The sequence below is a fragment of the Paramicrobacterium agarici genome (genome assembly GCF_002563955.1).
Taxonomy (GTDB): Bacteria; Actinomycetota; Actinomycetes; order Actinomycetales; family Microbacteriaceae; genus Paramicrobacterium; species Paramicrobacterium agarici.
Genome location: NZ_PDJE01000001.1, coordinates 2,152,991 through 2,210,661 on the forward strand (window position 1 = coordinate 2,152,991; position 57,671 = coordinate 2,210,661).

The window sequence follows — 57,671 nt, forward strand, 5'->3', positions numbered from 1 at the left end:
GCCTTCTTATGGGGCTCGGACAGTAAACGGAGGTGGTGCTTACCGAGAGCGTCTTGCCACTGAGACTCATCAAAGACTATTGGGAAGTAGACCCGTCGTGCCTGCGGCTCCGTCAAAGGGACCTTCGAGTCAGCTGCAACTGCGTGAAACATCACTATGTCTAGAATTGACCTGGCGCGAAAGAGAATGGTGCTTACCCTGTCAGCCCAGCGGAACGGAACTAACTCGCCGCGGACACGCAGCCGGTAGACGGCTCTTCGGTTCCGATCAAATAGTCGAGGTTCGGCCTTGACGGAAACGCCACTCCGATGGTGCTCGGCCGCCTCGCTCAAGAAATTGAACACCTCTTCGATGAGAACAATAAAGCGTTCGCGCCACGGGTCGTAACTGTTCTCTGGGTCTCCCATTGGCGCTCCTTTGTTAGCGGCAATCGTCACTGTATGGCGCATTACACGCCTCATGCTAGCGGTCCGGCGATCGACGGTCACTCGAGGAACTCGTCACGGTCTTTGATTCCCATGCGGCGACGCTTTGCGAGTACGGTACGCAGAAATTCTCACCGTCAGCCAAGCAATGATCCCGCGTCTCTGCCCAGATGTTGGCTCCTCTGCTCTGCCGACCGCGCGGCCTACCTGTGAGCTTGTGTAGCGGGAATTGGCTGCCGCGGATCGTTGACGATGCGCATGGACGAACGAGGCGGGCAAGCACACCCGGCTATAGGCCAGAAGTGTGGCTTGGTAACCTCGCAGACTTCCGTAGCCATGCTTACGCATCACTGCTGCGGTGTGCAGGTCCGATTGTTCGACGGCTGAATCCGCGGCATCGAAAGTGTCCAGGAGTCTCTTGACTTTGACTTGGTGCTCCCCACGCTCGCGCGCCTCGAGATACGCTCGTCCAGCCTCCGTCCGAGCGGTCAGAGCCCGCCCGTGCTGCGCATCTAGCTTCTGCACCATGGGCACAAGCCGGAGCGCATCACGATAGGCAATGCCCACGCGAACGCCCTCCGGGAATGCGGAGGCCGCATAAGCCTCAGCTTTGCTCGGCGGCCCTGAGTAGTCCGGATCCAGCTCAGAGATGAGGTCCTCGATATCCTCGGCAGGTTCATCGCCGCTTGAGCCGCCGCCACCGCCGAGGATTTCCGCCATCTCGTCATCGCCTTCGCGGACTCCGTGCCTGGCCCGAGCCCCGGCCTGCGTGCGCGGTGTCCATGCGCAACGGCGGCCGCCTTCATTCTGTGATCTGCACATCGGAGTCCTCCTCGATGTCTTCCGCGAGGGCGGCAGCCTCGAAGATCGTGTGAATTGTCGAGTCGCTGCAGCGCAGGATCTTGTACCAGACGCATGTGCTCTCGGAATCGGCTTCGACGCCTCCGCAGTAGATGATCGCGGCCAGCGCGGCCAATTCATCGGCGTCTCCCGCCGTGACTGTCAGCTGAGGCGTGATCCGCACCTCAGGCGGTGAGGCATCGGCCAGCAGCGCGGCCGCATCGATTCGAAGACGGCCGGCGAAGACGCCGCCTCCTTCGCCGTCGCTGGCCCATGCGGTGACCGGCCACCCGGTCTGATCTTTGACGGCTACAACGAGCCGGGGGAGATGTGAGGCCATGGTCTGCTCCTTTAGGTAGTGGCCGGACTCTCGACGTCCCGGCTCTACCACCTCCTATGCGGCGGAATCCGCGCCCGTGGCCGAAGCCACCTCCACACCGGCCACGAATCTAGCAATCCGAGCGGCCACCGCATCCTCATGACCGCGGCCACGCAAATCATTGGCCAGGAATTCCGCGAGGATCACGCACAGGCCCTCATCCGGCTTCTCACCGGCCACCCACGCGCGCCCATCAGCCGCCCATTCTTTAATCAGCGCCCGGGCCGAATCCGGCCAGGGCACGCCCCGACCGCGTCCCGAAGACGGCGCGCCAGCGCCGAAGCGTCCCGACGCCGGGCCGCACGCGCATCGCGGACGGCCCGCACTTCGGCGAGGCGGGCCATGGTCACGGTTCGTTGCTCGGTGAGCTGCTCCTCACGCTCGGTCCGCACATCTCTGGCTATTGGATCAGCATCCTCGAGAAGGTCAGTAAGTGGCCGGGTCCCGAGGCCCGGCAGTTCGCGCACGAGTGCCTGCTTGAGTTGCCCCCATTGCCTGACGCCGAATGGAGCTTCGGCCGCCCTGACACCGAGGCTGTCGTAGAGGAGCCGCAGCCAGGCGCGGAGACCTAGGCCGGGGTTGTAGGCCCAGCCGGGGCGGCGTGCTGTGCGAATGGCATCGGCAAGGTCATCACCTTCGATGCCCATGGCCAGTGCCTCGACGGTAGCTTTGTGCTCCCACGCGACATCTCCGGCCTCGCGCGGCAGCCGACCGAGCCGCCAGCGCCGTGAGAGGCCAATAGTGCCGACGTGGCGAATCCAGCCTGCCTCCTTGAGGAGCCTGAGCACCTTCCCGGATGTTTCGATCGTGCAATCCATCTGGACCGCGAGCCACGTCGATGTCACAAGAACCGCGCTCGAGCCGTCTTCATCAATGCATTCGAGAAGTCGTTGGCCGATGATGGCGAAGCCGATGCGTGCTTTGCTTTCGTCGCCTTTTGTCCATCCGTATTGCTCGCGGTCTACCGGTGCCGCGAGCCGCCCCACAATCCGCCGCGCCACTGCCATCCGCGCGTCAGCATGGTCACCCACGCCGGGAGCGAGCGGTGAGCGGGAGAGGTGCGCACTGGCAGCAGCCAGGAGCGCGTGAGCGCTGGCCAGCGGCAGCAGCGCAGGAGCCGTATCGGGCGCGACCCGGAGGACAGCGGATCGCACTGTGGACGGCTCGTATCCGAGGGCGAGGCCGCGGACAAGCCCGGTCCGAGCACGAGCGGCCGGAGTGCCAGCAGTGGAGCGGCCCAGAGTCAGGCGCAGCTGAGCATCGAGAGAGTCGGTATCTACCGCAGGGGGGAGGAGTGGCAGTGAATGAGACCATGAGAAGCCTTTCTGTAGAAGAACAATTCCTCAGGGCGGCCGGCAGGCTTGCCGAGAGGCCGTCCCAGAGGGGACATCGTTTTGCATAGATGTAAATGCGGCAAAGGGGTCCTGCGCACCCCGCCTCCGCTCCGCTCCGGCGGGCGCAGCCGCCACGGCACGGCCCGATTTCGAAGCGAGCCGGCCCGTCATTCGGGCCGAAGGCGTGACGCATGCGGGACGACGGCGTTGCGTGAGGCGCGAGGGACGAGCGCCGGTAGCGTGCCGAAGCACTGCGGAGACGAGCAGGCGACGGGGCGAGACGCTGATGCTTAAGGGAGTGCCGGTGCGGGGCTCGTGACTGGGATACCGGAGGGCCTGGGTCTCTAGAGCGTTCTTGATAAGCAGAAAGAGGAGCAGGAAATCCTGCTCCTCCGTTTGCGATTCAATCTCTTGAGGGCCCGAAGGGCCCTCTCTTTGGGTCTTCACCCAACGCTCTCCTGCGATATGAATCTCCTATGTATGCACCCGTATTTGATCTTCTCTATGGCCTGGCCGTTCTCCTCATCGTTGGGGTGGGAATCTTCGTCAACTACTGGGTGATGAGGATGGCGGTTCGGCACGGCGTTCAAGACGCGACCGAGCATGAGCGCGTTCGACGGGTCACCGCTGCTTACGAGAAGATGATTGCGGACGAGGACTCCAATGAGCTCGGTGAACGGGACCACGAGTTGTAGTCTCGAAGAGGAAAACCCTTCGTGTCACGCGGGAAAGCAGAGATGTCAGTCCCAGCGCGTGACGTCTTGAACGATTCATGGTCTTCCAGCACGAGCGCCTGGCGCGGAGAGGAGCAACTCTCCTTTCCTTCCGCGACAGACGCTCGTGGTCGATCTGCTAGTCAGCCACAGGGTGCTTGTATTGCGTATCAGCTGAACCTACCGAGTCCACCGCGTGTAGATACTCGTTGTCCAGAATGACGCCGTTTTCGCGGTCAAGAGCTTCCAAGCGTCGAGCAGTCGGCAGGGCCAGCCACGCCGCGAGGAGCATTGCGATGACTCCTGCCAAGAATTTCCCGATTAGAAGGGGCCCGAGCATCGTGGGTTGGACGTTTGCGGCATAAGCAAGATGTCCTCCGAGGACATCAGTGCCGCAAACCATGAATGCAATGCAAAGGACTTTATCCTTTGGCGCAAATGCGGGGATCAGGCGGAGCAGAGCAATCACGTTCGCGCACGTAGCCAGAATGCCCGCAGTTACGTCAGTGCTCACTCCGAACAGCTTCCCAACTTTGCCCAGTGGCTTTTGCCCATAAGTACGGAGGACGTACACCAGTGGGAAGGCTCCCGCGAGAATGAGCCCGCAATATCCCGCGACTTCAAGAGCGCGAAATTGGTCGACTTCGTCCGCGATGATCGGGTCAAAGCCCCAGCCGCCTAGAACAGTTGTGAAAAGACCGGTGAAGTATTCAACGATCGAAAGCGCAAGTACAACCTTGATGATGATGTCGAGGATTCTCCCGAACCATTTGAAAGCCGTCAGCATCGCATTTGGCAAGAAGCGGAGACCGAGGGCGATGAGGGTCACAACTGCGACAATAGGTATGAGATTGAGTAGCAGCTCAGACCACTGCATCTCGAACACCCAGCTCGCTTCGCCCGTGGTGGCGATATTGGGCCGCAGTGCTGTCTGCGTGACAATCAACAAGGCCATTGTGATGAACCCGCTTAGCGGAATGGTGATTACTCCGGCGAGTATGCCGAGCGCCATGTACTTGTGGTCACGCCTCGGAAGCATGGAAAGACCGACCGGGATAGTGAATACTAGCGTGCATCCGAGAGTGAAGCCCAAAGTAGAGGCCATAATCCAGCTTGCGGGGCTGATTGATGTGGCTTCCGCAAGCTGATACCCGCCCATGTCGGTGGCGATAAGTCCAGCAGCGATCGAGGGATCTGCGCCGATCGATTTGAGCCCCGGACCAATCACGCTCTCTATGAACCGAGCCAAGTATGGGATCGTCGCCATGGTGCCGGCAACGGGAATGAAGATCGGACCGATTGTGTGCAACCCTTCGATGAACTCCCGTCCGAGACCTCGGTCTGGATTTCGGATTGCTGCTATCGCGCCAATGACGACGAAAGCCATTATGACGTAGACGATCCAAGTGCCTACTTCTGCCATGGCTGCTCCTTTGCAGAATGATCAAATGGTCAAAATGATTTGATGGTTGACCTTACTGGATGAAAGAACGTTTGTCGAGCAGCGGTTTGTGCGTGCTACAGTTCTGACCACATGATCATTTCATCGACGAAGTGAGGTTGACTTGTCAAAGACCACCGATCGCCACGAGCGCATCAGGGAGTACATGGCTTCGCGTGCTTTCGTGAACATCCACGAACTCGCGATCGCCGCCGGAACGTCTGAAGTTACTGTTCGCCGTGACCTTCGAGCGCTAGAGCAGCGCGGAGTTGTTGTCCGGGAGCATGGTGGCGCGCGACTGGCCGACGACTTGACGGAAGCACAAGAGCGATTTACCTCGCGGGAACTACGCAATCCGCATGGCAAGTCGGAGATCGGCCAGCGCGCCGTATCCCTGATCGATCGTGGCGAACACGTCGCGATGAACGACGGTACGACAGTGATGCAGGTCGCAATGGCGCTCGAGTCGCGCCGCGAGCCGGCGACAGTGACAACAAACGCTTTGAACGTTGCTCTCCGTCTTAGTGAAAGCGACTCAATTGATGTCTATGTCCTTGGAGGGTTGGTTCGACGAGCCTCTTACGGTACCTATCAACCAGACAGCTCTGTGATTGACCGGTTGCATTTCGATACTGCAGTCCTAGGCGTCGAATCGATGTCTAAGCGGGGAGTTACAGTCGACCACCCGTTTGACCTCGCGATCGCCCAAGCGATGATTCGGCAAGCGGACCGCGTCGTAATCGTGGCCGACGAGTCGAAATGGCGCCGCAAGGGGCGCATGGAGCTCGCGACCTGGGACGAAATCGATGTTCTGGTCACAGATTCAGCGCCAACCGCTGACTTGAACCAACTGCTCCTGGATTCAGGGACAGAAACTCTCACACCCGAAACCCTTTGAAGGAGACTTACGAGATGGGCAAAGAACGCCTGATTGTCATTGGCGCTGGAGTAACCGGCAGTGCAATCGCCCGCGATGCGTCGATGCGAGGCATTCCGACGACAGTTATAGAATCCGGCGAGATCGGCGGCGGCACGAGTGGACGATTCCATTCGATGCTCCAAAGCGGCGCACGGTACGTGGTTACGGACACGGAGTACGCTGCCGAGTGCATGCAGGAGCGGAAGATCTCGGAGCGCATTGCTTCATTCGCCCGCGTTGATACCGAAGGGTTATTTGTCCTCTTCGAGGACGATGACCCCAAGTTCGGAGACCGTTTCGCGGAAAGCTGCGCGGTCGCCGGAATACCCGCGAAGTGGCTTGACAGTAGCGAGATTGCAGCGAGGGAACCGAATATAGCTGCATCGCAAGGTGGATTTGTCGTTCCAGATGCTGTCTTCCACCCTTGGGAAATGGTGCCAGCTATTGCGGCTTCAGCCATTTCTCATGGTGCTGAATTCCTCACTCACACAAGGGCAGTATCAATCGAATCAACGGGCTCTACTATCTCGGGGGTCATCGTTGAAGACGAGTCGGGGACCCGCTGGACGGTGGCTGCCGATTGCGTCGTAATCTCTGCTGGAACATGGTCTCCATCTCTTGGGGAAAGTGTTGGGCTCAACATTGACGTAGAGACTGCGAAGGGGTCCATGCTTGTTGTGCACCAAGAGATGGTGAATTCCGTCGTTAACCGGTGCCGCCAACCACAGAGTTTCGACATTGCCGTGCCTTTGAACGGCTCCACCGTCTTTGGGACCACTTCGGTGATTGTCCACAGTCCTGACGACACAGAAGTTTCCACCGAGGAACTTGAACAGTTGCGCGCGGAACTGAAGAAATTCATTCCGACGACGGCCACAATGGACGAGAGCCAATGGAATTCGTATGCAGGAGTCCGCCCGTTAGTGTCTGCTGCACCCGGCGAGGGAGGTGCAGTCTCGCGGAAGCATGCCGTCTTCGCCGGGGAAGTGGCAGGTGTGCTTGGCGTCGTCGGAGGCTCTTTTTCCACGCATCGGGCGATGGCGGAGGATGTTGTCGATCGCGTTGCCAGCCAGCTTGGAGTGCGCCAAGAGTCTCGAACCGCATTTGAAGCGTTGGCACCGGCCACCAACGTTGTATGGAGCGACAACGCACCAATGCAACGCCGTGGGATTGCATTGGCAAGCTAATGGGTGTTTTGATCGGAATTGACCACGGAGGAAGTACGACCACTGCGGTTGTAGTTTCATCCGACGGGTTACTCCTCGGGCGGGCCTCGGTCTCTACAGAGCGGCACACGCCGCACCCAGGATGGGTCGAGCATTCCCCGGAATCATTCGTCGATGGAAGCCTTGCAGCTGCTTCCCGAGCCCTCTCGTCCGCAGGCCTGCAATGGAGTGACGTTGCAGCTTTCGGCATTGCTAACCAAGGTGAGACGTCTATCGCATGGGACGAAGCCACTGGTCGTCCCGTGGGCCCAGCACTTTCCTGGCAAGACAAAAGGACATCGAACCGCTGCGCAGAACTTCGCGACCGCGGACTTTCATCCACGGTCGAGAGAATTAGCGGACTCTCAATCGATCCATATTTTGCAGCGACGAAGTATTCGTGGCTCAGCAAATCTAGTGATGAAGCGCGCGCTTCACGCGTTCGCGGAACTCTGAGAGTTGGAGGCACCGATTCCTTCCTGATCCGGTGCCTGACAGGTGGAGTTCACGCTACCGACCCTTCGACGGTATCTAGGACGGCATTGATGGATCTTGACTCGGCAACTTGGTCAAGTGAGCTTGCTGGACTATTCGATGTCCCGCGCTCAGCGCTACCTGAAATTCGTCCCACGGTCGGCGACTTTGGAGAAATAGCACACGAAGATGTGCCAGTGTCACGACTGCCTATCACTGCAAGCATTGTGGACACCAACGCGTCTCAATTCCTGCATGAACTCTGGTCGCCCACGGTCGTCAAGGCGACTCTGGGTACCGGCGCATTCATCGAGACGAGCGCCGGCAACTCCCCGGTTCGTCCTTCAAACGGACTTGCACCATTCATCGGCTGGCGAATCGGAGACGACCTGCGATACGTACTCGAAGGTAGCGTTTATGACGTTGGAGCAGCAGTTGACTGGGCAGTAGACATCGGGCTTGCAGAGTCGGCCGCAACGACATCTGACTTGGCCGCGTCGGTTGATGACACTGCGGGCGTCATCCTTGTACCAGCATTCAGTGGTCTCGCCGCCCCACATTGGGACAGCGAAGCTCGTGCAACTATCTGCGGCCTCAGTCTGAAGGCGAACAAGGCACATCTTGCACGTGCCCTGCTCGAGGGCATAGGCCTCGCTATCACTGAGGCTATCCTCCTTTTAGCGGACACAGCTGGCCACGACGACCCCGAGGTGGCAGTTGATGGCGGGCCATCAAGGAACAAGTTCCTCATGCAGTTGTTGGCAGATTTACTTGGTTACCCGGTTCGTGCAGTACAGGAGCCCGATATAACTGGCTTCGGTGCAGCTTGTCTCGCCGGCCTGGGCAAGGGCATCTTCACCCAAGCAGACCTCGCCAATCTGCGCCCAGACTCGATTACATATTCGCCTATGACAAATACAGCGTTCCGCGAGGACAAGCGCCGTTTATGGAGAGACGCGGTGGACTGGGTGCGCAAGGAAGAACGGTTCCGGGATTAGCCGTTTCCGTCCCCGCAGTGGCAGCGCCCCGAAGACGCCCCGCCCTCGTCCCGTCAGTGACGGACCGTCAGCGTGACGCGGCAGACCGACAACGGGCTGTGGCGGCCGCCCGCAGGGCGGCAGGGGCCGTTGCGGTGGCGGGACGACGACGGGGCGATGAGGCGAGGGCTGCCGGAACGCGGGAAGTCACGGAGAGAGTGGCGGGATTTGCTGCTCAGTGGAGGGGAGGCTTTCGGGGCCGTGTACCGAAGGCTTGAGGAGAGGCAAGCTGATGGGTTCTTCTCGTCGTCTGTTCGATATCTGAAGGTGGCACGAAGTGCCACCTTCTATCTTCTAAATCTCCTCAATCCACGTGGCCCATTTCATCGGAAATCCGGGTGTTTTCATCCATGGCTTTGAGCTTGCGATGCCGCTCTTTAGCGCGGAATCTTTCGATTGCTTCTTCATTTACAATCGAAGACTTCACCAGCGACTCTAAGTACTTCACGATCACGGTGGAGGGTATAGCCGGCAAAGTGGATGCGACGCGCGAGGAGCTGCTCGACGGTGTAGAGATCTCTGTGCCTGCGGGGGCGAAGTAAGAGGATCCCGGGCGTAGCTGGGCTTCGTAGGCCGATTGTGCATTGTGAATGGGGTAGAGGGACCGGAGTTGTTACCAAAAGAAGCGAGCGCAGCGGGATCTGACCAGTGGACGCCACCGCCACCGAAGCCGGTGCCGAGCCATGGTCGGCATAACAATAGGATCGTCGCAGCGGCGCTTGTAATGGTTTGGTGTGCACTCGCTCCGATGACCGTGTTCCTCATCCTCTAAGCACCAATATTGCCACTTCGAGCGATGCTGTATACACGGTTCGCTCTTCTGGCTAGTGTGCCGATCCTGGACATTCTCGGCATTGTGTTTTCGTCAATCGGCTTGTACCGAGCGGGGCGTTTGAGCGGCTACCGTCGAGGCATGGCGCTTGGAGCGCTTGTTGGAAGCTGTTTCATCACAATTTTCGGCATTCCAATTTGCCTAGCCATTACGAATCTCATCTACGTACTTCGATTCGGGTGACTTTGTCCGCGGTATCAGGCCACGGACCCCATCAGGTACGACTGGACGCCACCGACGCAAGCCGAAGCATGAAGGCCGCCCCGTCTTCGCCACGCCCCGCCCGCGCTTCGCCCGGCGTTGTCGTCCCGTCGTCGTCCTGCCGTGAAGCGTTCCCGTGTGCCCGGGGCGTTGCCGGTTTGGGACAGTCCGCAAAGAGTTGGTTGTTGAGGCGGGTGAAGGCCTGAGGAATGCTGAATTCGACGCATTGAGCGCCGAGGCTGTTGAGCCCGGTGAGGACGGCTTCCTCGGCGTTGTAATGGATAAGTGCCATCCCTACTCGATCTGCAAAAGCTTGCCCTTCAGATGTCACGGATCCGCTTGTGAAGAAGATTGGCGACTTCTCATCAGCAATGGCGACGCCAAAGAAGGCTCGAACCTCGATGACCGGAACGGAACCCGCGTAATTCTTGACTTGAGCGATGTACTGCGCAGACGCAACATCTATCCCTCCGTCGCCGGAAAACTGCGTGACCTCGGCGTCCAATACCCCAAGGTGACGCATCCAGGCAACTACGAGGTGCTCCGCACCTTCATGCGATACTCCATATGGCTGCGGTGCCGGGGCCGGGGCGGGGCGGTTGAGCCAGCGTAGCCTTCGTTCCTCTTCTTCAGCGAGGAGACGTTGCTGCTCAGCCTCTTGCTCCAGACGACGCTGCTCCTCCGCTTCCCGTAACCTCTGTCGCAGTTTCTCCGCTTGCGCAGTGCGAGCTGCCTGTGCTTCCGCTTCAGCTTCTAACCGTTGCCTCAGCCGCTCGACTGCTGTGGCAAACTCCGCACGAAGTGCGGCTATCCTCTTTTTCTGGCGGATGGCACTCTCTCTGCGAAGTGCTTCAACGAGCTCCTCCTGTTCGGCAGTGGGCGAGGTGGCGAGAGTGTTCCGTCTGCGTTGCGCGGCCGCGAGAACCGCTGCCTTGGCACGTTCGGCATTTGGAGAAGACGATAGTGTCTCCAGTCGATGGTCAATGTGCTCCAGGACGACTGCGGGAGCCTCTAACGTGCCCTCAGCCTTCCATAGCGCCGCAGCCTCGCCAATGACTTCGGCGATTCCAGGAGAAAGGTGCTTGACATATCTAGGAACCTCTCCAGGCAACTCGGCCATCTGGCTGCCAGCCGCCGGCACCTTCTCGTCTGAAGGTTCATGGCGCAGGTTCCGCGCTCTCGTGATGATGCGCTGCTTCAACTCGGCAGGCGACAGACGTGAGGCGACTCGTTCGATTTGCCGATCGACGTAGTCGGATACGACTTCCGGAATGTACCCCGAGCTCGTTGTCGTATGCCACAAAGAAGCGGCCTCTCGCTCGACCTCGGCCTGCCATTCTGCAGAATACTCGGTAAGTTCCGGTGTTGCGGGTGCCTCAGGCTCGACTGCCTTCTCTCGCCGCCAGAATGTGCGGCGCCGACCTATAAGCCCTGCAGTTTGGTCCATAGGAGCTCCTCCCATCGTGCTTGCCTCTGTATTTGAAGATATCTCACCCCACTGACCCATCTGCTCCACAGGCAAGCCGCGCATATAAGAGGTATGAGTAACCTCCAGACACCTGGTCCCTCCACGCGCTTCGTCATCGTCAGCGCCGACAATCACCGTGCCCTCCGCGTCGCCGCGCGCCTCAACCTTGCCCTCCGCGAATGGATCTGGATCCCAGACGACATCGACCGTCACACCGCAGGCCCAGGTGCAGTGAGAGTTTTCGAGCTCGCATTCACTGTGCCGGGCAGCGATCCCATTAGCCACCGCTGGGCGCCACCGACGCCCACTACTTAGATGTGACGCCCCGTCTTCGTCCCGCCACGCATCGCAGCCGGGGACGGGGCGTTGGCGCTCCGCGGTCGTCCCGAAAGGGTGGCGGGGTAAAGGCGGGCCGACGACGGGGCGCCCTACTTCCAAATGTTTGGAGGTCTTGAGGGGACGACGGTTTCGCCGCATTTGTTCTAGATGAGCCACTGGAGCTGGCTCCGGGACGGTAGGTCCCGACCTGGAGCACCTAATAGGAGATAAAGATGAGCACTCAAGCTGCAGATATCCGGCCCACCTGGGAGGAGATCACCTACCGGCGTGGCCGCAATGACCTGGCCTGGCTCTTCATCAGCGCTTTTAGCGATGGACGCTTGCGAGATGAGGATTACTGCCGAGCGCTGCAGGATGCATGGACCGGACCGGACAGCCCCATGGCCTACGCAGATGAAATGATCTGGGAGCTACTTTTCCGGAACGTCGACTTCCTCGTCGAGGACGAGGAAAGCACCTGCCCATTGACAGGGCCCACTATCCTCTACCGCGGCTGCTCCCCGGATCGGCTCAATCGCATGTCCTGGTCAGAGCGTCCGGAGGTGGCCCTCAGCTTCGCCGAGCGGTATCGCAGGCAGGGCTTCGATGCGCACGTCTGGGCAGCCGAATTCGAGTCTGACAAAGCGCTTGCCCGCTTCACGAAAGCGCGTCCGGGCGAAAATGAGTGGGTGATGGAGCCCCTCGCTGGCGAAGCGCTGGCCAAAGCGTGGATTCACATGCGGCTCGGGTGACCGCAACCCTGCGTGGTCACGCCGGCTCGATGTCAGTCCCCACTTTCTACGCTTTGAATCATGAACGAGGACCTGGCACCGATCGAATGGGTAGCACGGAGCCTGACCGGTGCTTATCCGGCCGGCATCGTCCGGCTTCTACACCTCGGGCCGAAGCACGACGCCTATTACAGAGCGGTGACCTACAGCCCCGCCTCACGAGACCGCAAGCTCATCGGCTACTTCGTGACACTCAAGGATGCTGTTCGCGCGGTGCACGCTTATGAGTATGAGCACCTGGAGCCGCATCGGCTCGTCACCGGGCCGGCGACGGTGCGGCAGCGGCCGGAGATGCCTGGATGGAAGCGGCCGCCTGGAGCGGTGAGGTGAATGAGGGAGGCTGCGGTGGGCGACAGGGGGCGGTCGTGCCGGGAGTGGGTGCAGTACAGGCTTGGCCGACGTTTGTGCTGCCAGTGTGGTGTCGGGAGATGCGGGAGGCGCGGTTTGTGGAGCTGAGGGATGGAAGCTAATCGTGCATTGCTCGATGATCCTTCTGCATCTTTCTAGGAACGGGCCTCCGAAGAATTGGGGGTCGAACGCTCAACGATAAGTTCGCTGAGATGGTCGGTGTATTCAATTGCAGCGCTCACCACAGCCGCGATCATTGTCACTGATGTAGTGACCAGGTAAGAACTTGAAGTCTCCGTTTCAGTTCCAGAAATCTTGCTGGTCTCAAGGACCTTTGACGCAATGCTCTTGTTCGCATGGGTGATTCCACTGCATATACGCCAAGCATCAGCGCCACTCATGACCGAGTTATCCACGATCTTGTCTGTCTCCGACAGCATTGAGGTGATCGTGGTGCTCCTACTTGACAGACGATATTGTCGGTTCCCCGGGATCATCGCTTGGATCTCGGTGAGCCGCTTACGGACGTTCTCTAAGTCATAAGGGACCCCAAGACGACAGGCGAGGGTTGCTACGTCGCTGCTGTTGTCATACGTGATCTTGAGGGAGCGCCGTACGCGTTTCTGTCTCTTGTTTCCGCTCAGAATCCAGATCCCATATGCAGCCGATTCGATCGATGCTCGCGCGAGTGAGTAAAACGAAAAGGGCGGTAGCGTTCGCTCAGTTGCGCGGTAAAAGGTCTGAATTGCTTGTAGGTGCTCGATTGCCACGCTCAGATAGAAATGTGATTGGAACGACACACTATCGTAAGGGGTCTTTAGATCGTCGCCAGCCATCGCGGAGTGTGGAGGCGGTTCTTCATGGAATAGCTGGTCGAGGTCGTCCATCCTTGCGATCCTCGTCATGAGGAGCTCGAAGTACTGAGCGGATTTGCTCTCGTCTTCTTGGGATTCTCGTCCAGCACGCGGAGTCACAGGTGCAGCTTAGCGTTCGCCGAGGGGCCGAAATTGAGCCGAAATTCAACTGAATCGGTCCGCTACTGTCCACCAAACGGGGACGGTGCTTCCGCATAATTCCGCCCTAAGATAGGCTCTAATCCACCACAAACCACCAGAATGGGCCGACGCGAAACACATGCAGGGGGTCAGGGGTTCGAGTCCCCTCAGATCCACCAAAAGCCCTGGTGAACGCAAAGTTCCCAGGGCTTTACTCATGACCACGCGCTCCGTCCGCGCCGATCGGCTGCCGAGTGCCGCGACCGCAGATAATGGTTACGCCACATCCCGTGAGCTGCACGTGTTGAAAGGGTCGCCGAATGTCGAGTTCGTTTCGACGCATTGATGTGTCAGCGACCTCGGCTGCCGTTGCCTTCGACGTGCTCGTCGGCGATGACGCGCATGGGTTCTGGCTCACGACCCGATCGAGCGGACGCACCGTCAGCCGCATTGGCATCGGCGAACCGGTCTCTGCCGGTGTCCTTCCCGTCTCAGACAGCCCACGAAGAGGCGACGCAACGGGAGAGAACTGGATCGGGTGGGCCGGTTACGACCAGAGCGCGTCGATATGGCTGCGTGCAGTGCGCTACGTGACGGTCGACCATTCGTCAGGACTCCTCTGGGCCCATGCGCCACAGGACGAGGTCGACGCGTGGTGCGACGAAGTGAGACGCCGAGTCATGTCTCTGCCGATCCGCCGCACACGGGGGAGAGCAGACAGCACCGATGTCGTGGCGGTCGCACGGCACAGTCCCGACGAATATCGGGACATGATCGCGACAGCTCTCGATTCGATTCGCTCGGGTGACGCGTATCAGCTGTGCCTCACGACACGCTTCACCGTGCACGACTCGCTCGACCCCCGACTCGTCCACGCGCGGCTTTCACAGGCGAACGCGCCCTATACAGCACTGATACGGTCAGACGATCGCGCGCTTGTCGCTGCGTCGCCCGAGCAGTTTCTGCGTCTAACAGCATCCGGTCGGGTGTCGACAAGCCCGATCAAGGGGACCCGCCCGCGCGAAAGCGACCCCGCGCTCGACGCCCAGCGCGGACTGGAGCTCGTGAGCGACGCGAAGGAACGATCCGAGAATCTGATGATCGTTGACTTGATGCGAAACGATCTGAGCCGCGTGTGCACTGCAGACAGCGTGGCGGTTGCACGCCTCTTCGAACTGGAATCGCACGCTCATGTGCACCAGCTCGTCAGCCAGGTGACCGGCCGCATGCGTGAGGACTGCACGATCGACGATCTCATCGACGCAGCGTTTCCCGCCGGGTCGATGACCGGGGCCCCCAAGCAGCGAGCGATGCAGATTCTGGCTGGGCTTGAACGCGGCCCGCGCGGGGTGTACGCGGGATGCTTCGGGTGGCTGGGAGAACGTGGCGATGCCGAGTTGGCGATGACCATTCGGAGTGCTGTCTTCGAGGGGGACATCGCGTACGTCGGGGCTGGCGGCGGCCTGACGATCGATTCGCGACCCGAGTTCGAGATCGACGAGGTCGCGGTGAAGGCGCAAGCGCCACTGGCTGCGCTCGGTGCACGGCTTCCACGGCCGTGGGAATCTCGCGGTCACGATTGGTGAGAAAGGGGAACATGGACGAGGCGATGAGTGAGGCAGAGCGGTGCCCATGCGGTAGTGGTGACGTCTTCGGAGAATGCTGTGCGCGCATCGTGCGCGGCACTGCGCTCGCACCAACCGCTGAGCAGCTGATGAGGTCTCGGTACACCGCGTTCGCCCTCGGGGATGTGGGACATCTGATGCGCACGTGGCACGCCTCGACGCGGCCGCGCGAGATCGATCTCGATTCCAGCATCCGATGGTGGCGATTGGAGATTGTGGAGACGACAGGTGGCGGTCCATTCGACCGTCGCGGGACTGTGCACTTCATTGCGCACTACCGAACAGCGGATGCGCGGGCGCGGCAAGAGGAGCGAAGCAGCTTCGTGCGTGATGGTCGCGCGTGGTACTACCTCGATGGTGCTGCAGTGGGCGCATGATCAGCAGCGCCCAGAATCACACGGCGTCCTCGTCGGATTCGATAAGAAGTTCTTCGCGAATGCGACGCAGGTCTTCCATGAGAGACCCGATGAGAACCCAGTGCGTGGACTGCGGGGGTTTCACCTGAAGCGGCGCGGTGAGAGCGGGGAACTCACTCGTCATCGGCTCGGGGTCAGCGATAGACGGCCTCATGATGAGGCGCAGATCATGAGCGGCGCGGTTGAGCTGATCGGCGATCGCGCCCAGTGTCGGCTCGCGGTAGAGGCCTCCGTCGTAATGGTCACGAAAGGCGCGCGTCATGCCGATCACACGTGTGACAACAGGGCCGAAGCGGTCAGTCACCTCGCGGAGCTCTTCGAGTTGCTCTCTGTGCGCGGACCTGCGTGGATTGAGCGAGAGGGACTCTTCGCCTTCTTCAATGGACGTGACGGCGGCGTCTTTCATGGGACGGAGCAGACGCGCTTCGATCATGAGCCGCTCCCGGTCTGCAGCGGATTGCGGCTCGCTGAGAGCTGCCGAGAGTCGTTCAAGCGTCGCAGCCAGCTCGTTGCCCAGCAGAATCACGTTCTCGCGGACGGGAGCGACGAGAACGGGCGGGACGATGACCATGTTGACGATGATCCCGAGTGCGGCACCGATCAGGGTCTCGACAATACGGTAGAGAGCGTACTCGGGTGAGGATGCTCCGAGAGCGAGAACCAGCATGGCACTGATCGCTACCTGGTTCGAGGTGCCGGTTGTCATGCGCAGGGCCCATGACAGCAGCACGGCGACGATGATGGCGAGCATGATGACCCACGAGTACTGCCCGAGCACGAGGCTTAGCAATGATGCGATGACGACACCAGAGATGACTCCGACGCTGCGCTCGATCGCCTTGCCGAATGACTGGTTGACGCTCGGTTGCACGACGAGCAACGAGGCGATGGCCGCAAAGATGGGCAGTTCGGCGGGAAGAATGAGGCCGGCGATCACCCAAGCGAGCACAGCTGCGACAGACGTCTTCACAACCTGCAGAAGCGGCGACCGCTTCGTGGTTTGGAAGCGCCGGGTGAGTTTCATGTGTTCAGACTAATCGGGGAACTGCACCGTCACCTGGTTGCCCGTGACACGTTCGACCTCGCGCGCGGCGACACGAATAGCGTTCTTCATCGACGGCGTAACGTCAGAAAACGGAGCCACCGCAACAGCGCCTCGCTTCTTGGCCTTCGACCAGGTTCCGATCACAGACGCTCCCGAGCAGACGGTTGCTCGGAACATGCCGTTTCCGCCAGGAACGATCTCGTCGAGAAACTGCTCGGGAACGGCGAACGACCGATCGCCGTATCCGAGCATGAATTCGTCGAATCCCGGCAGCAGCCGGACGGGCGGCCGCCGATGCAGCGATGCGAGGATCTGCTCGGTCTCTGCGCCCGTCACCATCCATTGGGGCCCTGAGGTGGTCTCCACCGTGCAGATTGCGTCGCCGAGCCTTGTGCGAGCGGCTCTGATGGTCGTGAGCGGAAGACCGAACCAGCGGGCGGCATCGGCGTCGGAGACAGGGCCATGACCAGACACGAATCGCCGCAGCATCCTGGCCAGGAATTCTTCGGCATCGCTCTCGGCCCGATGTCCGATCCACGAGTCTGTGTGGACGATCAGCTGCTGGCCGTCACGGAAAGGACCATGGCAGATGGTTCCGCTGACGGCGAGGCGGTAGATCAGGTGCGACACTGTTTGGCTGCTCGGACCCCCGTGGTATGCGCGCCCCACACTATCGCGAAGCTCGGCGCGAGTGACGGGTCCCGAGCTGATGAGATCGTCGGAGACGGAGAGCATGACGTCGTCGATCTCGGCGTCGGTGATGTTCAGGGCTCGAGCCCGCCCGGCCATGCTCCCGAGCACGCGTTTGCGCGTGATGCGCGTGAGCGGACGCAGGTCTTCTGCACGCAGCACGTGCAGAGTACCGCGCATGGGCCAGCCCCTGACGAGCGTCTTGTCATCGAATTCTCTGCTGATGTCGTCGACCGTGGCTCTCTCGAGACGAATCGCGAGGGAGTGCAGCACTCCCGGAAGGTCCTGGCCCTGCAGGGCCCCCAGTCGATCGACGACGGCGCCCGCAGACGGCTGGCGCTCGACACCAAGACCCAGAGAGAGCCATCGTGCCCGTCGAAGCTGCGCTGGAGTAAGTTCTCGAATCACCGTTCGATCGTAACGGCGGCGGCCGACGTCAGTCGGGCAGAACCTTGTTGAGCTCGCTCAAAAGGCCTGCCCCGTCAGGAGCGTACACCCAGGTGTGCCCGGCGTCGTGCTGCTCGTGCTTCGACCGGCCGCCGGCAAGAACGGCTTCACCTGCGGAGAGCTGGCGGATGGCGACGGCAGAGACATTGTCGGGACGCTCGGAGGCGAACTCGGAGTACAGCTCCTCGTCGTGCTGGCCGTCGTCGCCGACGAGAATCCACGTGATGTCGGGAAACTCCGCGGCTAGGCGGCGAAGGTTCTCCCGCTTATGGGCCCGTCCGCTGCGAAAGATCCGATCGTGCGTGGGCCCCCAATCCGTGAGCAGGAGCGCTCCGGCCGGATAGAGATGGCGCGACAGAAAACGGCTGAGCGTTGGAGCGACATTCCACGCGCCGGTCGACAGATAGATCACGGGGCAGCCGCCGTGCATATTCGAGAGTCGATCGAGCAGCACCGCCATTCCGGGTACAGGCGTGCGCGCGTGCTCGTCGAGAACGAACGTATTCCATGCCGCGACGAGCGGCCGGGGCAGGGCGGTAACCATGACAGTGTCATCGACGTCGGAGATGACGCCGAAACGTGTTCCCGGCTCCACGATGTAGACGTCGCTTATCGCCGGCTCTGACCCTTCCGCCGAGAGCCGGATCGTCTGCCACCCGGGAGGCAGCTTCGCGGGGATCACCGTATCGATGACGCCGCCGCGGTCGGCGATAACCTCATGTGTGATTCCTGCAATCTCCACGGTAATCGGGCTCGAGACCACGGGGATGCTGGTAAAGCTGCGCCAGCCCCGGCTTCGATTGCTCGCTTCATCACGGCGTTCCGGATGCGTGTATAGCACGCGTCCGAGTACGCGGACCCATTCTGTCGAGCCGTACCCCGTGTAGGAGACGGCGGTGGGCTTCATGCCGCGTCTGACGGCGCGGCGCGCGCGCCAGGCGAGAAACGCGTCGTCAAGACGAGCGGCGCGGTGAATGCGCTCCGGCTCAGGCGGACTCGTCTCGGTTCGGGGCATCGGTCAATCCTGTCATGTTGTCGGTCTGACTGCGATTCGAACGTTCCAACTCCTCGTTCGCGCGTGCCATGTGACGCTTCTCGATGCGATGCAGGGCCTTTTTGACGGCCCAGGCGATGAGCAGAAAGATCGCGATGATACCCACGAAGACATAGCCGGCGAAGTGCAGACGTTCGGAGAGCTCTCGGTAAGTCTCGGCCGCGGCAGACCCCACAGAGACGTAGGCACCTGTCCAGATCAGGCATGCGGGAACCGTCCAGGCGAGAAACCGACGGTAGCGCATCGTGCTCATTCCCACCGTCACGGGAATGAGCGAGTGCAGAACGGGAAGGAACCTCGAGAGGAATACAGCGATTCCGCCGCGTCGCTCAAGGTACCGCTCGGCCCTCTGCCAATTGTGCTCGCCGATTCTCGTGCCGAATCGTGAGCGCCGGATACGGTCACCGAAGTATCGGCCGAGCGCGAATCCGATGCTCTCGCCTGCGAGGGCCCCGACGACCACGACGCAGTACATGGCCACGAACTGCACGGGAGATTCGATCCCTGTGCCCGCGACGATGACGATCGTGTCTCCCGGAACGACAAGACCGACGAGGATGCTCGTCTCGAGCATGATGGCGATCCCGGCGAGGATTGTCCGCAAGACGGGATCCACGCTCTGAACAGCATCAAGGATGCCGTCGAGGATCTCATTCACCCTGCGAGCTTAAACCACAAGCGTCCCGTCACGCTGCGAGCAGCAGAATTGGCGGAACGCACACGAGAGATATCGCGGCGAGCAGCACCCCGAAAACGACGACGCGCGGGAGGGGGTTTCGGTCTCTGAGCAATCGAGTGACTCGGGGTGCGGCGGACTGCGGCGTGGCGTCGGCGACGCCCACATCGGGCGAACCGCCGCCGCCCGTGGCAACGGCAACGATGGCGGAAACGAGGGAGTGCGCCGAGGACTCGGCTCGGGCCGTGTCGTCTGCGAGCATTTCGACGAGAAGCCCCACGGCGTCGCTGGCGCGAGTGGCGATGGGAAACCATGGCAGTGCCTTTCGCCATGCCCTGAATGCGAGCAGCAGCAGATGATGCTGCTGAGTGAGATGAGCCCGCTCGTGGGCGATGACAGCGTGCACCTCGTCGGAACTGAGTGCTTTCACGAGCCCGTCTGTCAGCACGGTGGCGGTGCGGAACGCTCCGGGCAGGCAGTAAGCGACGGGCGCGGGATATTCCATGACGCGGGCGCCAGGCACCGTGCTGTCAGGCGCGCTCAGGAGGGCGACGAGATCATGTTGTCGCCGTCGTTCCCGCTCGGTTCTCACGACCGTGGTCAGAACGCTGAGCAGAAGGTGCCCGGCGAAGAGGACAGCACAGCAGAGAGCGAAGATGTGCAGCGCACCGAGTCCAGCGGGCGTTGTCCCGCTCATCACGCCGTCGATGAGCAATCGCACGCCGTCGGATACGGTCGGGGACAATCCCGAGACTCCGAAGGTGACGAGCGCACCGAGAGTTGAGAGCACGCCCGCGACGGCGACGGCCTGCCATACGAACAGAGCGAGAGCCGGTGCCCTCGAAGGCCACGCCGCTCGCGCGAGCACGATGGGAACGGGCCACGCGAGCGCGAAAGCGAGCGCGGCGAGGAGTGCAGAGGCGAGGAGCATCGCACTCAGAATACGGCTACTTCGCCGGGGATGACTTGCGCTCGAGCAGGGACCGAAGCGTCTCAGCCTCGGTCGGAGAGACGCCGCCGATGAAGCGCGCAAGCGCGGCTTCGCGGTCGGGTGCTGCGCCGAGAACCTCATGCATCAGGTCTGCTGTGTGATCGGCCCGCGTCGTGACGGCTCGATACAGGTGAGGGCGATGCGAACGGTTTCGGGAAACGAAGCCCTTTGACTCGAGTCGAGACAGAACAGTCAGTACGGTCGTCGCGGCGAGCTGGCGGCGCGCGGCGCCGGCGTCTGCCGTCACCAGTCGATCTCTCAGGTCACCGGCACTGAGCGGCTCGGGGGAGGCCCAGAGGACGTCCATCACCGAGCGTTCGAGATCACCAAGAGTTGCCATGTCTTCAGGATACGCGGTTTTTCCGAAACCCTCTACATGATGTAGAAACCGTGTTCTACACATCGTAGAAATATTTGTTCTACACTGTGTAGAACCCGCATTTCTACGGCGCGTAGAACACGCGCAATCAGGGAGGGCATCTGTGGAACAGCTTCTGGATCCGCTGGTTCTCGCACGGTGGCAGTTCGGCTTGACGACGCTGTACCACTTTCTCTTCGTTCCGCTCACGATCGGCTTGGCGACGATCGTCGCGATTTTCCAGACGGTCTGGGTGCGCACAGGAAAGCTGCAGTACCTTCAGCTCACTCACTTCTACGGCAAGATCTTTCTGATCAATTTCGCGATGGGCGTGGTGACGGGAATCGTGCAGGAGTTCCAGTTCGGCATGAACTGGTCTGACTATTCACGGTTCGTCGGTGACGTCTTCGGTGCGCCACTGGCGCTCGAGGCGCTTCTTGCATTCTTTCTCGAGGCGACTTTCATCGGTCTGTGGATCTTCGGCTGGGATCGCCTCCCTCGCGGCCTGCATCTTGCGACCATCTGGGTGACGGCAGTGGCCACCGTTGTCTCGGCCTACTTCATCATCGCGGCGAACGCGTTCATGCAGAACCCGATCGCGTACACGATCAACGAAGAGAAGGGGCGGGCCGAACTCACGAGCCTCGGTGAGCTCCTTGCTAACCCGATCGCCATCGCGGCGTTCCCCCACACGATCTTCGCGTGCTTCATGGTGTCAGCGGGACTGGTCATCTCCGTCGCGGCGTGGCACCTCTCGCGCGGCCAGAATATGGAGACGATGCGTCCGGCGCTCAAATTCGGGCTCTGGACCATGGTCATCTCGGGAGCGGGCACCGCGCTCATGGGCGACCAGCTGAGCCTCGCGATGGTGGACGCACAACCGATGAAGATGGCTGCCGCCGAGGCTCTCTACGCGACAGCATCCGGAGCCGACGCATCGTTCTCGCTCTTCACGCTCGGGACCCCTGACGGAGTGCACGAACTGTTCTCCATCCGCGTGCCCTACCTTCTCTCGCTGCTCTCGACGCACTCGCTCGATGGCACCGTCGAGGGCATCAACGACATACAGGCCGACTATCAAGAGATGTACGGACCCGGCGACTACGCGCCGATCATCTGGATCACGTATTGGTCGTTCCGGTGGATGATCGGGCTCGGTGTCGTGCACATTCTCGTGGCCGTCGTCGGGCTGTGGCTCACGCGCAAGGGACGCACACCGACGAACCGCTGGGCATGGAAGGCCGCGATCTGGTCGTTTCCCGCGTCACTGCTCGCCATGAGCGTCGGCTGGATCTTCACGGAGATGGGACGCCAGCCGTGGCTGGTCTTCGGACTCCTGAAAACCGAGGACGGCGTCTCGCCCGGCGTGAGCGGGCTCACTGTGCTCGTTTCACTTCTCGCGTTCACGCTCGTGTACGGATCGCTCGCCGTCGTCGAGTTCCGTCTCATTCTGAAGGCCGTGCGCTCTGGGCCTGAGCCGATCGAGCGCGCTGAGGGCGACGCGGACGAACCAGTTTCCCGAGCCGCGGTGTATTAGGAGGAATCGTGGATTTGACGATTGTGTGGTTCTGGGTCATCGCGGCCTTCTTCATCGGCTACTTCGTGCTCGATGGCTTCGATTTCGGCGTCGGCATGTCCCTTCCTTTCCTCGGAAAGGACGACACGGACAGGCGCGTGCTGATCAACACGATCGGTCCGGTATGGGACCTCAATGAGACGTGGGTGATCGTGGCGGGTGCAATGCTCTTCGCGGCGTTTCCCGAATGGTACGCGACGCTGTTCAGCGGTTTCTATCTCCCGCTGCTTGTCATTCTCATCGCGCTGATTCTGAGAGGCGTGTCGTTCGAGTATCGGCACCAGCGCCCTGAACGGAGATGGAAGCAGCGGTTCGACAGAATGATCGTCTTCGGCTCTGCTGTTCCCGCCTTTCTCTGGGGGGTTGCCTTCGCGAATATCGTGCGAGGCGTGCCGCTGGACGAGAACCATGACTTCGCCGGCAGCATTGTCGATCTGCTCGGTCCCTACGCTCTGCTTGGCGGTCTCACAACTCTGCTGCTCTTCTTCACCCACGGCGCCGTCTTCGTCGCGCTCAAGACCGATGGCAATATTCGTCGCCGTGCACGTGCGCTGGCCACGAGGGCGGGGTTACTCGCGACGGCTGCGGCCGTCTGCTTTCTGACGTGGACGGTCGTTGACCACAGCTCGGCGACGATCGTCGTGCTCGCTGTCGTCGCGGCCGCCGCACTCGTCTGTGCACTCGTCGCAAACGCCGTGAATCGTGAGGGACTGGCATTCACGGGAATGGCGGTCACGATCGCTGCGGCGGTGCTCACGCTGTTCGCGGCGCTGTTCCCCGCTGTCATGCCGGCGAGTAACGATCCCGCGTACAGCCTCACAATCGAGAACGTCTCGTCGACGCCGTACACGCTCGAGGTGATGAGCTGGATCGCGCTCTTCGCTCTCCCTCTGATCCTGCTCTACCAGGGCTGGACGTATTGGGTCTTTCGCAAACGGATCACGCGCGAGCACATTCCCGAGGAGGCGGAGTCGCATGCGTCCTCTTGATCCGCGCCTCGTTCGGTATGCGCGCTCATCGCGTGCATTCCTCGTGCTCGGTGCCGCGATCGCCCTGGCGGATGTCGTCGCGACGATTGGGTTCGCGTGGAACGTGACGCTCTCGATCACGCGCGTGATCGATGGCGCGTATCCCTCCACGATCGTGTTAAGTGTTCTCGGCGTTGCTCTCTTCGCAGGTGGGCGCGCAATGCTCGCGTGGGCCACCGAGGTCACAGGGGCGCGCGGCGCCGCCCGCGCCAAGAGCGATCTGCGACGACGTGTCCTCGCCGCGATTCCACGGTTGGGCGCGGATTGGCTCGCGCGCAGCAATTCTGCATCGATCACGACGTTGCTTGGGCATGGGCTCGATGCGCTCGACGATTACTTTGCCCGATATCTGCCTCAGCTCATCCGCACAACGATCACCGTTCCGATTCTCGTCGCCGTTGTGTTCGCACACGATCTGCTCTCGGGCATCACGCTCGTCGTGACCCTTCCGATCGTTCCGCTCTTCATGGTCCTGATCGGGCTTGCGACTCGAACGGTTCAGCGCAGGCAGTGGGACGGGCTGAACCGCATGTCGACGTACTTTCTCGACGTCGTGGGAGGCCTGTCGACGCTCAAGGTCTTCGGCCGTGAAAAGCGACAGATCGCACGCATGGCGACAATCACAGAGAGCTATCGCCGATCCACCATGTCGGTGCTGCGCGTGTCATTCCTCTCGGGATTCGTCCTCGAGCTCATGGCAAGCCTTGCGGTTGCTCTTCTCGCGGTCTCAATCGGCTTCCGGCTGGTTGACGGCGCGATGCCGCTCATCACCGGTCTGTTCATTCTGCTTCTCGCACCCGATGTCTTTCTGCCGGTACGACAGGTCGGCGCCAATTTCCACGCCGCTGCCGAGGGCGCAGAGGCCGCGCAGGACGCGTTCGCGATCCTCGACGAGGCGGCGACGTCTGCCGCCCCTGGCGGACGCGTAGAGGCCAACGGAGACCTCGAGCTTCGCGCCGTCACCGTCGAGCGCGGCGAGGAGCGCGTGCTCGACGACTTTTACGCGCGGTTTCGCCGAGGAAGCGTCACTGCTGTCTCGGGGGCAAGCGGTGCGGGCAAATCGACGCTTCTCGGGGTTATCGCCGGAACCGTGCCGTTTACCGGTGCCTTGTCGGTCGGAGGCGTCGACGTGAGTGACGCGTCGGTCGACAGCCGCGACTGGCTGGCGTGGGCTCCGCAGCATCCGAGCCTGCAGTCGGGGACCGTGCTGTCAAACGTCACGCTTGGCGACTCCAACCCCGATCGACAGCGAGCCGAGCGCGCGCTGCAGCTTGCCGCGGCCGCTGAGCTTGATCTCCAGACCCGAGTCGAGACGGCTGGGGCCGGACTCTCAGGAGGGCAGGCGCAGCGCGTCGGACTCGCACGGTGCTTTTACCGCGCAATGTCGCATCAGGCGAGCGTGATCGCCCTCGACGAGCCCACGTCAGCGCTCGACCGGCACACGGAGCAGATCGTGGCGCGTGGGATACGCGCTTTAGCCACTCAGGGAGCGAGCGTCATCGTGGTGACTCATAAGGCCGCCCTCGCCGACTGGGCGGACGAGCACATCGCGATCGGCCACGAGATTGAGGTGACAGCATGAGCGCCATTTCCGCACGCAGCGAGCGTCGACGAGTTTTGCGCAGCGCACTGCCCAGCGTCACACAGGCAATGCCCGGGATGCTGTCGGGCATTGCCACAGGACTGAGCGTTGTTGCTCTGCTCGCGACGAGCGCGTGGCTCATTGTGAGAGCCGCCGAGCAACCCCCGGTTCTCTTTCTCACGATGGCGGCGGTCGGCGTGCGGGCCTTCGCACTCTCACGAGCCGTGTTCCGCTATCTTGAGCGCCTCTACAGCCACGATGCCGTGTTCCGGCAGCTCGCCGCCCTGCGCTCCGGGGTGCTCGAGCGACTCATTCCTCGTGCACCAGCCGGTCTTTCGAGTCACTCGCGCGGTTCGCTGCTGAACGTGGTCGTCGCCGACGTCGACGAGCTGCAGAACCTCTCACTGCGTGTCGTGCAGCCCATCGTGGTGGCGGCAACGGTGTCGGTGCTCAGCGTGACGGGAGTGGCGCTTCTATCGCCGGAAGCCGCCGTGCTGCTTCTCATCGCGCTTGTCGTCTGCGGCGCGGGATCGGCGTGGGCCACCCGGCTCGTCGCCGGCGCTGCCGAGCGGTCCATCGCGCCCAAGCGCGAAGCGCTCACGAGCGCGATCATCGACTACATTCAAGGCTTCGCCGTTCTCTCGCATTTCGGCGCGGAACCCGCCGCTCGCGAACGCGTGTACGCGGCCGACGCTGCTCTCACGCGAACGGTGCTTCGCCGCTCACGCGGATTCGGCCTCGGAGCCGGAATCGTTGCGGTGTGTGCGGGCCTCACCGTTGCGGGCGCTATCCTCATCGGAGCTCGTCTCGTCGGAGACGACGGCGTCGGCGGCCCGGTCTTCGCGGTGGTCGCACTCGTTCCGCTGGCTGTTTTCGAAGTGGTGGGAACGCTCCCCGTTGCCCTGGGCCACTGGCGCTCTGTGCGGTCGAGCGCCGATCGGCTCGCGCGCGTCGCGCCACAGGGTGTGCCGACGGAGATCCCCGATGAGTGCCACGAGACACATCTCCCATCGCGCAGAGGCACGCGGTTGACACTGCGCGACGTGACGGCGCGCTGGCCTGGACACGAAGCACCATCGATCACCCACGTCGACCTCGACGTCGAGCCAGGGGAGTGCGTCATCATCGAGGGAAGCAGCGGCTCGGGAAAGACGACGCTCGCGAACGTCCTCGTGAGGTTTCTCGACCACGAGGGGTGTTACCTGATCGGGGGAGAGGAAGCCCGCGATCCCGCAGAAGTGCGCGCACTCGTCGGACTGTGTGAACAGCATCCGTACCTCTTCGATGAGAGCGTCAGGCAGAACCTGCTCTTCGCGCGCGACACAGCGACGGATGCCGAGCTGATGGACGTTCTCGACCGCGTGGGACTGTCTGAGTGGGTCGACTCGCGCGGTGGGCTGGACGCTCCGGTAGGCGAACGGGGAGCGCTCGTCTCGGGCGGGCAAGCGCAACGCCTCTCCCTCGCTCGCGCGCTGCTGAGAGACTTTCCGATTCTCGTTCTGGATGAGCCGACCGCAAACGTCGACCCCGACCGTGCGGATGCCCTGCTCCGCGACATGATCGATGCGTCGCGTTCCCGCGGGCGCAGCACCATCGTCATCACGCACGATGACGTGCCCGAGTGGCTCGTCGACAAGCGGTTCACCATGAGGGAAGGCAGTCTCGTCTAGCGGTATCCTTGGGAGTCGGACCATTCGCGCCAGAGAGGCCTGGTCGTCCAGCTGACGGAGATTGAGAGTCACGTGTCCCACGAGCAGACAACGCACGGCACAGCCGAGAAATACGATTTCGCCGCGATTCAGGAGAAATGGCTTCCCGTGTGGGACGAACTCAAGCCGTTTGCCGTGGATGATGCGTCAGACACTCGCCCGCGAAAATACGTTCTCGACATGTTCCCGTACCCGTCTGGCGACTTGCACATGGGTCATGCTGAGGCGTTCGGCTTCGGTGACATCGTGGCGCGCTACTGGCGACAGCGCGGGTTCAACGTACTGCATCCCATCGGGTGGGATTCGTTCGGGCTGCCCGCAGAGAACGCTGCCATCAAGCGCGGCATCGATCCGCGCGGCTGGACGTACAGCAACATCGCGCAGCAGAAGGCGAGCTTTCGCATTTACGCGCCGTCTTTTGACTGGTCGCGCGAGCTTCACACCTCTGACCCCGAGTACTACCGCTGGAACCAGTGGCTATTTCTCAAGCTGTACGAGAAGGGACTCGCATACCGTCAGGAGAGCCCGGTCAACTGGTGTCCGAATGATCAGACCGTGCTCGCCAACGAACAGGTCGTCGACGGGCATTGCGAGCGCTGCGGCGCCGCCGTCACGAAGCGAAACCTGACGCAGTGGTACTTCCGCATCACCGATTATGCCGACAGGCTCGTCGATGACCTCGGTCAACTCGAAGAGCAGTGGCCGGCGCGGGTCCTCTCGATGCAGCGCAACTGGGTCGGGCGCTCGGCCGGCGCGGACGTCGAATTCCGCATTGAGGGACGCGACGAACCGGTCACGGTATACACGACGCGACCCGACACGCTCCACGGCGTCACGTTCATGGTCGTGGCTCCGGACTCTGCCCTCGCCGCCGAGCTCGCGGCAGGCTCGACAGCTGAAGTCTGCACGTCCTTTGAGGCCTACCTCGAGAAGACGCGCGCCGAGAGCGACATCGACCGGCTCTCGACGGAACGGGAGAAGACGGGCGTCTTTCTTGATCGCTACGCCGTTCATCCTCTGACGGGGGATCGACTTCCCATCTGGGCAGCGGACTACGTGCTCGCGGACTACGGCCACGGCGCCATCATGGCCGTGCCCGCCCACGACCAGCGCGACCTCGATTTCGCCAGGACATTCGACCTCCCTGTTCGCATTGTCGTGCAGCCCGAGGCAAGCGACGCGACTGACCTTGATCCAGCAGTGACAGGGGAAGCGCTCGTCGGCGACGGCCACCTCATCAACTCCGGTGAGTACGACGGGCTCACGAAGGCGGAAGCGATTGATCACGTCACGGAGAAGCTCGAGGACAGCGGTGTTGGTCGAGCCGCAAAGAATTACCGTCTCCGAGACTGGCTCATTTCGCGTCAGCGCTACTGGGGTACGCCGATCCCGATCATTCACTGCTCGGAGTGCGGCGAAGTTCCCGTTCCTGAAGATCAGCTTCCGGTCGAACTTCCCTCCGCCGAGGGACTCGACCTCAAACCGAAGGGCACCAGCCCGCTGGGGGCTGCTGACGACTGGGTCAATGTCGCATGTCCGCGTTGCGGAGGGCCCGCGAAGCGCGACAGCGACACCATGGACACCTTCGTCGACAGCTCGTGGTACTACCTGCGGTATCTCTCGGCGAACGACGACACGCGCGCGTTCGATGTTTCAGAAGTGGAGAAGTGGGCTCCCGTCGATCAGTACGTCGGCGGTGTCGAGCACGCTATTTTGCACCTGCTGTATTCACGATTCATCACGAAGGTTCTGTTCGACCTCGGGTTCGTCACGTTCACTGAGCCGTTCACCTCTCTGCTCAATCAAGGTCAGGTGATCCTCAACGGCGCGGCGATGAGCAAGTCAAAGGGGAATCTCGTCGAGTTTGCCGGTGAGCTGCGCGACTACGGTGCCGATGCGCTCCGAGTGACCCTCGCATTCGCAGGTCCGCCAGAGGACGATATCGACTGGGCAGACGTGTCACCCGCGGGATCATCGAAGTTCCTTGCTCGCGCGTGGCGGATCGCCCACGACGTCTCGAGTGACGCCGGCATCGACACGGCATCGGGAGACGTGGCATTGCGCCGCCAGGTTCATCGATTCTGGGCCGACGCGCCCGGGCTTGTCGAGTCCTACAAATTCAATGTGCTCATCGCCCGGCTCATGGAGCTCGTGAACGTCACGAGAAAGACGATCGATTCTGGTGGCGGTGCGGCAGACCCCGCGGTGCGCGAAGCGGGCGAGGCCATCGCACTCGCGCTGAATGTCGTCGCTCCGTACACGGCCGAGGACATGTGGAGCATGCTCGGTCACGAGCCGACGGTGGCGAACGTGCCCTGGCGCGATGCGGACCCGTCGCTTCTCGTTCAGGAGGAAGTGACGGCAGTCGTTCAGGTGAACGGCAAAGTGAGGGGCCGCCTGCAGGTAGACCCGGCGATTGCTCCTGATGAGCTTGAGCGACGTGCGCGCGAGGACGTCAATGTCCTTCGCGCGATCGGTGCAAAGGAGATCACGAACGTCATCGTTCGCGCTCCCAAGATCGTGAGCATCGCCACCGCGAAATAGTTGCTCAGCCGTCGTCCACAGATCTCGGGCGGACGACGTTGCTCACAGAGTGCACGGGCCGAGCTCTGGGCTGATGGGCTCGCTCCTAGTCTTGCAGCATGCAGGAGCGGGCCGAACTATCGCGACGCGCCCGACGTCCGAAGCGAGCGCGCCTTGGAGCAGGAGTCGCGGTCTTGCTCATGCTCGCCGGGCTCGCCGCTGCCGTCGTCGTCGCTCTTGTGCAGCAAGGCGATCACGTCTCGACGGTCGCTCCTCGAGCGTCAGCGTCGAACGTTCCGGTGACGATCTACGTTCACGTTCTTGGCGCTGTTCACACGCCAGGGCTATACCAGCTGAACGATGGTGCACGGGTGATGGATGCTGTCGCGGCAGCCGGCGGGCTGACAGACGCCGCCGATGAGACAGCGATCAATCTCGCTCGGTTTGTCAGCGACGGCGAGCAGGTGCGCGTTCCGACGGAGGGAGAGACCGAAGAGCAGGATGGCACCGATGCACAGGGCCGTGTAAATCTGAACACCGCAACGTCCGAAGAGTTGGAGGCACTTCCCAGAATCGGCCCATCGCTTGCTGCGCGCATTATCGCGTGGCGCGAAGAGAACGGCGGTTTCCGTTCTGTCGATGACCTGCGTAACGTCTCTGGAATCGGCGAGAAGACGTTCGCGTCGCTCAAAGATCTCGTGACGATCTGACATGAGACTTCTCGCCCCGGCGGCCTTCGCGTGGATAGCGGCTCTCCTGGCAATCGGGCTTCAGGCCGCTTTCACTACATGGGCGGTGTGCGCCAGCGTCGCTTGCCTGATCACCGTATGGTGCGTAGTTCGGCATCGTGGCGGGCCGGCAGCTCTTCTCGCCGTTTCGCTGGCTGCCGCTGCATTCGTCAGTTTCTCTGCCTCTCTTGGCGCCGAGCAGCGCCGCCCTGACGCGATCATCGACGCCGCGGCACGGGATGCGGCCACCGACATCGTTGCGACGATCGACGGCCTCGCGCAGACCACGGATCGTGGTCCGGCACACGTTCGGGTGAAAGCAACGGCGACCGAGGTCGACGGCGTTGCGGTCCGCATTCCGGTGACGCTCTTTGGCTCAGCAGATCGGGACAAGCTTGCGATCGGGAGCTCCGTCACGGCGACGGGCCAGATCATCCTCACCGGCCCGACGGACGACTCGTCGGCACTCGTGTTCGTCGACGAACGGCTCACCGTCTCCGCTGCACCGCCGTGGTACCTCGCGTGGGCGCACGACATGCGTCGCAACTTCGTTGACCTCTGTAGCAGCCTTCCTGGAGCAGGGGGCCGCCTTCTTCCCGGTCTCGCTGTTGGAGACACAAGCGCGGTCGGCGTCGAGCTTGACGCCGCGATGAAGACTTCGTCGTTGAGTCACCTTACAGCGGTCTCCGGCGCGAACTGCGCGATCGTCGTCGCGTTCGGCATCATGCTCCTTGCACGTTTCGGCGCCGGCCGTCTGCTGCGCGTCACAGCGGCTCTCGTGGTTTTGGCGGCGTTCGTCATTCTCGTCACACCGCAGTCCAGCGTCATTCGCGCGTCGATCATGGTCTCTCTCGCTCTGATCGTTCAGCTCACAGGCCGACCGTCCGGCGGCGTACCCGCACTTGCTGCGAGCGTCGTCCTCATGCTGGCCATCGACCCTTGGTTCGCGTACGACGCCGGTTTTGCGCTCAGCGTGCTCGCCACAGCGGGTCTTCTGCTTCTTACGCGTCCCCTCGCCACAGCCCTCAGTCGCGTACTGCCTTCGGGAATCTCGATGGTGATCGCCGTTCCGTTGGCTGCTCAGCTCGCATGCCAGCCGATTCTGATTCTCCTCTCAAGTTCCATCAGCTTGTACGGTGTCGCTGCGAACATCCTCGCGGCGCCAGCTGCACCTCTCGCGACGGTCGTTGGTCTTCTCGCCTGCGTCGTGACCCCAGTGGTCCCCGTCGTGGCGACGATGCTCGCGTGGATCGCCTATCTTCCCGCCGCCTGGATCGCCGGAGTCGCGACCGTGACTTCTGCTTTGCCCGCGGCGACGATTCCCTGGATTCCCGGTGTGCTCGGCGCCCTGCTGCTCGCTGGAGCGACGTGTCTCGCGTGTACTTTTGCCTTCGTGCCGCGATGGCGTACTCACTTGGTGGGGAGAAGCATCCTCGCGTGTCTCTGCGTGTGCATTGGCATCTACGGCGGGACGGTCGCTGCACCGGCGCTGTCGACGAGCCTTCACCGTCCGCGGGACTGGATCGTTGCCGCGTGCGATATTGGCCAGGGCGACGCCGTGCTCCTCCGCGCCGGGGGCGGCGTGATTCTGGTGGACACGGGACCGGATCCGAAACTGGTCTCGGCGTGCCTGGACACTCTAGGGATCGAGAGAATCGACCTGCTCGTGCTGACGCACTATGACGCAGACCATGCGGGAGGAGTGCGCGGAATCGCAGAACGCACAGAACGGGCGTTCGTTCAGGCCGTGCATGACGAGGCGGGGGAACGTGCGACACAGGAGCTCCGGGCAGCGGGTGCGCATGTCGAGATTGTGACGGCTGGTGTCAGCGGCACGGTCGGAAACATCGATTACTCAGTGATCTGGCCAGAATCCCGCGAACTGACCGGGAATGCGGGAAGCCTCGTTCTCGACGCCGCTATTGACAGCGTTGACATCATTCTTCTCGGCGATCTCGGTGAAGACGAGCAGCGGGCCGTGCTTTCCGGGATGCCGGCCACCGGATACGCGGACATCGTGAAGGTCGCCCACCATGGGAGCCCAGACCAGTCCGCGGAGTTGTACCGACAGCTCGGAGCGACACTCGCCGTCATTTCGGTGGGAGCGGACAACACGTATGGCCACCCGGACGAGAAGACGCTCGATGAGCTGACCGCGGCAGGTTCCCGTACTCTTCGCACCGATCTGCGCGGCATGATCCTGATCTCGACGCGCAACGGCGACTTTGAGGTGTGGTCGCAGAAATCGGTCGGTGACAGTGGCGGCGGATAAGCTGAAGGGGCACGACGACGAAAGGCACAAGTGGCAGCGACACGACGCGGCGCGACGGCGAAAAGCTCGGCGAAGATTCCCCAGCTCCCCTGGCACGACGTTCGTCCGGCCCCCGTCGTCCTTGTGTCAGGGCCGCAAGACCTCTTCGCCGATCGCGCGATCAAGGGACTTCGCGACTTTCTGCGTGCCGAAGACCCCAGCCTCGAGATCAATGACATTGAGGCGGCGGCCTATCAGCCTGGCGAGCTCGTGACGTTGGCGAGTCCGTCGCTCTTCGCAGAGCCTCGTCTCATTCGAGTGAGCGGCGTCGAAAAGTGCACTGACGCGTTTCTGTCCGAAGCGATTGAGTACCTCGCAGCACCTGCCGAGAGCGCGTACCTGGTTCTGAGGCACGCCGGCGGCATGAGGGGAAAGAAGCTCCTCGACGCCGTGCGTGCCGCGTCAGGCGCAGCAATCGAGATCGTCTGCAACGACATCAAGAAGGATGCTGAGAAGTTCGATTTCGCCAAAGCTGAGTTCGCTCGCGCAAACAAGCGGATTACCCCCGGCGCGCTCCGCCAGGTCGTTTCGGCGTTCTCAGATGACGTCGCTGAGCTCGCGGCAGCCTGCCAGCAGCTCATCGCGGATTCGGCGGATCAGATCACCGAGGGCGTCGTCGACCGCTATTACGGAGGCCGAGTTGAGACAACGGCGTTCGCTGTCGCGGATATCGCGCTTGCCGGACGTACGGCCGAGGCGCTCGTCGGGCTACGGCACGCGCTCGATTCGGGGGCGGATCCAGTGCCTGTCGTGGCGGCGTTCGCGATGAAGGTGCGAGCGATGGCGAAGGTCGCGAACGCTCACGGCAGTTCAGCTCAGCTTGCGAGTTCGCTCGGAATGGCGCCGTGGCAGGTCGACCGTGCACGAAGGGACGCGCGCGGGTGGACTGACGAAGGACTCGGCCGAGCGATTCTCGCTCTCGCCGAGGCAGATGCTGCGGTGAAGGGCGCCGAGCGAGACCCGGTGTTTGCGGTCGAGCGTCTCATCGGCGTCATCGCGTCGCGTGGCGGGGTCTGATGCATCGTCGGCCTCACAGCATCCGCCCGAATGAACACAAGAACGGCCCCGCCAGAGCGGGGCCGTTCTTCTGTTGCGCGGTGTCGCTTAGAGGGCGTTCACCTTCTGGGCGAGACCGGCCTTGCGGTTCGCCGCCTGGTTCTTGTGAATGACGCCCTTGCTCACGGCCTTGTCGAGCTTCTTCGACGCGAGAGCGAACGCGTTGCTCGCTTTGTCCTTGTCGCCAGCTTCGACCGCCTCGCGCGTTGCGCGAACGAGAGTCTTGAGCTCGCTCTTGACCTGTCGGTTGCGCTCCTGCGCCTTGAGGTTGGTGCCGATTCGCTTGATCTGCGACTTAATGTTTGCCACGTTGTTTTGTGCTTTCGTTCGGTGTGTTCGGTGGTGCCGGTGGGGCGAGAGAGGGCGCTCCCGGCAAATCGTGCGGTTTCCGCCACACGCAAGCCAACGCCCAATACTACCAGCTTCAATGTGCTGATGGCACCACACGGCAGGTCGGGCCGCCGGACGTGCGTCGGGATGGTCTTCGTGTGTCTTTCATCGTCGGCGTGGGAGAATAGTGCTTTACCGACGGTACAGAGTAAGGAACGCGTTGAGCCCCAGAGCAGCCGTGGCCCTCGAGCCCGCCGCTACCGACCCTGCATTCATTCGCAACTTCTGCATCATCGCGCATATCGACCACGGAAAATCGACACTCGCCGATCGCATGCTGCACCTGACCGGCGTCGTGGCCGATCGGGATATGCGCGCCCAGTACCTCGATCGAATGGATATCGAGCGCGAACGAGGCATCACCATCAAGAGTCAAGCGGTGCGCATGCCGTGGGCCAAAGACGGCGAGACGTACGCCCTGAACATGATCGATACGCCGGGTCACGTGGACTTCACCTACGAGGTATCGCGCTCACTCGCCGCGTGCGAAGGAGCGCTCCTGCTCGTCGATGCAGCACAGGGAATCGAGGCACAGACGCTCGCGAACCTCTACCTGGCTCTCGAGAACGATCTCGAGATCATCCCGGTTCTGAACAAGATCGACTTACCGGCCGCGGATCCTGACAAGTACGCTGCCGAGTTGGCGAACCTCATCGGCGGATCACCGGACGATGTTCTGCGCGTCTCGGGCAAGACCGGGGCAGGGGTCGATGAGCTTCTCGACCGCGTCGTCGGCACCGTGCCCCCTCCGGCGGGAGACGAGAACGCTCCAGCACGCGCCATGATCTTCGACTCGGTGTACGACAGCTACCGCGGCGTCGTCACGTACGTGCGAATGGTTGACGGCGACCTGCGCCCACGACAGAAGGTGCAGATGATGTCGACGAACGCGACTCATGAGCTCCTCGAGATTGGCGTGTCTTCGCCTGAGCCCACGCCGAGCGCTGGGCTCGGCGTTGGAGAGGTGGGCTACCTCATCACTGGGGTCAAAGATGTACGGCAATCCCGCGTGGGCGACACCATCACCGATGCGAAGACGTCTGCGGCCGAGCCGCTTCCCGGATACACCGATCCGAAGCCTATGGTGTTCTCGGGACTGTACCCAATTGACGGGGCGGACTACCCGGATCTGCGAGACGCCCTCGACAAACTCAAACTGTCGGATGCCGCGCTCGTGTACGAGCCCGAGACATCCGTCGCGCTTGGATTCGGCTTTCGGTGCGGGTTCCTCGGGCTGCTGCACCTTGAGATCGTGAGTGAGCGACTCAGACGCGAGTTCGGGCTTGATCTGATCGCGACAGCGCCCAGCGTCACCTACGAGGTCGTCACTGAAGATCAGCGCTCGGTGATCGTGACTAACCCCAGCGAGTTCCCCGAGGGCAAGATCAGTTCGGTATCAGAGCCCGTGGTCAAAGTGGGCGTCATCGCACCGAAGGAGTACGTCGGCGCGATCATGGAGCTGTGCCAGTCGCGTCGCGGAAGCATGCTCGGTATGGAATATCTCGGTGAAGAGCGCGTCGAGATTCGATACAGCATGCCCCTCGGCGAGATCGTCTTCGACTTCTTCGATCACCTGAAGAGCCGTACCCAGGGCTACGCGTCGCTCGATTACGAGCCGATGGGGGAGCAGGAGGCGGACCTCGTCAAGGTCGACATTCTGTTGCAGGGTGACCAAGTGGATGCTTTCAGCGCGATCGTTCATCGCGAAAAGGCCTACGCATACGGCGTGCTGATGACGGAGAGGCTCAAGAAACTCATTCCGCGTCAGCAGTTCGAAGTTCCCGTGCAGGCCGCGATTGGATCGCGTATCATCGCTCGCGAGTCGATCCGCGCCATGCGGAAGGACGTTCTCGCGAAGTGCTACGGCGGCGATATCTCGCGAAAGCGCAAACTGCTTGAAAAGCAGAAAGAGGGCAAGAAGCGCATGAAGATGGTGGGTCGTGTCGAGGTGCCTCAAGAGGCCTTCATCGCTGCGCTGAGCGGTGACACAGAGTCGAAGAAAGACAAGAAATAGGCACATGCGCCGGTCCAATTTCGAAGACCAGCCAACGGACTACGCGGCCGTCGGAGCGACACAGGCCGCCGACCTGCTGCAGTACCCGCCCGACGGGTACGCGCCGTATGAAGATTCCATCAAGATCGGAAGCGGCGACGAACGGTTCGCCGCGGCATCCGCTTCTGTGCTCTCGTGGGAGGTTCTTCGGCTCGCGGGCATCACTGTCTCGGACATTGAACGCGGATCGGGCGATGCCTATCAGGCTGTTCGCTTTGCGGAGGACGGCACGCCGCTGGGACGCGGCACCGAACGCACCGAAGACCGGTTCGCGTCCGATGGCACGCCGTACATCACGTCGGGTACGACCGCAGTGCTCTCTGGGCGCGTCGGCTCGTATTCCGTGCGGGGACACGTGCGCGTCGTGTACGTCGTTGAAGATCCGCGCCGTGTTGCGTTCGCCTTCGGTACCGTCAGCGGGCACTCGATCAGCGGTGAGGAGTCGTTCGCCATCGAGCACCGAGACGATGACAGCGTGTGGTTCACCGTGCGAGCATTCGTCAGGCCCGTCGGGGTGTTCTACAAGGTCTTTCCCTTCTTGCTTCTGCGCCGCCGGAAGCGACTTTCCTCGCAGTACTTGAGGGCGCTTTCGCCGGCCTGGGCGAGCGACGTGCGCGAGTAGATGGTGCCGTCAGAACTGCCTCTCGGAGCTCTCGCGCCGTCCGACGGCAGACTCCCGCTCTCAGCCGCCGTAGGGTCGGACGCGCGGGACCTGGGCATGTACGTGCACGTTCCGTTCTGCCGTGTGCGTTGCGGGTACTGCGATTTCAATACGTACACGGCCACAGAGCTCCGTGGCGCCCGCCAGGTCGACTACGCGGATGAGGCGCTTGATGAAGTGCGTCTGGCAGGACGCGTGCTCGCCGATCTCGGCGCGGCTCCGAGGACTCTCTCCACGGTGTTCTTCGGTGGTGGAACGCCGACGCTTCTCCCGGCGCGGGACCTGGGGCGGATGCTGTCGGGAATCCGCGAAGAGTTCGGGCTCGCCGCTGAGGCAGAGGTTACGACGGAAGCGAACCCAGACAGCGTCGACGAGCGCTACCTCGAAGAACTGGCGGCTGCTGGCTTCACGAGGGTTTCGTTCGGCATGCAATCGGCCGTTCCTCACGTTCTCGCAACGCTGGAGCGCACGCACGATCCGGCGCGGATCCCTGATGTGGTGGCAGCTGCGCGCAATGTCGGACTCGATGTGAGTCTCGATCTCATCTACGGGACGCCGGGGGAGAGCCTTGACGATTGGAAGCGCTCGCTCGAGCACGCGATTCAGCAGCGCCCAGACCATCTCTCCGCCTATGCGTTGATCGTCGAGGACGGCACGAAGCTCGCGAGGCAGATTCGGCGAGGCGAGGTTGGAAGCCCCGACGACGATCTCGAGGCCGACATGTACGAGCTTGCCAACGACATGCTGGCTGAGGGCGGCTTTGGCTGGTACGAAGTCAGTAACTGGTCAACGTCACGCGAGCATCGGTCGCGGCACAATCTTTCCTACTGGACCGGACAGGACTGGTGGGGAATCGGGCCTGGTGCACACAGTCACGTCGGCGGTGTTCGCTGGTGGAACGTCAAGCACCCGGCGGCGTATGCCAGCCGTCTTGCTCAATCAGAATCGCCGGCTGCAGGTCGCGAGGTTCTCGACGACGAGACCCGCCGCATGGAGCGCATACTCCTCGAAACGCGCATCAGGAACGGGCTGCCGATCGATGTGCTCAGCCCGACGTCGCGACACGTTGTCGCCGAACTCATCGCCGACGAACTCGTGAACGCAGAAGCCGCCCTTCGCGGCCGCGTTGTGCTGACCGTGAGAGGGCGGCTCCTGGCTGACGCCGTCGTTCGGCGTCTCACTGATTGAGTTACTTGATGAAGCGGAAGTTGACCGGGTAACGGTACGGCTGACCGCCCTTGACCTTGACTCCGCCGATGATCGAGAAGATCAGGTTGAGGATGTACGGGAGCCAGCTCAGCAGGGAGAACAGAGCTGAGATTCCGCCGATCGCGGCGAAGCTGCCTCCGGCGATCATCGACGTCACCACGATGCCGCTGAGGATGCCGATGATAATTCCCCAGGCGATCGACACGATCAGGAACGTGATCTGCCAGTTGAGCGCTTCCTTGGCCTCTTGTCGAACGAACGGTCCACGATCCTTGAACACGAGGTAGATGATGAGCGATGGCAGGATCGCAAGCACGCCGCCGAAGTGCGACCACATTGCCCACATCTTGTCGTCCTGCGGCGTCAGTGGCTGCGCGCCCGGTGCCTGAGCATATTGGGGCTGCCCGTAGGGCTGCTGGCCCTGGTGAGGCGGCTGCTGCCCGTACTGCGGTGGCTGCTGCCCGTAGGGCTGCTGACCCTGCTGGGGTGGCTGCTGCCCATACTGGGGCGGCTGCTGCTGCCCGTACTGCGGCTGTTGCGGCTGACCATACTGCGGCGGTTGTGGCTGCTGCCCGTACTCGGGCTGCTGGGGTGGTGTCTGTGATGGCTGGCCGTGCGTGTTGGGCTGCTGATTCGGATCAGCAGGTTGCGGTGCATTCGGGTCAGTCATTGCTTCGCCTTTCGCTTGTGAAGTTCGCTTGCCGGCGAACGCTCGTGTCACGTCCTTTGCAGAACTTAGGAGTAAACCTACAGACACCGCGTCATGCCTGCAATTGTCCGCGCCGCTTTCACACGGACTAAGATTGGCACTCAGGGAGAACGAGTGCCAGAGAGGAGGCAAAACCGGTGGTTTCCGAACGCAGTCTCGACGTGTTGCGGGCAATCGTCACGGACTTTGTCTCCTCGAGGGAACCCGTCGGCTCGAAGAGCATCGTGGATCGCCACCAGTTCGGCGTCTCCGCGGCTACCATTCGCAACGACATGGCGCAGCTTGAAGAAGAGGAGCTGATCGTTGCTCCTCACACATCATCAGGGCGCATCCCGACAGACAAGGGCTATCGCCTTTTCGTCGACCAGCTCACAGACAAGCGACCGTTGTCTCCGGCCCAACGGCGCGCGATCGAGATGTTTCTGGAGCCGTCGGCCGATCTCGATGATGTTCTGCGTCGAACGGTGCGGCTGCTCTCACAGCTGACCAATCAGGTAGCGCTCGTGCAGTACCCATCGTTCGCGCGAGCGTCGGTGCGCCATGTGGAGCTGGTCAGTGTGAGCGAGTCGACGCTGCTCGTGGTTGTCATCGTCGACAACGGGCGCGTCGATCAGCGGCTCGTGGAGTCGCGCCGCACGCTCGACGATGACGAGATAAACCGCATTAAGGTCGAGATCAACGACATCGTCTCGGCTCAGACCGTCAATACGGCCGCAACCCGCTTGATGCAGCAGGGTGAGGACGATGCCTCTGCTGACGACGGGGAACTCGCTGACGCGGTTCGGAGTGTCGTTCTCGAAGTTCTTGGTCACTATCGTGAGGATCGACTCGTGATGGCGGGGGCCGCGAACCTCGCGCGCACCGAGGCCGACTTCTCGGGAAGCATCTTTCCCGTGCTCGAAGCCCTCGAGCAGCAGGTCGTACTCTTACGGCTCTTCGGCGAGATGCAGGCTGATCAGCTCGGCGTATCGGCGAGCATCGGGCGGGAGAACGCGCCGTTCGGACTTGACGAGACCAGCATCGTCACGAGCGGTTATCGTTCCTCTGCTGGCGAAATCGCCCGTCTCGGAGTTCTTGGACCCACGAGAATGGACTACGCGGGAAACATCACGGCTGTGCGAGCCGTCGCCCGCTACCTGACTCGGCTTCTCGAGGTCGAGTGACACGACCCGCATGCGCGACTTCGCGCACAGAATTGCACACCTGCCGGACGAGCCCGCCCGGCACACGACGAGGAAAGGCCACGAGTGGCTGACCACTACGAAACACTGGGCGTCTCGCGCGACGCCTCGGCCGAGGACATCAAGAAGGCGTATCGGAAGCTCGCGCGTCAGCTGCATCCCGACGTCAACCCGAGTCCTGAGGCAGCGGAGACCTTCAAGAACGTCACCCACGCATACGATGTGCTCAGCGATGCCCAGCAGCGGGCCGAGTATGACGCTGGGGGCAGGAACCCCTTCGGCGGCGCAGGAGGCTTCGGCGGATTCGGGGATATCTTCGACACGTTCTTCGGCGGAGGAGGCGGCGGGCGAGGCCCCCGCTCTCGGCAGGAGCGAGGAGAAGATGCTCTTCTGCGTATTGAGGTCGATCTTGTGGACGTCATGTTCGGTACCACAAAGCAGGTCGAGGTCGATACCGCGGTGCTCTGCGAGACGTGTGAGGGATCCTGCTGTCAGCCGGGAACCTCTCCTGTGACGTGCGACATCTGCCATGGGACCGGTCAAGTGCAACGCACGGTTCGCTCCCTGCTCGGCAACGTCGTCACAGCGAGTCCGTGTGGTTCGTGCCGCGGATACGGCACCATCATCCCGAACCCGTGCGTGACCTGCCAGGGACAGGGTCGCGTGCGAGCCCGCCGTACCGTCTCGGTCGACATTCCCTCGGGCGTCGATACGGGACTGCGTCTGCAGATGCCGGGCAGCGGAGAAGTCGGGCAGGGAGGCGGTCCCTCCGGAGACCTGTATCTTGAGATCAAAGTGCGGCACGACGACGTCTTCAGCCGCAACGGCGATGACGTGCTCTGCACGCTTGAAGTATCGATGGCCGACGCGATTCTCGGAACAACAAGCACGATCAAGGCGCTCGACGGTGACGTGGATCTCGAGATCCGGCCTGGTGTGCAGAGCGGCGACGTTCTCGTGATCAAGAGCCGCGGCATCACAGGCCTGCGCAGCACGACCAGGGGTGACCTTCGCGTCGGAGTGCAGGTCGTCACGCCGCAGAAGCTCGATCACAAGGAGCGGGACCTGATCCGTTCGTTCGCTGAAAGGCGCCGAGAGCCGAACCCCAAACTCGCGCATTTCCAGCAAGGACTTTTCGCCAAGCTGCGTGACCGTTTTGTGAGCTGATGTGAGCAGCGTCTTTATCGATGAGGCGCTCGTCGACGCCACGCGCGGCGGGCTCCTGACGCTGACGGGCGCCGAGGCCAAGCACGCTGTCACCGTGACGAGAGTGCGCGTCGGCGAGCGGGTCCTGGTTGGCAACGGTCAGGGTCTTCTGGTGCGCTGCGTGGTCGAGACCGTGCAGACAGGCGAGGTGATCTTGAACGTCGAAGACGTCGCCACCGTCGACCAGCGTCACCCGCAGATCACGCTCGCGCAGGCTCTCGCGAAAGGAGACCGTGATGAGCGCGCTGTTCAGATGAGCACAGAGCTGGGGGTGACGTCGATCATCCCGTGGCAGGCGCGCCGCAGCGTTTCGCGGTGGGACTCTGCGAAGGCGTCGAAGGGAGTACAGCGCTGGCAGACGATCGCTCGCGAAGCGACGAAGCAATCGCTGCGAGCGCACATTCCGCAGGTGCGGCCCCTTGAGAGCCCGGTCACGCTGGCAGCCTATGCAGCAACTCAGCGGATGCTCGTGCTCGACCCCGAGGCAACAACGCCGCTCAGCAGCATCCGTCTCGATGATCGCCCGCTGCTTCTCGTGGTAGGACCGGAAGGCGGAATCGACGGGGCGGAGATGCGCCGTTTCGCGGATGCTGGAGCCGAACGCGTTCGCCTTGGTGCGAACGTTCTACGGACCTCGTCGGCCGGGCCAGCCGCCCTCGCCGTACTCAACGTCATATCGGGGCACTGGTAGGTCGCGCGTGCGCCCCGGTTCCGTAGGATAGAAGCATGACTAAGTCGACACCGAGCGTCTTCAGCCGCATCATCGCACGTGAGATTCCGGCGACGATCGTGGCCGAGAACGACAAGCTGATCGCGTTCGAGGACATCAAACCACAGGCGAACGTTCACATTCTCGTCGTGCCTAAGACAGACCAGTACTCGACGGTCAGCGAACTCGCTGCTGGTGATCCTCAGCTTCTCGCCGAGCTCATCGCCATGACGCAGCAGATCGCCGATGAGCGCTCCGAGGGGCAGTATCGGCTGATCTTCAACAGCGGAGCCGAAGCGGGGCAGACAGTTTTCCACGTGCATGCGCACGTGATCGCCGGAGACCTCGGAGAGGGGACCCTTGTCGGACGCTGACCAACCTGAACGCACGCCGGAAACAACAGCTTCGCTGCACGTCGACGGCATCGCGATGGTGCACTTGCTCGGCCCCCAGGACCGTCTCTTGACACGGATCGAGCACGAGCATCCTGATGTCAGCGTGCACGTGCGCGGAAACGTCATCACTCTCACGGGTCCTGACGCTTCCGTGGCGTCGACTCGCGAACTGATCGAGCAGCTCCTCGTGCTCGTGCGCAACGGCCAAGATCTCGCTCAGTCCGATGTGACGACATCGTCCCGGCTAATCGATGCGGGCACGCACACGCCCTCGGACATTCTCGGTCAGACCATCCTGTCTTCTCGAGGCAAGACGATCCGGCCGAAGACGGCGGGGCAGAAATCGTATGTCGACGCCATCGATGAGAACACGATCGTCTTCGGAATCGGACCCGCTGGGACAGGCAAAACGTACCTGGCGATGGCCAAGGCCGTGCAGGCGCTGCAGCGCAAGGAAGTCACGCGGATTATTCTCTCGCGCCCTGCCATCGAAGCAGGCGAGAGACTCGGATTTCTGCCGGGAACGCTGACCGACAAGATCGATCCGTACCTGCGTCCGCTTTACGACGCGCTGAACGAGATGATGGACCCGGAACTCGTTCCGAAACTTCTCGCGGCTGGCACGATCGAGGTCGCCCCGCTCGCATACATGCGCGGTCGCACACTCAATGACTCTTTCGTGGTCCTCGATGAGGCCCAGAACACGACGCCAGAGCAGATGAAGATGTTTCTCACGCGCCTCGGCTTCAACTCGAAGATGGTCGTCACGGGCGACATCACGCAGGTGGACCTCCCCGGAGCGTCCTCCGGACTCCGGCTGGTGACCCGCGTGCTGAAGAACATCGATGACATCGAGTTCTGCCGTCTGACAAGTGACGACGTCGTGCGCCACACGCTCGTCGGTCAGATCGTCGACGCCTACAGCGAGTACGACCAACGGCAGCAGGCGGAACGCTACGAACGTGATCAGGCTCGCGAGTTCGCGAACCGCGCCGAGCGCCGGGGGCGCCAACCGCGTGATCATCAACGTAAACCCGGAGGCTTCAGCTCGTGAGCATTGAGATCAACAATGAATCCGCCGTCGCTGTCGATGAAGGAGCACTGCTTCGTCTGGCGAACCATGCCCTCGGTGTCATGCACGTGAGTTCAGAGGCAGAGCTGAACATCGTGATGGTCGACGAGGGTGCGATGGAGCAGCTGCACGTTCAATGGATGGACGAACCGGGCCCGACGGATGTCTTGAGCTTCCCGATGGATGAGCTCAAGCCGGGGACAGAGGAGAACCCCGCACCTCCCGGCCTACTCGGTGACATCGTTCTCTGCCCGCAGGTTGCGGAGTTGCAAGCTGAGACCGCTGGACATTCAACGCTCGATGAACTGCTCCTGCTGACAACACACGGAATTCTGCATCTTCTTGGCTTCGACCACGCCGAGCCTGATGAGGAGCGTGAGATGTTCGGTATCCAGCGCGACATTCTGCTGTCGTTCGCCACGATCGAACGGCACGGCGCGTAAGTGCTTCTTATCGTCTTTGTCTGCGGGGCGCTTGCGCTCATCGCATTCGCAGGTCTCATGACGGCGGCTGACGCCGCCATTGGTGTCAAGTCGCGCAACGACATTCAGGAACTCGCTCAGCAGAGCCGCGACTCACGATCGCTGAATGCCATCGCCACCGACCCCGGTGCGCACATGAACTCCATAAACTTCATGCGTATCTTCGCTGAGACGACCGCGGCGGTGCTCGTGACGCTGGTCTTCGCTCAGCTGTTCACCCAGCTGTGGATCGCGCTTCTGCTCTCGGCATTCATCATGACCCTCGTCTCGTTCGTACTCGTTGGCGCGAGCCCGCGCAGCTTCGGGCGCAACCACGCAGACGCGATCCTCCGGATCACAGGGCCGTTGATCCACTTCGTCCGAGTGCTTCTGGGCCCGATCGCGCACGCGCTGATGGCGATCGGCAACCGCGTCACGCCAGGTGTGCCGCGGGAGATCTCCTTCTCGTCAGAAGAACAGCTTCTCAGCATGGTCGACGAAGCTACCGAGATGAGTGTTCTCGAAGAAGACGATCGCGAGCTGATTCACTCGATCTTCGAGTTCAATGACACCTTTGTTCGCGAAGTCATGATTCCTCGTACCGACATGGTGAGCATCGACCATGACACGACGGTGATGGCCGCTCTCGGTGTGTTTCTGAGTACGGGGATCTCACGGGCGCCCGTCGTTTCTGACGATGTCGATGAGGTGCTTGGCGTTCTGTACCTCAAGGATCTTGCACGTGTCGTGTATGAGGGCGATTCAGCGGCGCAGCAGAGCGACGCGCTCGGCCTCGTGCGTCCTGCCATGTTCGTCCCCGAGTCGAAAAAAGTCGACGATCTGCTGCAGCAGATGCAGGGTGAGTCAAATCATCTGGCCATGGTCGTCGATGAGTACGGCGGAATCGCCGGACTGGTGACACTCGAGGACCTTATCGAAGAGCTCATTGGCGACATCGCCGACGAATACGATCGAGAGCTGCAAGACGTCGAAAAGCTCTCGACCTCCCGGTACCGTGTCAGCTCGCGACTCTCCATCGACGAACTCGGCGACCTCTTCGACATGGAGCTCGAGGACGACGACGTCGACTCCGTCGGCGGGCTTCTCGCCAAGGCGCTTGACCGTCTCCCGGTCCCGGGTGACACGGTCACCGCGCACGGGCTCACGATGACCGCGGAACGCACAACGGGCAGACAGGGCGAGATCAGCACGATTATCGTCGAGCGGGAGCCGGATACCCGCGCGGAATCTCCAGCGGATGAGGAGTGGCAATGAGCGATTCACCTCGCGACGCATACCGGGCGGGGTTCGTCTCGTTCGTCGGACGGCCAAACGTCGGTAAGTCGACGCTCATGAACGCCCTCGTCGGGAGCAAAGTCGCGATCACGAGCGAGAAGCCTCAGACGACGCGCAAGGCGATCAGGGGCATCGTCTCCTCTGAATCCGGTCAGGTCATCGTTGTCGACACACCTGGTGTGCACAGACCGAGAACCTTGCTCGGGGAGCGTCTCAACGATCTGGTCCAGTCCACGCTCGGCGACATGGACGTGATCGGCATGTGCGTTCCCGCAGGCGAGGCGATCGGGCCCGGAGACCGGTTCATCAACGAGCAGCTCGACGACTACCCCCGTGCAAAGAAGGTTGCGATCGTCACGAAGATCGACGCCGTCCCAAAGGCGCAGGTGGCCGACCAGCTTTACGCCGTGTCGCAATTGAGGGAATGGGACGAGATCATTCCCGTGTCCAGCGTGAAGCAGCTTCAGCTGGACATTCTTGTTGAGCAACTCACGAAGCTGCTTCCCGAATCACCACGTCTCTATCCCGATGAGCGGATTACCGACGAGTCCATCGAGGACCGGATCGCCGAGTACATTCGCGAGGCCGCTCTCGAAGGCGTGCGAGATGAGCTTCCGCACTCGCTCGCTGTGACGGTAGATGATGTCAGCGCACGCGAGCACAAAGACATCGTCGATATCTACGCGAATGTGTTCGTGGAGCGCGACAGCCAGAAGGCGATCGTCATCGGAAAGCACGGTGCACGCCTCCGGGAGGTCGGCGAACGTGCCCGCGCACAAATCGAACCGCTTGTCGGCTCGCGGGTCTTCCTCTCACTCCGTGTGAAAGTCGCGCGTGACTGGCAGCGCGACCCGAAGCAGCTGGGTCGCCTTGGGTTCTAGGCATATGTATGCAACCAGGGGATGATTTTGCCCGTCCGCAGGATGATCGCACGCGCTTTGGCGCCCCGCTGAGCTCGGGCCGAACTACTCTTGAGCGCATGATTCGATCTCTGCTGCCGCGGCAATACGCCGTCGACGGTGCGGTAGGGATACTCGTCGCGATACTGTGCCTGCCGTTCGCGGTACGAGGAACGTTCATCGACGTGTGGCTGATTCTTGTCACGTGGGGCGTCTTCTCGCTGCGAAGAGTCTCTCCTGCCCTCGCCCTCACAGCGGCGTGGATCGGCGTGATCGCGCAGATGGGTTCTGGAGCATCACCGAATGCTTACAACATCGCCGTGCCGATCGTGCTGTACGCGACGGCCCGGTACGGTGACGGATGGGTGCGCTGGTACGGGCTCGCGTCTGCTGTCGTTGGAGGAATCATCGCGTCGGCGTACGTCGTGCTGATTACGAACGCGAGCGCCGGCTTTGACGTGACGACGATTTCCATTCTGTCGTTCGCCGCCGTGATGGGGGCGATCGCCGGAATCGTCGTGCTGGGGCTCTCGTGGACGCTTGGCCAGCTCATGCGCACAGCCGATGCTGCTCGGCAGGCGGGCTATGAACGTTTTCGAGCGCAGCAAGCTCAGCTGCTTGCGGAACAGGCCACCGTCGTCGAGCACGAGCGGGGCAGGATCGCGCGCGACATGCACGATGTCGTCGCTCACTCCCTCGCCGTCGTCGTCGCGCAAGCAGATGGGGCGCGTTACGTGCACAAGGGTGATCCAGAGGCACTCGCGCGCACCCTTGAAACCGTCTCGGAAACGGCGCGACACGCATTGGGAGACGTTCGGCTGCTCTTGAGCGAGCTCCGCCACGAGCAAGAGAGCGGACCGCAGCCGGGCCTCGCGGATCTCGACGCCCTTGTTGAGCGAATGCGGAGCGCGGGCCTCTCGATTCGATACACGTTGATCGGAACGCTCCCCGAACTTCCGACGGGGCGGCAGATCGCCGCGTACCGGATCCTGCAGGAGGCGCTCACCAACGCGCTCCATCACGGGGACCCGACCCGCGATGTTGACGTTCTTGTCAAGGGAGACGCGCACTGCATCGATCTCGTTGTCGAGAACGAGTCAGCGCAGGTTCCGGCGTCCCCTGACGCCGGGCTCACGCGCGGGCATGGATTGCCCGGAATGCGCGAGCGCGCGTCGCTCGCGGGCGGTACGCTCGATATCGATGCGTCCGTCGCCGGCCGATTCCGCGTGCACGCACGACTTCCCGCAGCTTGAATGAGGTCACCTCTCGATGCCAGAAACCATTTCCGTCGCCCTCGTCGATGATCAGTCGCTCTTTCGTGCCGGAATTCGCATGCTCATCGATTCGCAACCTGACCTCGAGTTCGCCGGAGAAGCTGAGAACGGGCATGACGGAGTCGTTCTCGCTCGCTCAGCACGCCCCGATGTGATGCTCATGGACGTTCGCATGCCGCAGCTCGACGGCATCGAGGCGACGGAGCGCATTTTGTCAGAGGCGGATGCAGCCGGTCGCGATGCACCGCGCATCATCGTGCTCACGACGTTCGAGCTCGACGAGGGCGCAGCGAGGGCGCTGCGCATCGGCGCGAGCGGCTTTCTTCTCAAGGACTCACAGCCCGAATTCCTTCTCGCCGCCATCCGTTCAGTTCACTCGGGGAGCGCGGTCATCGCGCCCGGCGCGACGAAAACCCTCCTTGCCCAGCTGGGCCAGGCGCCGGTCTCGCGTGAACCCACGGAGTTCGCAGCACTGACGGATCGTGAGAAGCAGATCTTCCGCCTCGCGGCGTCAGGGCTGAGCAATTCCGAGATCGCCGGACGCGAGTTTCTCAGCGAAGCGACGGTGAAAACCCACGTCAGTCGCGTGCTCAGCAAGCTAGGGGCTCGCGATCGTGTGCAACTCGTAATCTACGCATACGAGCACGGCGTCATCGGCTGATCTCCCTCTCGCGTTCGAGTCAGGTCATCCTGAAGACTGACGACGACAGCGCAGGTGCTTCATAGCGTGAATTCTATGAAGATTTCCACATCGCAAATGGGACTCGCTGCGCGTGTTGTCGGCGTGAGCAAGGGCTACGGCCGCGGACAGAGTCTCGTGCGCGCGCTCGACGGTGTCACGGTCGGTCTGCGCACGGCCGAGTTCACCGCCATCATGGGGCCGAGCGGGTCTGGAAAATCCACGCTGATGCATGTGATGGCCGGCCTCGACTCCGTGGACTCCGGAGAAGTGTGGATCGGTGACGACGACATCACAAGCCTCGGTGATTCCGCGCTGACCGTGCTGCGACGCCGGCGCATCGGGTTTGTCTTCCAGGCGTTCAACCTCGTACCGACTCTTGACGCCGAAGCGAACATTCTGCTGCCGTTCGATTTGGACGGTCGTACGCCCACCAGTGAGGAGCAGAATCATTTTCTTACGCTCGTCGATCGACTCGGGCTGAATGATCGGCTCCGCCATCGCCCGAGCGAATTGAGCGGTGGCCAGCAACAACGCGTCGCGATCGCACGGGCGCTCGTGACGCGGCCAGACATCGTGTTCGCAGATGAGCCGACGGGAAATCTCGATTCGCGCAGTGGACGCGAAGTCCTCAGCATCCTGTCCGACGCGAGCCGCAACTTCGCGCAGACGATCGCCATGGTCACTCACGACGCCGCTGCGGCGAGCATGGCGTCACGCGTGATCGTCCTCGGCGATGGACGCGTTGTTGGAGACCTCGGTCCGTCGTCAGCCGAGCAGATCGCCTCGACGACACTGCGACTGGAACAGAGCCGATGATCCTCTCAGCACGCGATCTTCGATCAACCGCGCTCGTCGCCGCGCTCTCAGCGGGCTTCGGGGTGGCTCTTCTGCAGGGAACCTCGGTTCTCGTGGCTGCGCTCGGTGAGCATGATGTCGCTGCCAGAGCTCGCATGCAGCTGGCGCTGACCGTTGTCGCCGCTGTGTTTTTCGCGATTGCGGTGTTCGTCGGAGCGATCGTGACGTCGAACACCGTACGAACTGTCGTCGCGGGCCGAACACGAGACATCGCGCGGCTTCGTCTGCTCGGTGCGTCGGCCCGCAGCATCCGTCGAGGATTTCTGCGCACCGGGCTCGTCGCGTCGGCGATCGGGAGCACCGCAGGCGGACTCCTGCTCGGCGGAATCTGTGCGATGGGCGTGCCCGTGGTGGTGAACTGGGGGATGCTGCCCGACGCGCCCTATGTCCTCGTGCAGTGGACGCTCGTGCTCCCCGTGATCATCACGATCGTGACGTGCGTCGCCGCCATCTGGCTTGGATCGCGCTCCGTGCTCGCCGTATCGCCGATTGAAGCCACGGGCCGTGCAGCGACGAGCGATCCCATCACGTCGCCCTGGCACACTCGCTCCGGCGTGTGGCTCCTCGGCGGGGGAGTAGCGCTGCTTGCGGGCGGCGTCATCGTCGGACAGGTCACGTCGACCGGCCTGCTCATCGCCGTTCTGGGAGGGATGGCATCGTTTCTCGGAGTCGTTCTCCTGGCCGAGAAAATTCTGCCGCCCGTGCTCGGGGGAGTCGGCAAGCTGCTGTCGATGGGACCCGCTTCTCGGCTGTCTGCGACGAACGCGCTTCGTGATCCGGGGCGCACCAGTCGCGCCACAATTGGCATCGTCATCGGGGTGACCTTGATCGTGATGTTCTCTGTCGCGATGGAGACCTACTACGACGTGCTTTTCGGTGCTCAGTCAGATCTCCCGGAGCTCTACCGGGGAACGGACACAGCTCTGTCGCTGTCGATCGCCGTCTTCTCTGTGCTCTTCGGATTCTCGGCGGTCATCGCGGCGGTCGGCCTCGTGAACACGCTCTCACTGTCTGTGCTACAGCGTCGACGCGAACTCGGGTTGCTCCGGACGATCGGACTCTCTCGGCGCCCCGTGCGGACGATGGTGACGGTGGAGAGCATCACGATGAGCATCTCCGGCGTGATCCTGGGATTCGCCCTCGGCATCGGGTACGGCTGGAGCGGGGCGATGGCACTGCTCGGCTCGATTCCAGGCGGAAGGCTCGTCTCTCCTGTCATTCCCCTCTGGCTGATGGCTGCGGTCATCGGATCAGCGCTGCTTCTCGCGGTGATGGCGGCACTTCTGCCCGTCCGACGCGTGCTGCGGGATCGGCCGATCGCCGCTCTTGCCGCAGAGTGATGCCAGCGGTCTCGACGCGGGCACGATGGTGCTATCCTGAAAAACGTGTTCTCGACTGCGCTTCTCCTTAGCTGCCGCGACGAGGCTTAGTCCAAGCCCCTCTCGTCGCGGAGTTCGTCGTTGGCTGCACAAGAATCGCGAGGAGAATTGACGCAATGAAGAACAACCAGAAGCCATCGCCGATGCCGACCCACAAGTACCGGCCGTTTCACGAGCAGATCTCGGTCGATCTGCCCGATCGGACGTGGCCGGATGCCCGGATCTCGAAAGCTCCCCGCTGGTGCGCGGTCGATCTGCGCGACGGCAACCAGGCGCTTATCGACCCGATGAGCCCCGAGCGCAAGCGCGTCATGTTCGACATGCTCGTGCGTATGGGCTACAAGGAGATCGAGGTCGGGTTCCCGAGCGCGAGCCAGACCGACTTCGATTTCGTGCGTTCCCTCATCGACGACGACGTCATTCCTGACGACGTCACGATTCAGGTGCTCACGCAGTGCCGGGAGCACCTCATTCGGCGCACGTACGAGTCCATCGCGGGCGCGAAGCAGGCGATCGTGCACCTGTACAACTCAACGAGCGTGCTGCAGCGCGACGTCGTGTTCCGATCAGACAAGCAGGGAATCATCGACATTGCCCTGAACGGAGCACGCCTGTGCAAGCAGATGGAGAGCACGGTCCCCGGAACGACCGTGTACTACGAGTACTCGCCGGAGAGCTACACAGGCACAGAGCTCGAGTTCGCTGTCGAGATCTGCAATCAGGTGCTCGAGGTTCTTGAGCCGACGGCGGAGCGCAACGTCATCATCAACCTGCCCGCGACGGTCGAGATGGCCACTCCGAACGTGTATGCGGACTCGATCGAGTGGATGAACCGGCACCTCAGTCACCGGGACAACGTCATTCTCTCGCTGCATCCTCACAACGACCGCGGCACGGCGATCGCCGCTGCGGAGCTCGGCTACATGGCGGGTGCGGACCGCATTGAAGGATGCCTGTTCGGCAATGGCGAGCGCACGGGAAACGTCGACCTCGTCGCGCTCGGCATCAATCTGTTCACGCAGGGCATTGACCCGCAGATCGACTTCAGCGACATCGACGAGATCAAGCGCACAGCCGAGTACTGCAACCAGCTTGCCGTGCACGAGCGCAGTCCGTGGGCAGGCGACTTGGTGTTCACGGCATTCAGCGGTTCCCACCAGGATGCCATCAAGAAGGGGTTCGAAGCCATGAGCGTCGACGCTGCGTCGCGCGGCGTCTCGACGGAAGACCTGGCGTGGGCGGTTCCGTATCTGCCCGTTGATCCCAAAGACCTCGGGCGCTCGTACGAGGCCGTGATTCGCGTCAACTCGCAGTCGGGAAAGGGCGGCGTGGCGTATCTCCTGAAGTCCGATCGCGGAATGGAATTGCCGCGCCGACTGCAGATTGAGTTCTCGTCTGTCGTGCAGAGCCGAACGGACTCCGAAGGCGGAGAGGTTACGAGCGATGAGATCTGGCGTATCTTCCGCGACGAGTATCTGCCGGCCGACACGGGCACGGGCAAGTGGGGCCGCTTTGAGCTGAACGGTCTTCGCACGTCAAGCAACGTCGACGGGGGAGTTGAAATCGACGTCACGCTTCGCGACGGAGACGCCGTGGACCAGCACACAGCCCACGGGAACGGTCCAATCGCCGCGTTCCTCAGCGTGATGAACGAACACGGGGTCGAGGTCACTCTGTACGACTACGTCGAGCACGCATTGAGCGCGAGCGGAGATGCGTCAGCGGCCGCATATGTCGAGCTCCACGTCGGTGACAGCAGGCTCTGGGGCGTCGGTGTGGACGGTGACATCTCCGTCGCTTCGCTCAAGGCGATCATCTCCGCGGTCAATCGCGGGCTCAGGGCAGACACCCCCAGTCCGCAGCTGGTCTCGACGACGGCGTAGCCGCTGTTCTGTTGCCGTGTGTCGGCGGACGCACGGCAACAGGCATGCGTCGCGCACGCTCCGGTGTCGCACGGCGCGCGCGCAGGAGAATCACGAGATAATCAAGTGTGCCGTTGTATCGAGATGAGGGCGTCGTCCTTCGCACCCACAAGCTGGGCGAGGCCGATCGCATTGTGACCCTGCTGACGCGTCAGCACGGCAAGGTGCGCGCCGTCGCAAAGGGCATCCGGAGAACGAGTTCGCGCTTCGGCTCCCGACTCGAGCCGTTCATGGTCGCCGATCTGCAACTGTACGAGGGCCGAAGTCTCGACACCATCACGCAGGCGGACACCCTGGGAGCCTACGGACAGATCATTGCCGCTGACTACGACAGCTACACGGCAGCGAACGTCATGGTCGAGACCGCGGACAAACTCACGGAGTCTGATTCAAACCATCAGCAGTACCTGCTGCTGCTCGGGGCACTGCGCTCGCTCTCGCGTGCCGAGCATGCCCCGAGTGCGACGCTTGACTCGTATCTGCTGCGAGCGCTGTCACTAGCTGGATGGGCCCCGAGCTTCGTGGACTGCGCACGCTGTCAGGAGCCGGGACCGCACGACGCCGTCGTTGTTCAGATGGGCGGAGTCGTGTGTCCCGACTGCGCGCCGACGGGCAGCCCGAAGGTGGATTCCCAGACACGTGAGCTGCTGGGTTCGCTTCTCGCCGGAGACTGGGCCGTCGTGGATGCTGCTGACGCAGCGGTGCGCTCACGGGCCAGCGGCCTCGTCGGCGCCTACGTGCAATGGCACCTCGAGCGCGGACTCCGCTCCTATGCCCACCTCAGTTCGTCATCGAAGATGGAAAGCCGACAGTGAGCCCGAAACCCTATACGCACCGTGACGCCGTTGCCTACAAGCCGGTCGCCTGGACGGGAATCTATCCGCCCAAGCTTCCCGTCAAGGCGCTCCCCGCGCACGTCGCCATCGTCATGGACGGCAACGGTCGGTGGGCGAACAAGCGCGGAATGGCGCGCATCGAGGGGCACAAGGCCGGCGAGGCAGCGTTGCTCGACGTTGTTGCCGGTGCCATTCAGCTCGGCATCAAGCACGTGAGCGTATACGCGTTCTCTACCGAGAACTGGGCGCGGTCGCCCGACGAGGTGCGCTTTCTCATGGGCTTCAACCGCGACGTCCTCCACCGTCGGCGCGATCAGCTCAACGAATGGGGGGTGCGAATCAGGTGGGCCGGTCGCAGGCCGAGACTCTGGTCATCGGTGATCAAAGAGCTTCAGTATGCCGAGCGACTCACCGCCGACAATTCGGTGCTGACCCTGACGATGTGCGTCAACTACGGCGGACGCAACGAGATCACGGATGCTGTCCGCTCAATCGCCCGCGACGTGGCCGACGGCACGCTCAAGCCGAGCGGGATCTCTGAGCGCACGATCGCATCGCGCCTCTACGTTCCCGAGATGCCGCCCGTCGACCTCTTCGTGCGCAGCTCGGGAGAGCAGCGAACGAGTAACTTCATGCTCTGGCAGAGTGCGTACGCTGAGATGGTTTTTCTCGACACGCTCTGGCCGGACTTCTCGCGCGAAGATCTGTGGGAGGCTGTGCGGCGCTACGTGAGCCGCGACCGTCGCTTTGGCGGTGCCATCGACACTCCGGCATCCTGACGGGGAATTGCGGGACTGCTGACGCGGTTGCATCGAACATGAGCGAACCCATCACTGTCGACATCTGGTCCGACATCGCGTGCCCCTGGTGCTACATCGGAAAGCGGCGCTTCGAACGCGGTCTTGAAAGCTTCTCGTCCGATGCAGACAACCCTCCCGTGTCTGTGCGCTTTCACAGCTTCGAGTTGGCGCCCGACACGCCGATCGACTTTGAGGGCAGCGAAGAGGAGTTCCTAGCGTCGTACAAGGGGATGCCTGCGGACCAGGTGGCCCAGATGCTCGACCACGTGACGCGCGTCGCCGAACAGACCGGTCTCGATTACGACTTCGGCTCCGTCAAGCACACGAAGACGCTCAAAGCACACGAGCTCGTGCATTTCGCCCGCGCACAAGGGCGCGAGCACGACGTTGTCGAACGACTGATGCGCGCCTATTTCGTCGAGGGCAGGCACGTTGGACGCATCGATGATCTGGCGAATCTGGCAGGCGACGTTGGCCTCGACAGGGATGCCGCAGCTCACGCTCTCGAGCAGGGAACGTACGCCGCCGACGTCGCGAAGGACAAGGCGAAAGCTGCCGAGTTCGGCATCAACGGAGTTCCCTTCTTCGTCTTCGACGGCCAATATGGCGTGTCGGGTGCGCAGGAGCCTGAGACGTTCAACACCGTTCTGCGCGAAGTCGTCACCCGCCGCGGAGCTCAATCGTGAGCGGTGAGCAGGGCCCGGGCGCGCTGCCGTCGCTGACGATGCTCGGTCAGGCGGACGCTTCGGCGTGCGAGGGCGATGCGTGCTCAGTTCCGCCGCACGCGGATGGCGAGCAATCTGGGACAATTGAGAGGTTATGACCTCGACTTCCACTCTTGCGCGGCCGCTCACGATCGGCTCCCTGACTCTCGACGTGCCCGTCGTGCTCGCACCCATGGCCGGAATCACGAACACGGCGTTCCGACGACTCTGCCGTGAGTTCGGCGCTGGGCTGTACGTGTGCGAGATGATCACCTCTCGCGCGCTTGTCGAGCGCACGCCTGAGACGATGCGCCTCATCTCTCACCACGAATCCGAGGTTCCGCGCAGCGTTCAGCTGTATGGCGTCGACCCGGCGACCGTGCGTGAGGCCGTAACCATGCTCGTCGCGGAGGACCGGGCAGACCATATCGATCTCAACTTCGGGTGCCCCGTGCCCAAGGTTACGCGCAAAGGCGGGGGAGCGGCACTGCCCTGGAAGCACGATCTCTTTCGAGGAATCGTCACTGAAGCCGTGAAAGCGGCGGGGCCGATCCCGGTCACTGTCAAAATGCGCAAGGGCATCGACAGCGACCACCTGACGTATCTCGATGCAGCGCGGTTCGCGCAGGACGCCGGCGTTTCTGCCATCGCACTTCATGCGCGCACAGCATCCGAGTTCTATTCCGGTCACTCTGACTGGAGCGCCATCGCGACGCTCAAGGAAGCGATCACCGACGTGCCCGTGCTCGGCAATGGTGACATCTGGTCCGACGCCGACGCTCTCGAGATGATGCGCCAGACCGGGTGCGACGGCGTCGTGATCGGGCGCGGTTGCCTCGGGCGTCCCTGGCTCTTCGGCGATCTTGCCGCGGCGTTCCGCGGGGAACAGCAGCGCTACACGCCGGGGCTCGGCCAGGTCATCGATACGTTCCGCCGTCACGCCGAGCTGCTTGCAGAGTTCTTCGACTCCGAAGAACGCGGCTGCCGCGATATCCGCAAGCACGTTGCGTGGTACTTCAAGGGATACCCGGTCGGAAGCGACCTGCGAACGCGGCTGGCGACAGTGGAATCGCTCGCGCAACTCGATGAGCTTCTGGCATCGCTCGACGCGTCGCAGCCGTATCCTGGGGCTGATGCCGAGGGACCTCGTGGTCGTTCGGGGCATCCGAAGCGGCCCGTGCTGCCCGAGGGCTGGCTCGATTCCCACACCATCGGAGGACAGCATGCCCGCGACATTACCGAGGCGGAGTTGAACACGAGTGGCGGTTGACGTCTACAACGCACACGACCAAGCACGCTGGCTGCCCGAGCATCACACGTCGCGCCGCAGTGATTTTGCGCGCGATCGTGCTCGGTTGCTGCACTCGAGCGCGTTGCGGCGGCTTGCGGCCAAGACGCAAGTGCTCAGCCCGACGTCGGGTGTGGACTTTGCCCGCAACAGGCTGACGCATTCGCTTGAGGTCGCGCAGGTTGGCCGCGAGCTTGCCGCGAGCCTCGCGCTCGCGCCGGACGTTGTCGACACCGCGTGCCTCGCGCACGACATCGGACACCCTCCGTTCGGTCATAACGGCGAGAAGGCGCTCAACGAGTGGGCGGCGGATATCGGCGGGTTCGAGGGCAACGCGCAGACGCTGCGCGTGCTCACCCGCCTGGAGCCCAAGGTCTTCGGCGCTGACGGCACTCCGTACGGGCTCAACCTCACGCGAGCGAGCCTCGACGCGAGCTGCAAGTACCCGTGGCCGGCCTCACACGCGATTGCGGATCCGAGCGGCAGAGCCAAGTACGGCTTCTTCGACGACGACACCGCCGCGTTCGAATGGCTGCGCGACGGCGCGCCCGAGGGGCAGCGATGCATTGAGGCTGAGGTCATGGACCTGTCTGACGACATCGCCTACTCTGTTCACGACTTCGAAGACGCCATTGTCAGCGAGTACATCGATCCGGCGTTCCTCAATGCCCGGGCCGGGCACGACTCCCTTCTGAGGGCTGTTCGCGCGTGGGCAGGGCCTGAGTTCTCGATCGATGACCTGGGAGCGGCATTCGAGCGCCTCGCTCAGCATCCGTCGTGGCCGCGCACCTGGACCTCGTCTCGCCGTGACCTTGCGGGCCTCAAGGACTTCACGAGCTCCATGATCGGGCATTTCGCACGCTCCGCGACCGAGGCGACGCAGGCGGCCTACCCGCAGAGAAGTCTGATCCGGTTCGGCGCGCACGTCGAAGTGCTGCACGAGATCGCGTCAGAGATCGCCGTGCTCAAGGGAGTTGTCGCAGCCTTCGTCATGTCAAGCGACGTTCGTCAACCGATCTACCGGCAGCAGCGGGACATTCTCATCACCCTTGCTGAGCGTCTCTACACCTCGGACGGCGTGGGGCTCGACGTCGGTTTCGCCGCGGACTGGTCTGATGCGACATCGGATGCTGCGCGCAAGCGTATCGTCGTCGACCAAGTCGCGAGCCTGACCGATCAGGGAGCGCTCGCGCTCTACGAGCATCGAGACGTTGTCGCTGGAGTTATCCCCACGGCGTGACGCCGTCCACAGATCCACGGGGCGAGACGTACGCGGAGACTAGGATGGGTGCATGGCGGGCCGCATTCGACAGACAGACATCGAAGAGGTCAAGTCGCGCACGAATATCGCCGACATCATCGGTGACTACGTCTCACTGAAGTCCGCGGGAATCGGCTCGATGAAGGGACTCTGCCCCTTTCACGACGAGCGGACCCCGAGTTTTCACGTGCGGCCGCAAGTCGGTTTTTACCACTGCTTCGGTTGCGGGGAGTCCGGCGATGTCATTTCGTTTCTGCAGAAGATGGACCACGTCACGTTCGCTGAAGCGATCGAAAGGCTCGCGGCGCGCGTCGGCGTTGAACTGCACTACGAAGACGGCGGTGGGCCCGGCGTCGATCACGGGCGTCGTTCTCGGTTGCTTGCCGCGAACAAGGCGGCAGAAGAGTACTTCCAGAAACAGCTCATGGCTCCCTGCGCCGATGCTGGGCGGGCGTTTCTCGGCGAACGCGGGTTCGACGCGCAGGCCGCCGCGCGATTTGGCATCGGATTCGCGCCGAAGAGCTGGGACAGCCTGTACAAGCACCTTACGGCGGCGGGGTTCACTCGCGACGAACTTGTTACAGCCGGATTGCTGTCGCAGGGCGACAGGGGAGTGTACGACCGTTTTCGAGGGCGACTAGTCTGGCCTATTCGCGATGTCACGGGTCAGACGGTGGGCTTTGGAGCGCGACGGCTCTTCGATGACGACAAGGGCCCGAAATACCTCAACACGCCCGAGACTCCCGTATATCACAAGGCGCAGGTGCTGTACGGCCTCGACCTGGCCAAGCGCGATATCTCACGGGGAAATCAGGTCGTCGTCGTCGAAGGATACACCGATGTGATGGCATGCCACCTCGCCGGCATCACGACCGCGGTCGCCACGTGCGGTAC

Annotated in this window: 53 protein-coding genes (2 of these 53 running past the window's edge); 38 read left to right on the forward strand and 15 right to left on the reverse strand. The window is 62.4% G+C overall.

All coding sequences use genetic code 11. The features are described 5' to 3' along the window. The 3 genes from ATJ78_RS10525 to ATJ78_RS10545 all read right to left on the reverse strand — a co-directional run. A protein-coding gene (locus ATJ78_RS10525; protein ID WP_098407545.1) for a hypothetical protein crosses the window boundary here: on the reverse strand, positions 1 to 407 show its 5' portion. 544 nt of this gene lie to the left of the window's left edge; the window shows 407 of its 951 coding nt (coding positions 1–407); the start codon lies at positions 405 to 407; its stop codon lies off the left edge, out of view. Positions 408 to 1,227: 820 nt separating this feature from the next. Further along, on the reverse strand, positions 1,228 to 1,605 hold the full coding sequence (locus ATJ78_RS10535; RefSeq protein ID WP_098407547.1) for a hypothetical protein: 378 nt from the start codon (positions 1,603 to 1,605) through the stop codon (positions 1,228 to 1,230). 251 nt (positions 1,606 to 1,856) lie between these two features. Beyond that, on the reverse strand, positions 1,857 to 2,675 hold the full coding sequence (locus ATJ78_RS10545) for a hypothetical protein (RefSeq protein WP_143741406.1): 819 nt from the start codon (positions 2,673 to 2,675) through the stop codon (positions 1,857 to 1,859). 779 nt (positions 2,676 to 3,454) lie between these two features. Here ATJ78_RS10545 and ATJ78_RS10555 point away from each other — a divergent pair. Next, entirely contained in the window at positions 3,455 to 3,673 is a 219-nt protein-coding gene (locus ATJ78_RS10555) for a hypothetical protein (protein WP_098407551.1), read from the forward strand. Between the two features lie 157 nt (positions 3,674 to 3,830). Here the strand turns inward: ATJ78_RS10555 and ATJ78_RS10560 are convergent, their stop codons facing one another. Further along, the gene (locus tag ATJ78_RS10560; protein WP_098407552.1) at positions 3,831 to 5,114 is read right to left on the reverse strand and encodes an ethanolamine utilization protein EutH; all 1,284 of its coding nucleotides are present in this window, start codon (positions 5,112 to 5,114) and stop codon (positions 3,831 to 3,833) included. Positions 5,115 to 5,256: 142 nt separating this feature from the next. On the opposite strand from ATJ78_RS10560, the gene ATJ78_RS10565 reads away from it, so the two are divergent. The 3 genes from ATJ78_RS10565 to ATJ78_RS10575 are packed head-to-tail and all read left to right on the forward strand — an operon-like array spanning position 5,257 to position 8,728. After that, the gene (locus ATJ78_RS10565; protein ID WP_098407553.1) at positions 5,257 to 6,030 is read left to right on the forward strand and encodes a DeoR/GlpR family DNA-binding transcription regulator; all 774 of its coding nucleotides are present in this window, start codon (positions 5,257 to 5,259) and stop codon (positions 6,028 to 6,030) included. A 14-nt stretch (positions 6,031 to 6,044) separates the two neighbouring features. Further along, the gene (locus tag ATJ78_RS10570) at positions 6,045 to 7,238 is read left to right on the forward strand and encodes an FAD-dependent oxidoreductase (protein WP_098407554.1); all 1,194 of its coding nucleotides are present in this window, start codon (positions 6,045 to 6,047) and stop codon (positions 7,236 to 7,238) included. Beyond that, positions 7,238 to 8,728 carry an FGGY family carbohydrate kinase gene (locus ATJ78_RS10575; protein ID WP_245836400.1) on the forward strand — a complete coding sequence of 497 codons (1,491 nt, stop codon included), beginning with the start codon at positions 7,238 to 7,240 and terminating at the stop codon, positions 8,726 to 8,728. Before ATJ78_RS10570 ends, ATJ78_RS10575 begins: the two co-directional genes overlap by 1 nt. 343 nt (positions 8,729 to 9,071) lie before the next feature. Here ATJ78_RS10575 and ATJ78_RS15900 read toward each other — a convergent pair whose 3' ends face one another. Beyond that, the gene (locus ATJ78_RS15900) at positions 9,072 to 9,221 is read right to left on the reverse strand and encodes a hypothetical protein (RefSeq protein ID WP_156088594.1); all 150 of its coding nucleotides are present in this window, start codon (positions 9,219 to 9,221) and stop codon (positions 9,072 to 9,074) included. A gap of 592 nt (positions 9,222 to 9,813) precedes the next feature. Further along, positions 9,814 to 11,247, reverse strand: coding sequence for a restriction endonuclease (locus tag ATJ78_RS10590; protein ID WP_169923439.1), 1,434 nt, complete (start codon positions 11,245 to 11,247; stop codon positions 9,814 to 9,816). Positions 11,248 to 11,819: 572 nt separating this feature from the next. Between ATJ78_RS10590 and ATJ78_RS10595 the strand changes: the two genes are divergently transcribed. Together ATJ78_RS10595 and ATJ78_RS10600 are read left to right on the forward strand one after the other, a co-directional pair. After that, entirely contained in the window at positions 11,820 to 12,338 is a 519-nt protein-coding gene (locus tag ATJ78_RS10595; RefSeq protein WP_098407559.1) for a hypothetical protein, read from the forward strand. 60 nt (positions 12,339 to 12,398) lie between these two features. Next, the gene (locus ATJ78_RS10600) at positions 12,399 to 12,707 is read left to right on the forward strand and encodes a hypothetical protein (RefSeq protein WP_098407560.1); all 309 of its coding nucleotides are present in this window, start codon (positions 12,399 to 12,401) and stop codon (positions 12,705 to 12,707) included. A 173-nt stretch (positions 12,708 to 12,880) separates the two neighbouring features. Here the strand turns inward: ATJ78_RS10600 and ATJ78_RS10605 are convergent, their stop codons facing one another. Next, entirely contained in the window at positions 12,881 to 13,612 is a 732-nt protein-coding gene (locus ATJ78_RS10605) for a hypothetical protein (protein WP_143741408.1), read from the reverse strand. 428 nt (positions 13,613 to 14,040) lie between these two features. Between ATJ78_RS10605 and ATJ78_RS10610 the strand changes: the two genes are divergently transcribed. Then, a complete protein-coding gene (locus ATJ78_RS10610; protein ID WP_098407562.1) occupies positions 14,041 to 15,306 on the forward strand; it encodes an anthranilate synthase component I family protein in 1,266 nt (421 codons plus the stop codon). Positions 15,307 to 15,329: 23 nt separating this feature from the next. Beyond that, positions 15,330 to 15,722, forward strand: a complete 393-nt coding sequence (locus tag ATJ78_RS10615; protein ID WP_342744792.1) for a YchJ family protein — start codon at positions 15,330 to 15,332, stop codon at positions 15,720 to 15,722. A gap of 16 nt (positions 15,723 to 15,738) precedes the next feature. Here ATJ78_RS10615 and ATJ78_RS10620 read toward each other — a convergent pair whose 3' ends face one another. From ATJ78_RS10620 to ATJ78_RS10645, 6 genes are read right to left on the reverse strand one after another with little or no spacing between them, the layout of a single operon-like run. Beyond that, positions 15,739 to 16,785 (reverse strand): FUSC family protein, encoded by a 1,047-nt coding sequence (locus ATJ78_RS10620; protein ID WP_098407564.1) that lies wholly within the window; start codon positions 16,783 to 16,785, stop codon positions 15,739 to 15,741. A 9-nt stretch (positions 16,786 to 16,794) separates the two neighbouring features. Beyond that, positions 16,795 to 17,904: a winged helix DNA-binding domain-containing protein gene (locus tag ATJ78_RS10625; RefSeq protein WP_098407565.1), complete on the reverse strand. Its 1,110-nt coding sequence runs from the start codon at positions 17,902 to 17,904 to the stop codon at positions 16,795 to 16,797. Between the two features lie 28 nt (positions 17,905 to 17,932). Continuing rightward, a complete protein-coding gene (locus ATJ78_RS10630; RefSeq protein WP_098407566.1) occupies positions 17,933 to 18,958 on the reverse strand; it encodes an App1 family protein phosphatidate phosphatase in 1,026 nt (341 codons plus the stop codon). Continuing rightward, positions 18,930 to 19,655 carry a DedA family protein gene (locus ATJ78_RS10635; protein ID WP_098407567.1) on the reverse strand — a complete coding sequence of 242 codons (726 nt, stop codon included), beginning with the start codon at positions 19,653 to 19,655 and terminating at the stop codon, positions 18,930 to 18,932. The genes ATJ78_RS10630 and ATJ78_RS10635 overlap by 29 nt, the downstream gene beginning before the upstream one ends. 28 nt (positions 19,656 to 19,683) lie before the next feature. Further along, positions 19,684 to 20,604 (reverse strand): M56 family metallopeptidase, encoded by a 921-nt coding sequence (locus ATJ78_RS10640; protein ID WP_169923440.1) that lies wholly within the window; start codon positions 20,602 to 20,604, stop codon positions 19,684 to 19,686. 16 nt (positions 20,605 to 20,620) lie between these two features. After that, positions 20,621 to 21,004, reverse strand: a complete 384-nt coding sequence (locus tag ATJ78_RS10645; RefSeq protein ID WP_098407569.1) for a BlaI/MecI/CopY family transcriptional regulator — start codon at positions 21,002 to 21,004, stop codon at positions 20,621 to 20,623. A 142-nt stretch (positions 21,005 to 21,146) separates the two neighbouring features. On the opposite strand from ATJ78_RS10645, the gene ATJ78_RS10650 reads away from it, so the two are divergent. From ATJ78_RS10650 to holA, 8 genes are all read left to right on the forward strand, one after another. Then, positions 21,147 to 22,559 carry a cytochrome ubiquinol oxidase subunit I gene (locus tag ATJ78_RS10650; RefSeq protein WP_098407570.1) on the forward strand — a complete coding sequence of 471 codons (1,413 nt, stop codon included), beginning with the start codon at positions 21,147 to 21,149 and terminating at the stop codon, positions 22,557 to 22,559. A gap of 8 nt (positions 22,560 to 22,567) precedes the next feature. Then, positions 22,568 to 23,587, forward strand: a complete 1,020-nt coding sequence (cydB, locus tag ATJ78_RS10655) for a cytochrome d ubiquinol oxidase subunit II (protein ID WP_098407571.1) — start codon at positions 22,568 to 22,570, stop codon at positions 23,585 to 23,587. Further along, positions 23,574 to 25,208 carry a thiol reductant ABC exporter subunit CydD gene (cydD, locus tag ATJ78_RS10660; protein ID WP_098407572.1) on the forward strand — a complete coding sequence of 545 codons (1,635 nt, stop codon included), beginning with the start codon at positions 23,574 to 23,576 and terminating at the stop codon, positions 25,206 to 25,208. Before cydB ends, cydD begins: the two co-directional genes overlap by 14 nt. Next, positions 25,205 to 26,878, forward strand: coding sequence for a thiol reductant ABC exporter subunit CydC (gene cydC / locus ATJ78_RS10665; protein WP_098407573.1), 1,674 nt, complete (start codon positions 25,205 to 25,207; stop codon positions 26,876 to 26,878). Before cydD ends, cydC begins: the two co-directional genes overlap by 4 nt. Before the next feature lie 72 nt (positions 26,879 to 26,950). Then, positions 26,951 to 29,461 carry a leucine--tRNA ligase gene (leuS, locus tag ATJ78_RS10670; RefSeq protein ID WP_245836287.1) on the forward strand — a complete coding sequence of 837 codons (2,511 nt, stop codon included), beginning with the start codon at positions 26,951 to 26,953 and terminating at the stop codon, positions 29,459 to 29,461. A gap of 98 nt (positions 29,462 to 29,559) precedes the next feature. Next, the gene (locus ATJ78_RS10675; RefSeq protein WP_098407575.1) at positions 29,560 to 30,150 is read left to right on the forward strand and encodes a helix-hairpin-helix domain-containing protein; all 591 of its coding nucleotides are present in this window, start codon (positions 29,560 to 29,562) and stop codon (positions 30,148 to 30,150) included. Position 30,151: 1 nt separating this feature from the next. Further along, positions 30,152 to 32,440: a ComEC/Rec2 family competence protein gene (locus ATJ78_RS10680; RefSeq protein ID WP_098407576.1), complete on the forward strand. Its 2,289-nt coding sequence runs from the start codon at positions 30,152 to 30,154 to the stop codon at positions 32,438 to 32,440. 30 nt (positions 32,441 to 32,470) lie between these two features. Then, positions 32,471 to 33,496, forward strand: coding sequence for a DNA polymerase III subunit delta (gene holA, locus ATJ78_RS10685; RefSeq protein WP_098407577.1), 1,026 nt, complete (start codon positions 32,471 to 32,473; stop codon positions 33,494 to 33,496). An 87-nt stretch (positions 33,497 to 33,583) separates the two neighbouring features. Here holA and rpsT read toward each other — a convergent pair whose 3' ends face one another. Continuing rightward, a complete protein-coding gene (gene rpsT / locus ATJ78_RS10690; RefSeq protein WP_098407578.1) occupies positions 33,584 to 33,844 on the reverse strand; it encodes a 30S ribosomal protein S20 in 261 nt (86 codons plus the stop codon). 241 nt (positions 33,845 to 34,085) lie between these two features. On the opposite strand from rpsT, the gene lepA reads away from it, so the two are divergent. The 3 genes from lepA to hemW are packed head-to-tail and all read left to right on the forward strand — an operon-like array spanning position 34,086 to position 37,827. Then, positions 34,086 to 35,939, forward strand: coding sequence for a translation elongation factor 4 (lepA, locus tag ATJ78_RS10695; protein ID WP_098407579.1), 1,854 nt, complete (start codon positions 34,086 to 34,088; stop codon positions 35,937 to 35,939). Positions 35,940 to 35,943: 4 nt separating this feature from the next. Then, positions 35,944 to 36,600, forward strand: a complete 657-nt coding sequence (locus ATJ78_RS10700) for a DUF1990 domain-containing protein (RefSeq protein ID WP_098407580.1) — start codon at positions 35,944 to 35,946, stop codon at positions 36,598 to 36,600. Between the two features lie 3 nt (positions 36,601 to 36,603). Continuing rightward, positions 36,604 to 37,827: a radical SAM family heme chaperone HemW gene (gene hemW / locus ATJ78_RS10705; RefSeq protein WP_098409333.1), complete on the forward strand. Its 1,224-nt coding sequence runs from the start codon at positions 36,604 to 36,606 to the stop codon at positions 37,825 to 37,827. Position 37,828: 1 nt separating this feature from the next. On the opposite strand, the gene ATJ78_RS16105 is transcribed toward hemW, so the two are convergent. Then, positions 37,829 to 38,518 carry a DUF4870 domain-containing protein gene (locus ATJ78_RS16105; RefSeq protein ID WP_098407581.1) on the reverse strand — a complete coding sequence of 230 codons (690 nt, stop codon included), beginning with the start codon at positions 38,516 to 38,518 and terminating at the stop codon, positions 37,829 to 37,831. A gap of 176 nt (positions 38,519 to 38,694) precedes the next feature. Between ATJ78_RS16105 and hrcA the strand changes: the two genes are divergently transcribed. From hrcA to dnaG, 19 genes are all read left to right on the forward strand, one after another. Beyond that, positions 38,695 to 39,720 (forward strand): heat-inducible transcriptional repressor HrcA, encoded by a 1,026-nt coding sequence (gene hrcA / locus ATJ78_RS10715; RefSeq protein ID WP_098407582.1) that lies wholly within the window; start codon positions 38,695 to 38,697, stop codon positions 39,718 to 39,720. 84 nt (positions 39,721 to 39,804) lie between these two features. After that, positions 39,805 to 40,905: a molecular chaperone DnaJ gene (gene dnaJ / locus ATJ78_RS10720; RefSeq protein ID WP_098407583.1), complete on the forward strand. Its 1,101-nt coding sequence runs from the start codon at positions 39,805 to 39,807 to the stop codon at positions 40,903 to 40,905. A gap of 1 nt (position 40,906) precedes the next feature. Next, positions 40,907 to 41,635, forward strand: coding sequence for a 16S rRNA (uracil(1498)-N(3))-methyltransferase (locus ATJ78_RS10725; protein WP_098407584.1), 729 nt, complete (start codon positions 40,907 to 40,909; stop codon positions 41,633 to 41,635). Between the two features lie 35 nt (positions 41,636 to 41,670). Next, positions 41,671 to 42,027, forward strand: coding sequence for an HIT domain-containing protein (locus ATJ78_RS10730; protein WP_098407585.1), 357 nt, complete (start codon positions 41,671 to 41,673; stop codon positions 42,025 to 42,027). Further along, entirely contained in the window at positions 42,014 to 43,102 is a 1,089-nt protein-coding gene (locus ATJ78_RS10735; RefSeq protein WP_434061495.1) for a PhoH family protein, read from the forward strand. The genes ATJ78_RS10730 and ATJ78_RS10735 overlap by 14 nt, the downstream gene beginning before the upstream one ends. Further along, positions 43,099 to 43,563: an rRNA maturation RNase YbeY gene (ybeY, locus tag ATJ78_RS10740; RefSeq protein WP_098407586.1), complete on the forward strand. Its 465-nt coding sequence runs from the start codon at positions 43,099 to 43,101 to the stop codon at positions 43,561 to 43,563. The genes ATJ78_RS10735 and ybeY overlap by 4 nt, the downstream gene beginning before the upstream one ends. Then, positions 43,564 to 44,856 (forward strand): hemolysin family protein, encoded by a 1,293-nt coding sequence (locus tag ATJ78_RS10745; RefSeq protein WP_098407587.1) that lies wholly within the window; start codon positions 43,564 to 43,566, stop codon positions 44,854 to 44,856. Continuing rightward, positions 44,853 to 45,758, forward strand: a complete 906-nt coding sequence (gene era / locus ATJ78_RS10750) for a GTPase Era (protein ID WP_098407588.1) — start codon at positions 44,853 to 44,855, stop codon at positions 45,756 to 45,758. Before ATJ78_RS10745 ends, era begins: the two co-directional genes overlap by 4 nt. A 98-nt stretch (positions 45,759 to 45,856) precedes the next feature. Beyond that, positions 45,857 to 47,029: a sensor histidine kinase gene (locus ATJ78_RS10755; RefSeq protein ID WP_098407589.1), complete on the forward strand. Its 1,173-nt coding sequence runs from the start codon at positions 45,857 to 45,859 to the stop codon at positions 47,027 to 47,029. A 16-nt stretch (positions 47,030 to 47,045) separates the two neighbouring features. Beyond that, the gene (locus ATJ78_RS10760) at positions 47,046 to 47,711 is read left to right on the forward strand and encodes a response regulator (RefSeq protein ID WP_098407590.1); all 666 of its coding nucleotides are present in this window, start codon (positions 47,046 to 47,048) and stop codon (positions 47,709 to 47,711) included. A 75-nt stretch (positions 47,712 to 47,786) separates the two neighbouring features. Beyond that, positions 47,787 to 48,548, forward strand: coding sequence for an ABC transporter ATP-binding protein (locus ATJ78_RS10765; protein WP_098407591.1), 762 nt, complete (start codon positions 47,787 to 47,789; stop codon positions 48,546 to 48,548). Next, complete coding sequence (locus tag ATJ78_RS10770; RefSeq protein WP_098407592.1) at positions 48,545 to 49,927, forward strand: ABC transporter permease; 1,383 nt, start codon at positions 48,545 to 48,547, stop codon at positions 49,925 to 49,927. Before ATJ78_RS10765 ends, ATJ78_RS10770 begins: the two co-directional genes overlap by 4 nt. Before the next feature lie 155 nt (positions 49,928 to 50,082). Beyond that, positions 50,083 to 51,849, forward strand: coding sequence for a 2-isopropylmalate synthase (gene leuA, locus ATJ78_RS10775; RefSeq protein WP_098407593.1), 1,767 nt, complete (start codon positions 50,083 to 50,085; stop codon positions 51,847 to 51,849). Positions 51,850 to 51,956: 107 nt separating this feature from the next. After that, entirely contained in the window at positions 51,957 to 52,703 is a 747-nt protein-coding gene (recO, locus tag ATJ78_RS10780) for a DNA repair protein RecO (RefSeq protein ID WP_098407594.1), read from the forward strand. Further along, on the forward strand, positions 52,700 to 53,503 hold the full coding sequence (locus ATJ78_RS10785) for an isoprenyl transferase (protein WP_098407595.1): 804 nt from the start codon (positions 52,700 to 52,702) through the stop codon (positions 53,501 to 53,503). The genes recO and ATJ78_RS10785 overlap by 4 nt, the downstream gene beginning before the upstream one ends. Before the next feature lie 38 nt (positions 53,504 to 53,541). Then, on the forward strand, positions 53,542 to 54,210 hold the full coding sequence (locus tag ATJ78_RS10790) for a DsbA family oxidoreductase (RefSeq protein WP_098407596.1): 669 nt from the start codon (positions 53,542 to 53,544) through the stop codon (positions 54,208 to 54,210). A gap of 133 nt (positions 54,211 to 54,343) precedes the next feature. Beyond that, complete coding sequence (gene dusB, locus ATJ78_RS10795) at positions 54,344 to 55,498, forward strand: tRNA dihydrouridine synthase DusB (protein ID WP_098407597.1); 1,155 nt, start codon at positions 54,344 to 54,346, stop codon at positions 55,496 to 55,498. Then, positions 55,488 to 56,756, forward strand: a complete 1,269-nt coding sequence (locus tag ATJ78_RS10800) for a deoxyguanosinetriphosphate triphosphohydrolase (protein WP_098407598.1) — start codon at positions 55,488 to 55,490, stop codon at positions 56,754 to 56,756. The genes dusB and ATJ78_RS10800 overlap by 11 nt, the downstream gene beginning before the upstream one ends. Positions 56,757 to 56,808: 52 nt before the next feature. Next, a protein-coding gene (gene dnaG / locus ATJ78_RS10805; RefSeq protein ID WP_098407599.1) for a DNA primase crosses the window boundary here: on the forward strand, positions 56,809 to 57,671 show its beginning. Its footprint extends 988 nt past the window's final position; 863 of the gene's 1,851 nt are visible here — the first part of the coding sequence; its start codon is at positions 56,809 to 56,811; its stop codon lies beyond the right edge, outside the window.

What these genes read in the sequence shown, in the direction of transcription:
- ATJ78_RS10570 (WP_098407554.1), top strand. Translation starts at nt 6,045, where the DNA reads ATGGGCAAAGAACGCCTGATTGTCATTGGCGCTGGAGTAACCGGCAGT.
- ATJ78_RS10555 (WP_098407551.1), top strand. Translation starts at nt 3,455, where the DNA reads ATGTATGCACCCGTATTTGATCTTCTCTATGGCCTGGCCGTTCTCCTC.
- cydC (WP_098407573.1), top strand. Translation starts at nt 25,205, where the DNA reads ATGAGCGCCATTTCCGCACGCAGCGAGCGTCGACGAGTTTTGCGCAGC.
- ATJ78_RS10680 (WP_098407576.1), top strand. Translation starts at nt 30,152, where the DNA reads ATGAGACTTCTCGCCCCGGCGGCCTTCGCGTGGATAGCGGCTCTCCTG.
- ATJ78_RS10790 (WP_098407596.1), top strand. Translation starts at nt 53,542, where the DNA reads ATGAGCGAACCCATCACTGTCGACATCTGGTCCGACATCGCGTGCCCC.
- cydD (WP_098407572.1), top strand. Translation starts at nt 23,574, where the DNA reads ATGCGTCCTCTTGATCCGCGCCTCGTTCGGTATGCGCGCTCATCGCGT.
- ATJ78_RS10575 (WP_245836400.1), top strand. Translation starts at nt 7,238, where the DNA reads ATGGGTGTTTTGATCGGAATTGACCACGGAGGAAGTACGACCACTGCG.
- ATJ78_RS10765 (WP_098407591.1), top strand. Translation starts at nt 47,787, where the DNA reads ATGAAGATTTCCACATCGCAAATGGGACTCGCTGCGCGTGTTGTCGGC.
- ATJ78_RS10700 (WP_098407580.1), top strand. Translation starts at nt 35,944, where the DNA reads ATGCGCCGGTCCAATTTCGAAGACCAGCCAACGGACTACGCGGCCGTC.
- ATJ78_RS16105 (WP_098407581.1), bottom strand. Translation starts at nt 38,518, where the DNA reads ATGACTGACCCGAATGCACCGCAACCTGCTGATCCGAATCAGCAGCCC.
- ATJ78_RS10610 (WP_098407562.1), top strand. Translation starts at nt 14,041, where the DNA reads ATGTCGAGTTCGTTTCGACGCATTGATGTGTCAGCGACCTCGGCTGCC.
- ATJ78_RS10675 (WP_098407575.1), top strand. Translation starts at nt 29,560, where the DNA reads ATGCAGGAGCGGGCCGAACTATCGCGACGCGCCCGACGTCCGAAGCGA.
- ATJ78_RS10755 (WP_098407589.1), top strand. Translation starts at nt 45,857, where the DNA reads ATGATTCGATCTCTGCTGCCGCGGCAATACGCCGTCGACGGTGCGGTA.
- ATJ78_RS10760 (WP_098407590.1), top strand. Translation starts at nt 47,046, where the DNA reads ATGCCAGAAACCATTTCCGTCGCCCTCGTCGATGATCAGTCGCTCTTT.
- ATJ78_RS10730 (WP_098407585.1), top strand. Translation starts at nt 41,671, where the DNA reads ATGACTAAGTCGACACCGAGCGTCTTCAGCCGCATCATCGCACGTGAG.
- ATJ78_RS10615 (WP_342744792.1), top strand. Translation starts at nt 15,330, where the DNA reads ATGAGTGAGGCAGAGCGGTGCCCATGCGGTAGTGGTGACGTCTTCGGA.
- ATJ78_RS10595 (WP_098407559.1), top strand. Translation starts at nt 11,820, where the DNA reads ATGAGCACTCAAGCTGCAGATATCCGGCCCACCTGGGAGGAGATCACC.
- ATJ78_RS10645 (WP_098407569.1), bottom strand. Translation starts at nt 21,004, where the DNA reads ATGGCAACTCTTGGTGATCTCGAACGCTCGGTGATGGACGTCCTCTGG.
- ATJ78_RS10560 (WP_098407552.1), bottom strand. Translation starts at nt 5,114, where the DNA reads ATGGCAGAAGTAGGCACTTGGATCGTCTACGTCATAATGGCTTTCGTC.
- dusB (WP_098407597.1), top strand. Translation starts at nt 54,344, where the DNA reads ATGACCTCGACTTCCACTCTTGCGCGGCCGCTCACGATCGGCTCCCTG.
- ATJ78_RS10620 (WP_098407564.1), bottom strand. Translation starts at nt 16,785, where the DNA reads ATGAAACTCACCCGGCGCTTCCAAACCACGAAGCGGTCGCCGCTTCTG.
- ATJ78_RS10600 (WP_098407560.1), top strand. Translation starts at nt 12,399, where the DNA reads ATGAACGAGGACCTGGCACCGATCGAATGGGTAGCACGGAGCCTGACC.
- ATJ78_RS10605 (WP_143741408.1), bottom strand. Translation starts at nt 13,612, where the DNA reads ATGGACGACCTCGACCAGCTATTCCATGAAGAACCGCCTCCACACTCC.
- ATJ78_RS10630 (WP_098407566.1), bottom strand. Translation starts at nt 18,958, where the DNA reads ATGCCCCGAACCGAGACGAGTCCGCCTGAGCCGGAGCGCATTCACCGC.
- ATJ78_RS10640 (WP_169923440.1), bottom strand. Translation starts at nt 20,604, where the DNA reads ATGCTCCTCGCCTCTGCACTCCTCGCCGCGCTCGCTTTCGCGCTCGCG.
- era (WP_098407588.1), top strand. Translation starts at nt 44,853, where the DNA reads ATGAGCGATTCACCTCGCGACGCATACCGGGCGGGGTTCGTCTCGTTC.
- ATJ78_RS10770 (WP_098407592.1), top strand. Translation starts at nt 48,545, where the DNA reads ATGATCCTCTCAGCACGCGATCTTCGATCAACCGCGCTCGTCGCCGCG.
- leuA (WP_098407593.1), top strand. Translation starts at nt 50,083, where the DNA reads ATGAAGAACAACCAGAAGCCATCGCCGATGCCGACCCACAAGTACCGG.
- ATJ78_RS10535 (WP_098407547.1), bottom strand. Translation starts at nt 1,605, where the DNA reads ATGGCCTCACATCTCCCCCGGCTCGTTGTAGCCGTCAAAGATCAGACC.
- ATJ78_RS10590 (WP_169923439.1), bottom strand. Translation starts at nt 11,247, where the DNA reads ATGGACCAAACTGCAGGGCTTATAGGTCGGCGCCGCACATTCTGGCGG.